This window comes from Streptomyces marianii (assembly GCF_005795905.1).
Taxonomy (GTDB): Bacteria; Actinomycetota; Actinomycetes; order Streptomycetales; family Streptomycetaceae; genus Streptomyces; species Streptomyces marianii.
In genome coordinates, this window is record NZ_VAWE01000001.1 from 5,311,908 (window position 1) to 5,366,589 (window position 54,682).

Sequence of the window (54,682 nt, forward strand, 5' to 3'; positions counted from 1 at the left end):
ACCGAGCACGGCGCCCGCGGCGTCCAGGAGCCCTACGAGCTCAAGGACGAGCACGGCACCGTCGTCCTCGCCGCCATCGCCACGTACGGCAAGACCCGCCACACCCTCGTGGACCGCTCCGGCTACAGCGGCCCGTACCTTCCGGGCTTCTCGGCGGCCGACCCGATCGTCGAGCCCCCGGCCAAGCGGACCTTCCAGGCCATCGACCACTGCGTGGGCAACGTCGAGCTGGGCAGGATGAACGAGTGGGTGGCCTTCTACAACAAGGTCATGGGCTTCACCAACATGAAGGAGTTCGTCGGCGACGACATCGCGACCGAGTACTCGGCGCTGATGTCCAAGGTCGTCGCGGACGGCACGCTGAAGGTGAAGTTCCCGATCAACGAGCCCGCGATCGCGAAGAAGAAGTCGCAGATCGACGAGTACCTCGAGTTCTACGGCGGGGCCGGCGTCCAGCACATCGCGCTCGCCACGAACGACATCGTCTCCACCGTGCGGGCGATGCGGGCGGCCGGGGTGCGGTTCCTGGACACGCCCGACTCGTACTACGACACCCTCGGCGAGTGGGTCGGCGACACCCGGGTGCCGATCGACACCCTTCGTGAGCTGAAGATCCTCGCGGACCGCGACGAGGACGGCTACCTGCTCCAGATCTTCACCAAGCCCGTGCAGGACCGGCCGACGGTCTTCTTCGAACTCATCGAACGACACGGTTCGATGGGCTTCGGCAAGGGCAACTTCAAGGCGCTCTTCGAGGCGATCGAGCGCGAGCAGGAGAAGCGCGGAAACCTCTGAGCCCGCAAGGAGTCCGGCTCCGTCCCCGCGGTCCCACGGAACCTGACCCGTGGGGCCGCGCGGCGTCCGGTACGGGGCTAGCTAGGGTCGCCTCATGGCCAGGATCAACGACGTCGGCGGCATGCAGGGCTTCGGGCCCATCGACACGGCCGACGACACGGAGCCCTTCCACGCCGACTGGGAGGCCCGGGTCTCGCGGCCCCCGCGGGCCGGCATCCGCCCGTCCGCCCCGAGCCGCTTTCGTCCCCCCACCCCGAACCGCTCCGATCGGCAGTCCGCCCGGCCCCGGCGCTTCCGGGAGCCGGTTCCGGTGCCGAGCGGGCCCGGCCGTACACGACCGCCCGGCCCCGGACGAGGCGTCAGGTCCCTGACGGTTCGCCGTCATGGGTCTCCCGCGGACTCCCGGCCCGCCGGCTCGCCTGCGGATCACGCGGAGCACGGGAGTCGCCGTCGCGGGGCCGGGCGGTCCCGGAATCGCGGGGCTCGCCGGAGGCGTCCCCGCCCGGGCGGCGGGACGGGCGCTCCTCGCGGTCGTCCGCCGCCCCGTCGTCGTCCGGTGCCCCGTCGTCCTCCGGAGGCAGATCCTCGTCCGTCGCCCACGGCTCACCCTCGACGTCGACGGGGCCGCCCGGAGGGGGATTGCCCAGGACCGAGACGGCGCGCTTCGCACGCGGCACCAGGAGTGGCGAGAAGTACGGATTGAGGCGCAGAGCCTCCCTCAGGTGCCTGCGGGCCGGGCCGTCCTGGCCGAGCGCGCGCTCGATCTCGCCCTGGTGGTACAGGGACAGCGCGCTGCGCAGCCCGGGCGTCGTCGCACGCTTCAGGTACTTCAGCCCCTCCTGCGCCCGCCCCGCCCGGTACAGCGCCCAGCCCAGCGCGTCCGAGACGTGCGCGCTGCGGTGCCCCCGCTTCCACTCCTGCGCGAGGCGCTGCACCGCCGCCTTCGCCAGTCCGTGGTCCGCCTCGTACCGCGCCAGCGTCAGCTCCTCGCTCACCCCGTACTTCCGGGCCTTCGCGGTCAGCCGGCGCACCTTCTCGTAGAAGGCCCGTGCCTCCCCGGCCATGCCCAGCGACTCGTACAGCTCACCCGCCCGCAGGGCGTACTCGGGCATCGGCGCCCGTTCGATGGCCGCCCCGTAGTCCCGCAGCGCGTCATCCGTGCGGCCGAGCGCCGCCGAGGCCCGTCCCCGCCCCGCCAGGGACGGATGGTGGCCGGGCTCCAGCCGGAGCGCGGTGTCGAAGTACGCCGCCGCCTGCTTGGGCTCGCCCCGCTCCCAGGCCAGCTCGCCGAGCCGGTGCAGCGCCGCGGACCGCTCAGCCTTGCCGCCCGACCGGGACGACGCCTCGTCCGCCAGCGCCTCGGCGTCCTCTTGCCTGCCGTTGTCGCGGTGCACCTGGGAGGCCCGCATCAGGGTCTGCACGGTGCGGGGCCGCAGTTCCTCCAGCGTCTGAAGGGCCTTCGCGGCCGCCCCGTAGGAGCCGAGCCCGCTGTACGCGTCGATCAGCACCGGATACGCCGTCCACTGCTCCGGCGACCGCGCCCGGACGCTCTCGGCCCAGCGTCGAGCCGTGGCGAAGTCCCGCCGGGCGTTGGCCAGCGCCGCCATCCCCAGTTGGGCGTCCGCATTGCCCTTCTCGCCCGGCAGCGCCTCCAGCGAACGCCGCAGGGCCTTCTCCGCCCGGCGGAAGTCCGTCCGGTCGCCCAGCAGGGCGCCCTGCGCCAGGTAGGCCGAGCCGAGCACCGCCCACGACAGGTGGTCGCCGGGATTCCCGGCCAGCCGGTGCTCCTGAGCTGCGATCAGCGCCGACAACTCGGCCGCCGACAGGGCCGCCCCGGGGCCCTCCGCCAGTACGGTCCGGGCCGCGGGACCCGGTGCGGGCAGGGGCGGCCCGTCGTCCCGGCCCGGGCCGACGAGCACGATTCCGGTGGCGACCGCCCCGGCGGCCAGCGAGGCGATCACTGCGTTCCTGGCAAGTGGCGCGTATCGCTTCTTCATGGCGATCACTGTGCGCCACCCTCCGGTCCCGTACGAAGTGCCCACCCGGCGGAGCGACGCGGATCGCAGACGGGTTCACACCGATGGCCCCCGGTGCGAATCTGGGATCATGGACGATCTCCTCTCCCGGCTCGGCGAGAACCTCCCGCCCGAAGCCCTGATCACCGATCCCGACGTCACGGCCTCGTACCGCAACGACATGGCGAGCTTCTGTGACGCGGGCACCCCGGCCGTCGTGGTGCTGCCGCGCACGGTCGAGCAGGTCCAGCACGTCATGCGCACGGCGACAGAACTCCGCGTCCCCGTCGTGCCGCAGGGGGCCCGCACCGGCCTGTCCGGCGCCGCCAACGCCTCCGACGGCTGCATCGTCCTCTCCCTCGTCAAGATGGACCGCATCCTGGAGATCAGCCCGGTCGACCGGATCGCCGTCGTGGAGCCCGGTGTCGTCAACGCCGTGCTGTCACGGGCCGTCGGCGAGCACGGGCTGTACTACCCGCCGGATCCGTCCAGCTGGGAGACGTGCACCATCGGCGGCAACATCGGCACCGCGTCCGGCGGACTGTGCTGTGTGAAGTACGGCGTCACCGCCGAGTACGTGCTCGGCCTCGAGGTCGTCCTGGCCGACGGCCGGCTCCTCAGCACCGGCCGCCGCACGGCCAAGGGCGTCGCCGGCTACGACCTCACCCGGCTCTTCGTCGGCTCGGAGGGGAGCCTCGGCATCGTTGTCAGAGCCGTGCTCGCGCTCCGGCCGAAGCCGCCCCCGCAGCTCGTCCTCGCCGCGGAGTTCCCCTCGGCCGCCACCGCGTGCGACGCCGTCTGCGCGATCATGGAGCGGGGCCACACGCCGTCGCTGCTGGAGATCATGGACCGTACGACCATCCGGGCCGTCAACGCGATGGCGCAGATGGGCCTTCCGGACACCACCGAGGCGCTGCTCCTCGCCGCCTTCGACACCCCCGACCCCGGGCCCGACCTCGCCGCAGTCGGGGAGCTGTGCGCCGCTGCGGGCGCCACCCAGGTCGTCCCCGCCGAGGACGCGGCCGAATCGGAGCTGCTGCTCCAGGCGCGCCGGCTGTCGCTGACCGCGCTGGAGGCGGTCAGGAGCGCGACGATGATCGACGACGTCTGCGTACCGCGTTCCCGGCTCGCGGCGATGATCGACGGCACCGCGGCCATCGCGGAGAAGTACGACCTCACCATCGGCCTCTGCGCCCACGCGGGCGACGGCAACACCCACCCCGTCGTCTGCTTCGACCACCACGACCCCGGCGAATCCGCCCGCGCCCGCGAGTCGTTCGACGAGATCATGGCCCTCGGCCTGGAGCTCGGCGGCACGATCACCGGCGAACACGGCGTGGGCGTCCTGAAGAAGGAATGGCTGGCCCGCGAACTCGGCCCGGTCGGTGTCGAGTTGCAGCAGGCGGTCAAGAAGGCCTTCGACCCGCTCGGCATCCTCAACCCCGGCAAGCTGTTCTAGGTGTCCCCGTCACGTCAGTGACGCGTTCCCCCGGCCCGGCGTCCGTCTGCCACGTCCGGCAACCGTCTTCCGTGTCCACGGGCCCGTCCCCGTCCACGGGCCCGTACCCGTCCGTGTCCACGGGCCCGTACCCGTCCCCGTCCCCGTCCCCGGGCCGGCACCGCGGACACCGCCTTGCAGCCCTTCCCGCCGCCACTCCGGCTACGCCTCACCGTCCTTCGGCTCTTCCGAGGGACGGGACCCGTCGCCGCCGAGGGCTGGGGAGGGGCCGCGGCCGTGGAGACCGTCGGCCGGGGCCGGAGCGAGCAGCTCCGCCAGCTCGGCCTCGAACCCGAGGTGCTCGGGTTCCGTCCCCGGCGGCACCGCTCGCAGCGTCCGCTCCAGCCACGCCGACACCTGCGCGGAGGGGGCCTCCAGCAGGGCCTCGCCTTCCGGCGAGCTCAGCGCTATGTGGATGACGCTGCGCCCGCCCTCCCTCGTGGGCCAGACGCGGACGTCGCCCTCGCCGCACGCCCGGAAGACCCCCTCCACCATGAGTTCACGGGCGAACGTCCAGTGCACGGGGTGCTCGGACCCGATGTGGAAGGTGATGTGCACGGCATACGCGTCATCTCCCCGGTAGGTGAGCCTGGCCGGCACGGGGACACTGCGCTCCGGCGACAGGACAAGCTTGAGCTCCAGCTCTCGTTCCACCACGGTGTGCATGAGACTGCGACTTCCTTTCCTGGTACGAGGCCCCGGGGCGGGCCACGCAGGGAGAGAGCGCCATCCCCGCCGACTATTACGCGACTTCCGCCCCCAACTTCTCAGTGACCGCGCTCGCGGTCGCGGCAGTGCGGCACAGTGATACCGGAAAGTGGGCCTTACGCCGGGACGGGCCCAGCACGGCGCGCCGGTCTGATAGATGTGGACCCTTAAATCGACCCCCTCGACCCCCTCGACGCCCTCCAGGAGATACGGGACCACGGTGATGAGCGCCCCCACCCCGGCAACCGGCGACGGCAGCCCCACGCCTGGCTACTACCCCGATCCGTCCATCCCGGGATACGTCCGGTACTGGAACGGCACGGCGTGGGTGCCGGGCACGAGCCGGCCGGCGCCCAAGGACGGCGAGACGATGCCGGCGTCACCGCCCTCGGCACACGCGACCTCCGCGCCGCCCGCGGCTGTGGTGCCGCCCGCCCCGTCCGTGCCGACGGTCGAGGAGACGGGGCCCGTCTTCCTGGACGAGGCCCCGGATCCGTCCGCCGGCGGCCGCCCGGACCCGTCCGCCGCCTGGGGGGCCGACGCCTCGCGCCAGTCGGGCTTCGGCGGCGACCGCGACCGCCGGGTCTCCTGGGGTTCCGCACCCCAGGACCCGCGCGCCGGAGGGCTGCCGGGCTCCGGTGCGGACGCCTCGGCACCGGTCGCGGGCCAGGCCTGGGACAGAACGGACGCCAGGGTCCAGGACCCTCGTGCGGCAGGCGCGGCGGGAGCGGGCACGGGCGACGGTGGGGGACCGCCCGGAGTCCGGTTCGGCCGGCCGGCCGGCAGGCAGGCGCTCGACGACGACCCGGAGCCGGCGGGCGCCGTGCCGGACCCGACCGGTGGCGCCCTGCCCGGTGTGCGCAGTGTCGGCGGGCCCGCCGAGGAGCCGGAGCGGCCGGTGTCCGACGGCACGGTCACCACCCGTGTCGCCCAGGGTTCGCAGCGCGGCACGCCGACCGCCGAGGGCACGATGTCGATCCGTACGAGGACGTCCTCTCCGCAGCAGCCCGCGCAGCCAACGGCACAGACGCAGGCCCCCGCCCAGGCGCCGGCGCAGCCGCAGGTGCCGGCCCAGCAGCCGGCGCCCACGCCCCCGGCTCGGCAGCCGCAGGAGCCGGAGCCGCAGCAGCCGCCCGTGTCCGCGGGGCCGGGCGGTGGGTCCGCCTCCTGGGCGCAGCAGGTCCACCGGCTGGCGCAGACCCCCGAGGAGGAGCCGCCGGTCGTTCCCTGGAAACCCCCGGTCAGCGATCCGTTCCTGCTGGCCGCTCAGGCCCAGGCCTCGGCCCGGCCCGCGAAGCTCGGCCGGCGTTTCGCGGCCCGGCTGATCGACACCGCCGTCCTGGGCGCGCTCGTGGCCGCCTCCTCGTACCCGTTCGTCTCCGCGGCGCTCGCGCACATCGACGAGAAGATCCAGGCGGCGAAGCTGTCCGGGGAGACGGTCACGGTCTGGCTGATCGACGGTACGACCGCCTTCCATCTCGGGCTCTCGCTCATCACGATGCTCGTGCTCGGCACGCTCTACGAGGCGCTGCCGACCTCCAGGTGGGGTCGTACGCTCGGCAAGCGGCTGCTGGGGCTCCAGGTGCGGGACATCGAGTCGCACGAGCCGCCGTCGTTCGTGGCGGCCCTGCTGCGCTGGCTGGTGCACGGCTTCCTGGGCGTGCTCGTCGTCGGTGTCCTCAACGTGTTGTGGTGCGTGTTCGACCGCCCGTGGCGGCAGTGCTGGCACGACAAGGCGGCGCGTACGTTCGTGGCCGGCTGACGCCCCGTTCGTCCCGTTGGCCCTGCCGTCCCCCGAACGGCTCTTGAGCCGTTGCGGGGCCCGGTGGGGCGGGGTGCACTGCCCCCATGAGCAACGACCAGCCGCCCGGCCCGCCGCCCGAGGACGATCCGTTCCGCAAGAGGCCGCAGCAGCCGCAGGAGCCCACGCCCCCGGGCGGGCAACCGCCCCCCGGCGGTCCTCCGCCGAGCGAGGGTCCCCACGGTGCGCCGCCGCCCGGTGGCGGCGGTCCCTACGGCACCCCGCCGCCCGGTGGAGGCCCGCACGGAGCCCCGCCTCCCGGCGGTCCTCCACCGCCGGGTGCCGGCTCGCCGTACGGCTCGCCCTACGGTGCCCCGCCGCCGCACGATCCGCACGCCTACGGGGGCGACCCCTACGGAGGGGGCGATCCGCTCCAGGGGATGCCCCCGCTGGCCGACTCCGGCAAGCGCATCCTCGCGCGCATCATCGACTGGCTGATCGTCGCCATCCCGCTGCTGATCATCGGCATCCCGTTCGGGATCTACGACAGGGTCGCGTCCGGGGACGGCTTCGACGAGTGGGTGGCGAGCAGCAGCACCGGTGGGCAGTGGGTGTTCCAGCTCATCTCGATCATCGCCTACGTCGGCTACGACACCCTGATGGTGCGCAGCTCGGGCCAGACACTGGGCAAGAAGCTCATGAACATGCGCGTGGCGATGCTCAACGACGGGAGCACGCCCGACACCGGCTCCTCCCTCACGCGCGCCGTGGTGCTCTGGCTGCCGCAGCTGATCTGCTGCCCGTGTCTGTGGCCGCTGATCCTGCTGATCCTCATCCTGGTGGACAAGCCGTACAAGCAGGGCCTGCACGACAAGGCCGCCAAGACGGTGGTGGTGTCAACGGCGCCCTGAGTGCTGCCCGACGCGGTACCGGTCCGGGGTGGGGGCGACGGGCACCCGGGCCGAGGGCTCCGCGGGGAGGGAGCGGTCCTCGACGGCGGCCGCACGGCCTCGACCGGCCGTGCGCGCCGCCTTGGTCCTGTCCGGCGCCGGCAGGCTCACGGCGACCAGCAGGCCCAGCGCGAGGGCGGTGACCCCGACGACGGCGACCCCGAGCGCCGTCGTCGCACGGGAGATCAGAAGCATGGCGACGGTCGAGACGACGACGGTGGCCGAACCGTAGGCGAGCTGTGCGGCAGTCGGACGCGGCATGACGGTTTCCGTCCCTCGAGGCATCGATGTCGGTGGTGTGTCGCAGAGGGTCGCCCTGTCCGGCGGCCCTACGAGGGTGGATGCCCGAGGGGGACCGGTAGTAAGCGTGACCTAACCCACGGTACCGGTGCACTGGGGGCGCATCGAGTCACGCGTCTCACGAACCGGCCCTGCGGGTGCGCCTGTTGACCGGAGGGCCGGGTCGCGAGGGGGGCGCCGCGATGGACCAGGCCGTGAACGCGCGAGGCACGTCCGCTATCCGGAACTGTGCTACTGCATAGTGCAGTTGGCCTGTCCAAGTCAAGGTCTGTTTTTTCTCCGTCAACTCCGGTCGAATGTCGTCACTTGTGACGCGCTGCCGCGCGCGGATCCACCCCACATTCCTTGGACCCGCGGTACGCCGGCGCGCAGGGGAGGACACCTTCAAGTGACAGGCAAACGACGGGCGATCAGAGCGTCCGCGGTGCTCGTGGCACTGGCCACGACAGGGGCTACGGCCGCGGCATTCACCACGGCCCAGGCAGAGGACAGGCCCTCCGGGGCCCCAGGAGTGGAGCGCCACGACCCGGCGCCCGGCTCCGACCACAACAAGGCCCAGAAGGGCCAGGTGGACCACGATCTCGAGGGTCCGTTCAGCAAGCAGCAGGAGGAGCAGCGCCAGGCGGCGCTGGAGCAGGTCATATCCGGGGACGCGACCGTGCAGAAGCGCGGCGCGTCCAAGGTCGTGAAGCTCGACGCCAAGAAGTACGTCGAGCTCGGCCGGGAGAAGACCGACAAGATCTTCACGATCCTCGTGGAGTTCGGCGACAAGGTCGACGACAGCACGATGTTCGACCCGGACGGCGATGGTCCGAAGCCGCCGGTGCAGAAGTACGGCGGCACCCCCGGTCCACTGCACAACAAGATCGCGCAGCCGGACCGCAAGGTGGACAACTCGACCGCCTGGCAGAAGGACTACAACCGGGAGCACTTCCAGGACCTGTACTTCGGCGAGGGCAAGGACAAGAAGGGGAAGCCCAAGCACTCGCTGAAGACCTACTACGAGCGCACCTCCTCCGGCCGGTACTCGGTCGAGGGCACCGTCTCGGACTGGGTCAAGGTCGACTGGAACGAGGCCCGCTACGGCTCCAACTACTGCGGCCAGTCCAACTGCAACAACGTGTGGGACGCGGTCCGTGACGGCGTCACCGCCTGGACCGCCGACCAGAAGGCCAAGGGCCGTACCGACGCCCAGATCAAGGCGGACCTGGCGCAGTACGACCAGTGGGACCGCTACGACTTCGACGGCGACGGCGACTTCAACGAGGCCGACGGCTACATCGACCACTTCCAGATCGTCCACGCGGGCGAGGACGAGTCGGCCGGTGGCGGCGCCGAGGGTGCGAACGCCCTGTGGGCCCACCGCTGGTACGCCTACGGCACCGACGCCGGCAAGACCGGCCCGGCGAACAACAAGGCCGGCGGCACCCAGATCGGCAGCACCGGCATCTGGGTCGGCGACTACACCATGCAGCCGGAGAACGGCGGCCTCGGTGTCTTCGCTCACGAGTACGGTCACGACCTCGGTCTTCCCGACCTGTACGACACCTCCGGCGGCGGCGAGAACTCCACCGGCTTCTGGTCCCTGATGTCGTCCGGCTCCTGGCTCGGCACGGGCCAGGACGCCATCGGCGACCTGCCCGGCGACATGAACGCCTGGGACAAGCTGCAGCTCGGCTGGCTCAACTACACGAAGGCCAAGGCGGCGACGAAGTCCAAGCACAAGCTGGGTGTCGCGGAGTACAACACCAGGAACCCGCAGGCCCTCGTCGTCGAGCTGCCGAAGAAGAAGGTCACCACCAGCATCGTGAAGCCCGCCGAGGGCTCCATGCAGTGGTGGAGCGACATGGGTGACGACCTCAAGAACACCCTCTCCCGCTCCGTCGACCTCACCGGCAAGTCCACGGCGTCCCTGGAGCTCACCGGCTGGTGGGACATCGAGGCCGACTACGACTACCTCTACACCGAGGTGTCGACGGACGGCGGCGCCAGCTGGACCGCCGTGGACGGCACCGCCGACGGCGCGCCGATCACCCGTGACGCCTCCGACGCACCGGCGCTGACCGGTCCGTCGGGCGCGCACAAGAAGCTCGTCTACTCGCTCGACGCCTACGCCGGCAAGAAGGTCGACGTCCGCTTCCGCTACCAGACGGACGGCGGCGTGGCGGGCATGGGCTTCGCGGCGGACGGCATCGTGGTCTCCGCCGACGGCGCCCCGGTCTTCAGCGACAACGCCGAGACCGAGGTGGCCGGCTGGACCGCCAAGGGCTTCTCCCGCATCGGCGAGTCCTTCACGGACGAGTACGAGCAGTACTACCTCGCCGAGAACCGCCAGTACGTCTCGTACGACCAGACCCTCAAGGTCGGCCCGTACAACTTCGGCTTCAAGGCGCCGAAGGACGGCTGGGTGGAGCACTACCCGTACCAGAACGGCCTGCTCGTCTGGCTGTGGGACACCTCGCAGAAGGACAACAACACCAGCCAGCACCCCGGCAAGGGGCTGATCCTCCCGGTCGACGCCAACCCCAAGGCCCTCAAGTGGGCCGACGGCACGCTGATGCGCAACCGCATCCAGTCGTTCGACTCGACCTTCAGCACCTTCCGCTCGGACGCCCTCACCCTGCACAAGGCGGACGTCCCCGCGCGGATCGCCGCCCACAAGGGCAACCCGGTCTTCGATGACCGCAAGGGTGTCTACTGGTTCGAGGAGAACCCCACCGCTGGTGTTCAGGTCCCGGACACCAACACCAGGATCTCGATCGTCAAGGAGCCGAGGAACGGCCAGACGATCACGGTCAAGGTCGGTCCTTCGGTCAAGTAGGACGTAGCACCGCACAGGAGCGGGGTGTCCGCGCGCTCGTCGCGCGGGCACCCCGCTCCGTCGTGTCGGGCGCGTACCGCCGGAGCGGCCCGCCGGCCGGGTGATCATCCGCGGCGACGGTCTCCGGCCGTCCGGGGACCGGGTCGCGCCATGGCGTCCGTTTGTTGACGCTCGGGTGACTCCAAGGGTGGGCGAGATGTCCGCAAGGAGCGTTCGGTGGCGCGTCCTCTTGCTGATCAATCATTGAAATCGCAGGTCAGAGCATGATCGGCCATTGCCCTCTAGCGGGCGACGGCCGATCGTGTTTAGGTGCGTCTGGCGAAGTTCTTATTGACAGTGAGCTCACGGGGGAGTGATGCGATGTGCCCGGCGGAGGTTTCTGCAAGCTGCCAGGAGGCAGTGTCGTGGTCGCGATAGGTCTGCCCGACCCGGCAGGCGGCGGCCGTACGGTGCGTGTTCTGGTGCACGCGGCGAACCGTGCGCGCGCCCTGACGCGGCTGCGCAACCTGGGGCTGCGGGCGGTGTATCTGCGCGGTAACACGGAGCCGCCGACGCCGGACGAGATCACGGCGGTGCTGCACCATCCGGACGGACTGCTCTGGCGCACCCATGAGCCGCTCGCCCAGGAGCTCTGGCATCCCATCCGGGCCCTGCTGCACCCCGCGCGCGGCGCGTAGGGGCCTCCGCCGTACCCGGAGCGGGCGGGGCGGCGGAGGCCGCCCTCCTGTGTGCCTCCCCGCTCCGCGTGCCGCAAGCCGGCGGGCGTCCCACCCCGGCGCGCACCGGGGTGCCAGGGGCGGGCGTCGTAGTCGCCTTCGTCGACGACGACGGTCACGCCGTGGGCGAGCGGGGCGCGGCGGCCCGGTGCGCGGGAGGCCGGGCCCGGCCCGCCGGCGGCGGCCAGTCCCGGACGCCCGTCAGACCACCGGCTTGCCGGAGAGCTCCACGCCCGCCTGCCGCATCTCCTCCAGGGCCCGGTCCGTCGTCTCCTCGGAGACCCCGGCCGTGAGATCGAGTAGCACATGTGTGCGGAAACCCTCGCGCGCGGCGTCCAGCGAGGTGGCTCGGACGCAGTGGTCGGTGGCGATGCCCACGACGTCGACCTCGGTCACGTCGCGGGAGCGCAGCCACTCGGCCAGCGTCACGCCGTTCTCGTCGGCGCCCTCGAAGCCGCTGTACGCCGCCTCGTACGCGCCCTTGTCGAAGACGGCGTCGACGGAGCCGCAGGCGACCGCGGGCGCGAAGTTCGGGTGGAAGCCCACGCCCTCCGTCCCGGCGACGCAGTGCGCCGGCCAGGAGTCCACGTAGTCCGGCCGCTCGGAGAAGTGGTCGCCCGGGTCGATGTGATGGTCGCGGGTGGCCACCACGTGGCGGTAGCCGGCCTGGGACTGGCCGATGTAGTCGGTGATGGCGGCGGCGACGTCCGCGCCCCCGGACACCGCGAGGCTGCCCCCCTCGCAGAAGTCGTTCTGAACGTCGACGACGATCAATGCGCGGTGCATGGCGGGTGTCCTTCGGTGGGTGCGGCGGGTGGGGGGTCGGGAGGGCGGGGGACGTTTCGAGGGTAGAGACTCCAACCGCCTTGCGGGAGGGGGCCTTTCCCTGCTAACGGGGCTGACTTCGTCTCTCGGTCATCCGGTGTCCATCCGGGTCACATGAGGTACTCCGTGGGGATCACCGGTTCACCGCGGGACAACTGCGTCGCGGAGATCGGCAGCGCCGTGCGCGCCGCGACGTGCCGTTCCCGGGCCGCGTCCAGAGGCTCACGGGCGACGACCTCACCGCCCTTGACCAGCTGCGTCAGCAGCTGCCGGTCCACGAGGGACTTCGGTACCGGGCCGGTGCCGAGCACCTCGGCCTCGGCGACGCCCTGCTCGTCCCGACGGCGGGCGGCCCACTTGCACCCGCCCACGGACTGCTTCCCGCCCGTCGACTTCTTCGCCACCGGCACCAGCGGTGCGTCCCGGGCTGCCGACCCGGCGCGGGCGACCAGTTTGTAGACCATGGAGCAGGTCGGGTGGCCGCTGCCGGTCACCAACTGCGTGCCCACGCCGTAGGCGTCCACCGGTGCGGCGGCCAGTGACGCGATCGCGTACTCGTCCAGGTCGGACGTCACGACGATCTTCGTGTCGCGGGCGCCGAGGTCGTCGAGCTGCCGGCGCACCCGATGGGCGACCATCAGCAGGTCCCCGGAGTCGATGCGCACGGCCCCGAGGCCGGTGCCGGCGATCTCCACGGCCGTGCGGACGGCCTCGGTGACGTCGTACGTGTCGACGAGCAGGGTCGTGCCGCGCCCGAGCGAGTCGACCTGGGCCCGGAAGGCGTCCCGCTCGGTGTCATGCAGAAGGGTGAACGCGTGGGCGCTGGTACCCACCGTGGGGATGCCGTACCGGAAGCCCGCGGCGAGGTCCGAGGTGGCGTGGAAGCCCCCGACGTACGCCGCTCGCGCGGCGGCGACGGCGGCGAGCTCGTGGGTGCGCCGGGCGCCCATCTCGATGAGCCGGCGGCCCGCGGCGGCCGCCGACATCCGGGAGGCGGCGGCCGCGATCGCCGAGTCGTGGTTGAGGACCGACAGGATCACGGTCTCCAGCAGCACGCACTCCGCGAAGGAGCCCTCCACGCGCAGGACCGGCGAGCCGGGGAAGTAGACCTCGCCCTCCGGGTAGCCGTGGATGTCGCCGCCGAAGCGGTAGCCGGCCAGCCACCGGAGCGTCGGTTCGTCCACGATGCCCTGGTCCCGGAGGTAGCCGAGCACGCCCTCGTCGAAGCGGAAGTTCTCCACGGCGTCCAGGACGCGTCCGGTGCCGGCGACGACGCCGTAGCGGCGGCCCTCGGGCAGCCGGCGGGTGAAGACCTCGAAGACCGACCGGCGGTCCGCGGTGCCCGCCTTCAGGGCCGCCTGCAGCATCGTGAACTCGTACTGGTCGGTGAAGAGCGCGGTCGACGGCACGGAGACCGGCAGACCCAGATCCGCAGTGTTCATGTGTGCGATGCTAGCGCAGATTTCGTCAAAGTGACGAGATGTCGTCGGATCGGCCGGGGGCGTTTGTGCGACCGGGCCCCCCGGGTGGCAGCATGGGTGGAGTGACTGTGCCCCTAGAGATCGAGCAGACCCAGTCGGCCGAGGAGACGTTCGCCGTACCCGAACCCGACGTTCCCTGGGTGACGATCGTCCACAACGATCCGGTCAATCTGATGAGCTACGTCACCTACGTCTTCCAGGCGTACTTCGGCTACTCCAAGGACAAGGCCCACAAACTGATGCTCGACGTCCATCACAAGGGACGCGCCGTCGTCTCCAGCGGCACCCGCGAGGAAATGGAGCGCGACGTGCAGGCGATGCACGGCTACGGACTGTGGGCGACGCTCTCTCAGGAACGTCAGTGATGGCAGGTCAGTTCGAGGCGCTGCCCGGCGGTGGCGCGGCCGTCGCGCTCGACGAGGTCGAGATCTCCATCCTGCGCTCCCTCGCCGTCCAGCTCCTGGAGCTGATCGGTCCCGGCGAAGAACCCGCCGAGGACGCGGATCCGCTCGCCGCGCTGTTCGCGGAGGGGCCGAGCGAGCCGCCGTCCGACCCCGCGCTCGCGCGGCTCTTCCCGGACGCGTACGCCAAACCCGAGACCGAACAGGGCGAGGACGAGGAACTCCGCGAGTTCTCGGCCGAGTTCCGCCGCTTCACGGAGAACGACCTGCGCGCCCGCAAGCGCGACGACGCCCTCGCCGTCGTCCGCAACCTCGACGCGCTCACCGTGACGGGCGAGGGCGGGGCGATCCTCAAGCTCACCGCCGAGGACTCGCTGCACTGGCTCGGGGCGCTCAACGACCTGCGGCTGACCATCGGCACCCGGCTCGAGGTCACCGACGACGACGAGAGCGGCGACCTGTACCGGCTGCCCGACTCCGACCCGCGCAAGCCCATGGTGATGGCGTACCTCTGGCTCGGGGCGCTCCAGGAGACGCTGGTCGAGACGCTGATGCCGTAAGGGCTGTCCCGTAATCCCCAGCGGGCGCACGACGACAGCTGCGGCACCTCGCTGCGTTGCCGGATCGCCCGAATACGCCCAGTATGAGGACGACCGACGACCCTCCGCCTTGCGATGCACCGCATCTGACGCCGCGCGCTGATCCACCGGTGATGAAGGGACAGCCCTCAGCCGCGCCCGCCCCCGGCGCGGTGCCGGTGGTCGCCGCGCCGGACGACGGGCACCGCGGGATCTCCGTGCGCCGGAGGCGCCGGATCGTCACGGCCCGCGGCGGACGTGCGCGACGGGACGCGGAACGCGTCGCCGGCCGTGCCGGGCGACCTCCGCCCGGCACGGCCCGGTGCCGTTCGCGGACGCCGACGAGCGGCACGGGCGGCGCGACCCGCCCCGGTGGGCACGCTGCCGACGGCCGGCCGTCGGTCCCCTGGCCTGCCCCCCGCCTCCCCGTCCCCCGTCCTCCGCCCAAGGGTCTCCACCCGCCCCGGGGTTCACGTGAGCCGGACGTCGTGGCCCCGGGCGTGCAGCGTCACCCCGGCCTCGCCGACCGACACCCGCGTCGGCGCGAGGCCCGCGGGCAGCTCCGGTACGACGAGTTCCCTGCCGGCGAAGGCCGCCGAGATCCGGGGGCCTGCCGGGTCGACCGGCCGGCCCGCGAACGACGCGGCGACGGGCACGACGGTGATCGTGCGCCCGGTCAGCCGCGGCTCGGCCACCACGGTCAACGGAAGGCCCAGGACCTCGCGGTCCACACGCAGCCGGCCGGCCCCGTCCGCCGAGAGCGTGGCGCCCGCCCCGAGACCCGCCCCCAGGGAATCGAACGGCGCGGTGAAGCGGGCGTCCGCGGCCGCGGCCGTGTACCCGTCACCCGTCTCGGTGACCTCGCGCAAATCCACCGACGCCCGCACCGCCCTACCCTCCCTGGTCACCGCGTCCGCCCGTACGGCCACCTCCGGAAAGGACCCCCGCGCCGCGCTCAGCAGAAAGGGGAAACCGCCGATGCTGACCCGTGGGGCGCCGACCAGCGCCCCCTGCCGTGCGGCGATCCGCTCCGCGAGTCGCTTCTCGGCCACGGTCGCGCAGACGCGGTCGACGGCCGGCAGCGCCAGGAGCAGCACCGCCGTCACGAGGGCGGTCCACAGCAGAAGCCGCCGCCGGCCGTTCGCCGGACGCCGCGTCATGACGCGCTCCGGGCGTCCGCGAGGGGTGTACCGCCGGCCGGGGCGGAGGGCGGCGGCACGGCGTCGGCGTGGCCGTCGTCCTCGATCGCCAGCCGCGGCAGCAGCCGGTCCAGGGCGCCGGGCAGCCACCAGTTCGCCCGGCCGAGCAGCACCATCGTGGACGGTACGAGCACGCCGCGCACCACGGTGGCGTCGAGCGCGACCGCCGTGGCCAGGCCGATGCCGAACATCTTCACGACGGGGTCGTCGGACAGCAGATAGCCGAGGAAGACGCTGACCATGATGAGCGCCGCGGAGGTGATGATCCGGCCGGTACCGGACAGCCCGGAGATCACCGCGCTCCGGTTGTCCCCGTCGCGCAGATAGGCGGCGCGCACGGCACTCAGCAGGAAGACCTCGTAGTCCATCGCCAGTCCGAACAGTACGGCGAACATCAGCAGCGGGACGTAGCCCGGGATCGGCACCGGACCTTCGAGCCCGACCGGCGTCGCGCCCCACCCCCACTGGAAGATCGCGGTGAGCACCCCGTAGGCCGCGGCGACCGAGACCAGGTTCATCAGCGCGGCCTTCACCGCGACCACCGGGGAGCGGAAGGCCACGAGCAGGAGCAGCGCGGCGACGGCGAGCACGAAGCCGACGACCAGCGGCATCCGTGCGGTCAGCCGTTCGTTCAGATCGGCCTGGGCGGCCGTGACCCCGCCCACATGGGTCACCAGCCCGGTGCCCCCGGTGGAACCGGGCAGGGTCTCGTCGCGGAGCCGGTGCACGAGAGCGACCGTGTCCGGGTCGGCCGGCGCGGTGGTGGGCGTGACCTGCCAGCGCACCCGAGTGCCGCTCGCGTCCAGTTGCGCGGGCCCGACGGACGCGACACCGCGGGTCGCGCGCAGGGCGGAGGACACGGCCGTGATCCGGGCGTCGTCGGTGCCGGAGGCGGGCGAGGGCAGTGAGGACACGACCTGGAGCGGCCCGTTGGCACCGGGACCGAAGGCATCGGCCAGCCGGTCGTAGGCGGTACGGCTCGCAGTGCCGACGGCCTTGTCACCCGCGTCCAGCTGACCGAGCGTCAACTGACTGGCCGGGGCCGCGAGTACGCCGGTCAGCAGCAACGCGCCCAGCAGGCAGCGCCACGGCCGGGACGCGACGAACGCGGCTATCCGGCCCCAGCCGGCCGGAGCGCCCCCGGCGCCGGGGTGCGCCTCCGCCGGCCGCGAGCGGGCCGCGTGGGTTTCGGGGTGCTCCCCGTCGGGCCCGGCCGCGGTGACTTCGGTGCCTGCCTCGCCGGCCCCGCAGCCCGCTGAACGCTCCTTCCGCGCGTCCCGCCGCTCCCGTGCGTTTCCTGACGCCCGGACGGCTCCGTCCTCCCGTTCCTCCCGTTCCTCCCGTGCGTCCTGCTTGTCCCGCGCCCGGAATCCGCCCCGTGCCTTCCGTCCGTTCCGCGCCCGGGGGGTGAGACGAGGCCCGAGCAGCGACAGCACGGCGGGCAGCAGGGTGAGCGTCGCCGCCATGGCGACCAGCACGGCGATGCCCGGCGCGAGCGCCAGCGCGTGCAGCAGGGGAAGCCCGCCCAGCGCGAGCCCGGCGAGCGCGGCGACGACCGCACTGCCCGCGAACACGACCGCCCTGCCGGAGCCGGCCGTGGTGCGCGCCGCCGCGTCCTCGACGCCCACCCCGGCCGCGAGCAGTTCACGGAACCGGGTCAGACAGAAGAGCGTGTAGTCGATGCCGACACCGAGGCCGATCATCGCCGCGATGGTCGCCCCGGAGGACGGCATGTCCATCAGATGGCCGGCCAGACCGATCAGACAGAGGGACGCGCCGAGCGCGACCGCTCCCGTGAGCAGCGGGACCCCGGCCGCGACCAGGCTCCCGAAACCCAGCGCCAGGACGACGAACGCGGCCGCGAGGCCGATGACCTCGCTGTGCCCGGTGGAGCCCTTGTCGGCAGCCGCCGCGAGGTCTCCCCCGGCCGTGACCTCGATCCCCGCGCGCGCCGCGGGCGCGGCGGCCTCCGTGACGGCGCGGGTGGTCTCCGGGGTGATGTCCCGGCCGCCGACGTCGAGTTCGACCGTCAGGCGGCCCGTGCGGCCGTCGGCGGCGAGACCGCCGCCGACCGGTTCGTACGGGGTGGTCACGGCCACGACGTGGTCGACGCCCTCGATGGCCCGCGCCGCCTCCTCGACGGCTCTGCGCTGCCCGGAGGAGGTGAGCGGCGCGACGTCGGCCGGTGCGTACAGGACCACGGGCTGCCGGCCCGAGGCCGCGTCGGCGAAGGCTCCGGCCGTGTCGCGTGCCGCCTGGCTGTCGCTGCCAGGGATGGTCACGGCCTCACTGGTGACCCTTCCGAAGGTGCCGACGGCGGCGGCCAGGGCGACGAGCAGCAGCAGCCAGGCGGCCACGGTCCGTTTCGGTCTGCGGGCGCACCAGCGCCCGGTGGCCAGGAGCATCAGGAAGCCGTCCCTCTCGTGCGGCGGGCCGGCGGGGCCCTCTCGTGCGGCGGCCCGGGATGGGCTCGGAGTTGTTGCACTCGGTGTGCAAGCGGCACGGTTGCATCACGAGTGCAACAATGTCAACGCAGGGATGGGAGGAACCGAGGTGAACCAGTCGGACCGGCGGGCGCCGGATCGCGCCGGGGCAGGTGGAGGCGCACACCCCGGGGGCGGCGGACCGGTGCGGGACGGTCGCACCGAGCGCGGTCGCCGGACCCGGGAGAAGATCGCCGACGCGATGCTCTCGCTGCTCGACGACGGGGAGACGCAGTTCCCCGCGGACCGGGTGGCCGAGCGGGCCGGAGTGTCACGGCGCCTGGTGTTCCACCACTTCGCCGACATGGGTCAGCTCCAGGACACCGCCATCGCCCGGCGGCTGGACCAGCTGGCCGCGCGGATCGGCCCCCTGCCGGGCGAGGGGCCGAGGGAGGTGAGGGTGGCCGCGCTCGTCGAGCAGCGCGCACGGATCCTGGAGTGGATCACGCCGGCACGGCTGACGATGATGCGGCTGGAGAATCCGTCCGAGCGGGTCGGGTTCGCCACCCGCCAGGTGCTCGACTTCGCCCGCAGCCGGCTGGCCGAGGTCTTCGCCGAGGAACTGGACCGGCTGCCCGGGGAACCCCGGGCCGACCTGCTCAACGGGCTTGACGCGGTGTCCACATGGGGCGCCTGGTACCACTGGCGCAGCAGCGGGCTCGACCCGGATGCCGCCCGCCGCACGATGGAGGCCACGGTGCACGCGCTGCTCGCCGTGACCGACCGGACACCCGCGCCGGACCGGGCCGGCCCGCCGGGCACCGCTGACGACCGAGCGCCCGCACCCGGCCCGGCGGCGGACGACGTACCGTCCTCGCCTGAGGCCGAGGTCCCGCCCTCTGCCTCCTGATCTCAATCACTGGTCCCCGGATCTCAGATCCGGGAACCGTCCGCCTATTCTCGTCCTCATGCTGACCATCACCCAGGCCCTCTACGACCGGATCGTCGCCCACGCCCGCGAGGACCACCCCGACGAGGCGTGCGGCGTGGTCGCGGGGCCCGTCGGGAAGGGGCGGCCCGAGCGCTTCGTCCCCATGCTCAACGCCGCCCGTTCGCCCACGTTCTACGAGTTCGACTCGTCGGACCTGCTGAAGCTCTATCGGGAGATGGACGACCGGGACGAGGAGCCGGTGGTCATCTACCACTCCCACACGGCGACCGAGGCGTACCCGTCCCGGACGGACATCTCGTACGCCAACGAGCCCGGCGCCCACTACGTGCTCGTCTCCACGGCGGACGCCGACGACGCCGGCCCGTTCCAGTTCCGCTCCTTCCGGATCCTCGACGGCGAGGTCGCCGAGGAGGAGGTCCGGGTCGTCGACGCGTACTGAGGTCGATATTCCACCAGGCGAACAGATCAGGTCCATGATGTGAGATCACATGCCGGGGGCCGGATCGGGAATCGTTACGATGACCGCATGGTTCCCCACGACGTGAGTGAGAAGACGCCGGGCACGCCGCTGCTCGTGGCGCGACTGCACGTCGACCTGTGCCGCCTGGCCAGCGCCATCTGTACGCGCCGCGCGGACAGCGGTACGGCCTGAGCCCACGGCCCACGAACGCAGCAGCCCGCACCAGCCCCCGCGCGGGGGCCCAGCCGCGCGCCCTTACGCAACGCCCCTTACGCCACTCCCGACAGGAGCCCATGCCATGGCCATCGAGGTCCGCATCCCTACCATCCTCCGCACCTACACCGACGGCGCCAAGGCCGTCGAGGGCGGCGGGGACACGCTCGCCGAGCTGTTCGCCGACCTCGAGACCCGGCACCCCGGAATCCAGGCCCGGATCGTCGACGAGGCGAACGGCGGGCAGCTGCGCCGATTCGTGAACGTCTACCTGAACGACGAGGACGTCCGCTTCCTCGACGGCATCTCCACCAAGCTGTCCGACGGCGACAACGTGACGATCCTGCCGGCCGTCGCCGGCGGTATGGCCTGATCGGCCGGACCATCCCATGCGCTACGACTCCCCGCTCGCCGCGGTCGGCAACACCCCGCTCGTCCGGCTGCCCCGGCTGTCCCCGTCCGAGGACGTCCGCATCTGGGCCAAGCTGGAGGACCGCAACCCGACCGGCTCGGTCAAGGACCGCCCCGCGCTCCACATGATCGAGCAGGCCGAGAAGGACGGCCGCCTCACGCCCGGCTGCACGATTCTGGAGCCGACCAGTGGGAACACCGGCATCTCGCTGGCGATGGCGGCCAAGCTCAAGGGCTACCGGATCGTCTGCGTCATGCCGGAGAACACGAGCGAGGAGCGCCGGCAGCTCCTCGCGATGTGGGGCGCCGAGATCATCTCGTCGCCCGCCGCGGGCGGTTCCAACACGGCCGTGCGCGTGGCCAAGGAACTCGCCGCCCAGAACCCGTCGTGGGTGATGCTCTACCAGTACGGAAACCCGGACAACGCGGGTGCCCACTACGCCACCACCGGCCCGGAGATCCTCGCCGACCTCCCCTCGATCACCCACTTCGTCGCGGGCCTCGGCACGACCGGCACCCTCATGGGCGTCGGCCGCTTCCTGCGCGAGCACAAGCCCGATGTGAAGATCGTCGCCGCGGAGCCCCGGTACGACGACCTCGTCTACGGCCTGCGCAACCTGGACGAGGGCTTCGTCCCCGAGCTGTACGACGCGTCCGTCCTCACGACCCGCTTCTCGGTCGGCTCGTCCGACGCCGTCACCCGCACCCGTGAGCTCCTCCAGCAGGAGGGCATCTTCGCGGGGGTCTCCACCGGGGCGGCGCTGCACGCGGCGATCGGTGTGGGCAGGAAGGCGCAGAAGGCGGGGGAGTCCGCGGACATCGTCTTCATCGTGGCCGACGGTGGCTGGAAGTACCTCTCCACCGGCGTCTACACGGCCCCGACGACGGAGGCGGCGATCGAAACCCTTCAGGGCCAGCTCTGGGCCTGACGCCGTGCCCCCGGCATGCCTCCTGGTGCCGTCGGGCACCTGCCCGGGCGCGCGGAGGGCCCGGTCGCACGCCTGGACGCCGCGGGGTGTCGGCGCCCGCCGTGGCCGGGCGCCGGCCCGGACACGCGGAGGTGTTCAGGTGCCCGGACGGCGTCACAGGTGGCGCAGCTGGTCCCACAGCAGCGGATCCACCACACCCACCCGCCGGCGGAAGTCCCGTACCCGGACCTCGCGCAGTTCGTCGGTCTCCAGGAAGCTCGGGCGCCCGTGGGTGTCGCCGACCGTGCCCGGCGGGAGCGGGATCACGCCCGGACGCTCGTCGTGATAACGACTGGTGATCTTGGCGACGCGTGCCGCGCCGCCGTGCACGGCGAGGACCAGGCAGGGCCGGTCCTTGGAGCCGGGCCCGTCCTCGAACGGGACGTCCGCCCACCAGATCTCGCCCGGCTGCGGCCGCCGCTCCGGTCCCGGACGCGCGGCACCCTCCGCCAGCCTGCCGGGCCGTTCGCCCGGGGCACGGCCGCGCGGCCTCGTCGGCGGACGGCCCGGCGGTCTTCCGCCGGGCCTCCCCGCGCGGCCGCCCGGCCTCACCCGCGTCACGGCCGCCAGCAGCGCGACCGCCACCACCGCGCCCAGCGCGAGCCACCATGACGTGTCCATACCTCAGACGGTACCGGCGCGCATCCCGGGCCGCGCGCGCCGCTCGCCCGCCGTCACGCGTCGTCCTATCCGGTGACAGGGCAGGTGAGTTCCCCCACAACGGGTACCTGCGAAGGAGCGCCCGACCCTTTCGCGCCTTACGCTCGACGCACCGCACGACCTCCCCTGCGCACGCCTCGGCACCCCGCCACCCGCCCACGTTCCCCGTCCACCGGACGTCCGTCCACGGAGGTTCAAGCTCCATGAAGCTCACCGTCGTCGGCTGCTCGGGGTCGTTCCCGTCCGCGGAATCGGCCTGCTCGAGCTACCTCGTAGAGGCCGACGGCTTCCGGCTGCTCCTCGACATGGGCAACGGCGCCCTCGGTGAGCTGCAGCGCCACATCGGTCTCTACGACCTCGACGCCGTCTTCCTGAGCCATCTGCACGCGGACCACTGCATCGACATGTGCGCGTACTTCGTGGCCCGCTACTACCGCCACGACGGCGGCCGCTGCGACGCCATCCCGGTGTACGCGCCGGAGGGCGCGGAGCAGCGGCTCACCACCGCGTACGCCGACACCCCCTCCGACACGTCGATGAGCGAGGTCTTCGACTTCCACACCCTCAAGCCGGGCGCCTTCGAGATCGGGCCGTTCTCCGTGCGCACCGAGAAGGTCGCGCACCCCGTCGACACCTTCGCCATCCGGATCGAGCACGGCGGCCGCTCCCTGACGTACTCCGGCGACACGGGTGTCTGCGACCCCCTGGCCGACCTCGCCGACGGCACGGACCTCTTCCTCTGCGAGGCGGCCTTCACCCACGGCAAGGAGGACATCCCGGACCTCCACCTCAACGGCCGCGAGGCGGGCGCCCACGCCGCCCGCGCGCGGGTCGGCCGCCTCGTGCTCACCCACATCCCGCCGTGGACGGACGCCGAGCGCAATCTCGCGGACGCGCGGGAGGTCTTCCGGGGCCCCGTGGAACTGGCGGCCCCGGGCGCGGTCTACGAGTTGTGAGGCGGTCGGGCCGCGGGGCGCGTCCGTCCTGCCGCCCGACGCGGAGATCCACTCCGCAGGCCAGGAGCGGCACCTCCCGTTAAACTCGCATAGAAGCGACACATCGTCCTGATCTGCGAGGAAACATGGCCGATGACGTCAAGGACACCCTCCCTCCACCGCCCAGCTCGCACAGCCGGGAAGGGCCCGGAGAGCTGAAGCACAACGCGATCGGCTTTCTCGACGCGCTCGTCATCGGCATCAACTCGACCTCGCCCGCGTACTCGCTGGCCGCGGTCATCGGCGCGGTGGTGGCTCTCGTCGGCGTCTACGCGCCCGGCGTGGTGCTCGCCTCCTTCGTGCCGATGCTGCTGATCGCATCGGCCTTCTTCTACCTCAACCGGGTCGACCAGGACTGCGGCACGACCTTCTCCTGGGTCACCCGCGCCATGGGGCCCTGGGCCGGCTGGTTCGGCGGCTGGGCGATCATGATGACCGGCGTGCTCGTCGTCGGTTCGCTCGCCGACGTGGCCGTCGGCTTCGGGCTGCTCACCGTGGGACTCGACAGCTGGGCCGCCAACGACCTCGTACGCCAGCTGCTCGCCGTGCTGCTCATCCTCGTCATGACCGCCATCTGCGTCGTCGGCACCGAGGCCTCGGCACACGTCCAGAACGTGCTCATCCTCGCCCAGGTCGCGTCGCTCTTCGCGTTCGCCGTCGTGGCCGTCTACCGCGTGTACGCGGGTACCAGCTCGCTCGGCGCCGTCGAGCCGCAGATGACCTGGCTGAATCCCCTCGGGGCGGGCGGCGCGGCGCTGACCGCCGGTCTGCTGCTCGGCGTCTTCATGTACTGGGGCTGGGAGTCGGCGGTCAACCTCACCGAGGAGGTCAAGAACTCCGCCAGCGCCCCCGGACGGGCCGGCATCTGGTCGACGGTCGTCCTGCTCGGCACGTACCTCTCGGTCACCATCGCGGTCGTCGCCTTCGCCGGACCCGCCTACCTCGCCGAGAACGCCGCCGAGGAGGAGTTCGTCTTCGCCTCCCTCGCCCGGCAGGTCCTGGGCGGGTGGGACTGGCTCGTCCTGCTGGCCGTCTCCACGTCCGCGCTCGCCTCGACCCAGACGACGATCATCCCGGCATCCCGGACGGGGCTCTCCATGGCCAGGCGCGGCGCGCTGCCCGCCGCCCTCGCCCGGATCCACCCCCGCTTCCGCACGCCCCACGTCAGCACCTGGGCCGTCGCGGCCGTCGCGATCGTCTGGTACCTCGTCGTCAGCCAGATCAGCGAGAACGCCCTGCTCGACTCGCTCACGGCCCTCTCGCTGCTCATCGCGTTCTACTACGCTCTCACCGGCATCGCCTGTGCCGTCTACTACCGCCGCCATCTCACCGAGAGCGTGCGCAACTTCCTGCTCATCGGCCTCGGACCGGTGGTCGGCGCCGTGCTGCTGCTGTGGCTGCTGGTGGAGTCCGTCATCGACATGTCCAACCCGGCCAACTCCTACAGTGGGGTCTCGTGGTTCGGGATCGGACCGCCGCTCGTCATCGGCATCTTCATCGTCGTGGTGGGACTGTTGATCATGGTTGGCCGCCGGCTGACGAGCGACCGCTTCTGGCACGAGCGCCCGAGCGTCTGCGACCCCGACCTCGCACGCGGCACCACCGGCACCGGCAGCGGCACTGGTGCGGGCAGTGGTACCGGCAGTGGCGGCGGCGGGGACGGATCCGGAGGGCCGTGAGATGGCCGTCGTCCTCGGATACGACGAGTCGCCCGGCTCCGTGCGTGCGCTGCGGGTGGCCGTCGAGGTCGCCGCCGCCTTCCGCGAGCCGCTCGTCCTGGTCTTCGGCGCGGCGCCCCCGGGCACGCTCGGCGAGGAGTACCGGAGCCATCTGGAGGCCATACGCCAGTCCGGCAGGACCGCCCTCGCCCACGCCGTCGCCGCGGCCGACGACGCGGGCGTACCCACGGCGGTCGAGATCCTCGACCAGGGGCCGGCCGAGGCGCTGCTCGACGCCGCCGACCGCCACGACGCCCGCGTCATCGTCGTCGGCAGCTACGGGGAGAGCCCACTGCGCGGCGCCCTCCTGGGCTCGACCCCGCACAAGCTGCTGCACATCTCGCGGGTCCCGGTGCTGTGCGTCCCGGCCGCGGAGGCCTGAGCGAGCGGACGAGCGAGCGGACGAGCGCGCGGACGGGGCGGGGAAACGGCCGGTGGGCCGACGTCGGAGCGGACCCGGGGCGCACGGGCGGGCCCCCGCGCTCCGGAGGGGAGTGCCGGGGGCCCGCGTGCCGTCCGCGACCGCCATGTGGACCGGCTGCCATGGTCTACATCAGTCAGAGGTGTAGACCAGTTGTGGCGTGTGACGGAAGACAAGGAACCTGCGATCCCCGGGCGCCCGGTCATTCGCCCGCAGCCCTCGCCGCCCCTGCCGGCGCCCGTGGGCGCCGCTCGCGGTCGTGCGCGGCCTCCCGCTACTTGGTGACCTCGCGCTCCATCTCGTCGCCGATCTCGTCCGGCTCGCGCCCCGGCGTCCTGATGTCGAACTTGGTGATCGCGAAGCGGAAGATCGCGTAGTACACCGCCGCGAAGCCCAGGCCGATCGGGACGATCAGCCACGGTTTCGTCGCCAGGCCCCAGTTGATCACGTAGTCGATGAAGCCCGCCGAGAAGGAGAAGCCGTCCTTGGCGCCCAGCGCCCAGGTGACGGCCATCGAGACGCCCGTGAGCACCGCGTGGATCGCGTACAGCACCGGCGCGACGAACATGAACGAGTACTCCAGTGGCTCCGTGATGCCTGTGACGAACGACGTCAGCGCCGCCGACATCATCAGCCCGCCCACCTCGGCCCGCCGGTGCGGCTTCGCGCAGTGCGTGATCGCCAGTGCCGCCGCCGGCAGGGCGAACATCATGATCGGGAAGAAGCCCGTGGTGAACAGGCCCGCGTCCGGGTCCCCGTTCAGGAACATGTTGATGTCGCCGTGCACCACCGTGCCGTCGGGCTTGGTGTACGAGCCGAACTGGAACCACAGCGGTACGTTCAGGAACTGGTGCAGCCCCACCACCAGCAGTGCGCGGTTCGCCACGCCGAAGATGCCGGCGCCCCACGAGCCCAGGCCCTGCAGCCAGTTGCTGAAGCTCTCCAGCGCTCCGCCGACCGGCGGCCAGACCCACAGGCACAGCGCCGCGAACGCGATCGCGACGAACGACATGATGATCGGCACGAGTCGGCGCCCGTTGAAGAAGCCGAGCCAGTCCACCAGCCTGGTGCGGTGGTAGCGCTGCCAGATGTACGCGGTCATCAGGCCCATCACGATCCCGCCGAAGACACCCGGGTTCTGGTATGTGAAGGCCGTGACCGAACCGTCCAGGGCCCGGCAGCCGGTGGCCGCCGGGGTCGCGGGGTCGACGCACTCCTCGGGGAACTCCCGGATCACGCCGTAGTACACGAGGAAACCCGCCACCGCGGCCAGCGCCGTCGAGCCGTCCGCCTTCTTCGCCATGCCGATGGCGACACCCACGCAGAAGAGCATCGGCAGTCCCAGGCCCGAGTCCAGCAGCGCACCGCCGGCCCCGTCCATCACCTTGGCGAGGTTCGTCCAGCCGAGGCCCTGGTCGCCGAAGACGTCCGGCTGGCCGAGGCGGTTGAGGATGCCGGCCGCGGGCAGCACGGCGATGGGGAGCTGCAGGCTGCGCCCCATCTTCTGGAGCCCCTGGAACGACCTGTGCCGCCACGGCTGCCGCGGTACGGCCGCGCTCTCGGTGCTCATCGGCGTCCTCCCGGAAGTCGCCTGGTTTGGCAGGTGTTGCAGACTGGTGTAGACCAGTTCTCGTCCGGCCCCGGTCCGGCCCCGGTCCGGCCCCGGTCTTCCCCGCGGTCCGATCGAGGTCCGTGCCGGAAGCGGGTCGCCGGTGATCGTCATCATTCGATAGGTGACGGTCAATCGCCCATGAAGATGGGCCAACCGTGCATTAACGTGACGAAACGGACCGATGGTGGGTCGAGGTAGCGCTGAGCGCCCCGAACGGGCCTCTCGAACGCAGGGAGAAGGACATGGCCAGCAAGGCTGAGAAGATCGTCGCCGGGCTCGGCGGTATCGACAACATCGAAGAGGTCGAGGGCTGCATCACGCGCCTCCGCACCGAGGTCGTGGACCCGGGCAAGGTCGATGAGGCCGCGCTGAAGGCCGCCGGCGCCCACGGCGTCGTCAAGATGGGCACCGCCATCCAGGTCGTCATCGGCACCGACGCCGACCCCATCGCCGCGGACATCGAAGACATGATGTGACCCCCGCGCGAGCCGCCTCCCCGCTCGCCCGTGCGAGACCGCACCACTGACGGCGCACCCCTGTCCGCCCCGTTCCGCCCCGTTCCGCCCCGTTCCGTTCCGTTCCGGTCCGGTCCGTTCCGGTCCGCCCCCGGTCGACCCCGGCGAGGTCTCACCCGTGAGGGGTCCGTTCCCCACCGGAACGGGCCCCTCACGCGCGTACGGATAGGCTCACCACATGTCTCGTATCGACGGCCGCACCCCCGAACAGCTCCGCCCCGTCACCATCGAACGCGGATGGAGCAAGCACGCTGAGGGCTCCGTCCTCATCGCCTTCGGCGACACCAAGGTCTTCTGCACGGCCTCCGTCACCGAAGGCGTCCCCCGCTGGCGCAAGGGCAGCGGCGAAGGCTGGGTCACAGCCGAGTACTCCATGCTGCCGCGCTCCACCAACACCCGCGGCGACCGCGAGTCCGTCCGCGGCAGGATCGGCGGCCGCACCCACGAGATCTCCCGCCTCATCGGCCGCTCCCTGCGCGCCGTCATCGACTACAAGGCCCTCGGCGAGAACACCGTCGTCCTCGACTGCGACGTCCTCCAGGCCGACGGCGGCACCCGCACCGCCGCCATCACCGGCGCCTACGTCGCCCTCGCCGACGCCGTCTCCTGGGCCCAGGCGAACAAGCTCGTCAAAGCCGGGCGCAAGCCCCTCACCGGTACCGTCGCCGCCGTCTCCGTCGGCATCGTCGACGGCACGCCCCTGCTGGACCTCTGCTACGAGGAGGACGTCCGCGCCGAGACCGACATGAACGTCGTCTGCACCGGCGACGGCCGCTTCGTCGAGGTCCAGGGCACCGCCGAGGCCGAGCCGTTCGACCGCAAGGAGCTCAACGCGCTCCTCGACCTCGCCACCGGCGGCTGCGCCGACCTCGCCGCACTCCAGACCGCCGCCCTCGCCACCACGATCGGCGAGTGAACACGGCTCTGAGCGAGCGACCCGCGCCCACGGGCCGGTGACCCGAGGTGTCGTCCGGACGAACCCGACGTCCCGCGCCGGCCCCCCGACTCGCCCCCGGCCCGTCACCCGAGCCGCTCGTCGGCCGGCACCCCGGGCAGGGCGGCCCTCCGAAGAGTAAAGAAGCAACCAAGAACGCCACTGCCGGCGTCACAGCAGGTACGGGCGTACGGGCCGAACCGTACGCCCGTCCGGGAACCAGGGGAGGGACTGCACCATGCGCAGCCGCCGTATCGCACTCGCCGTCGTCACCGCCGTCGCGCTCACCGGAGCCGTCGGCTGCGGTGCCGTCGACAAGGCCCTCGACTGCGTCAAGACCGCCGACGCCGTAGCCACCAGCGTCGACGGGCTCTCCCAGGCCGTCTCCACCGCCTCCGAGGACCCGACACAGCTGACCGAAGCCCTCAACGACATCGACAGGGAACTCGGCAACCTCAAGGACACCACCGACAACGCCGACCTCTCCAAGGCCGTCGACGACCTCTCCAAGGGAGTCGAGAACGTCCGCACGTCCGTGGAGAACGGCGACGCCACCCCGGACATCACGCCGGTCACCGACGCCGCCACCGAACTCGGCAAGGTCTGCACCTCCTGAACCCCGGCCCGCCGGGCGCCGCGGACCCCACCCGCGGCGCCCGCGGCCCGACCGCCGCGGAGATACTGGGCGCATGACCCGCCTGATCCTCGCCACCCGCAACCCCGGAAAGATCACCGAGCTCCGCGCGATCCTCGCCGACGCCGGACTCAGCCACGAACTCGTCGGCGCCGACGCCTACCCCGACCTCCCCGACGTCAAGGAAACCGGCGTCACCTTCGCCGAGAACGCCCTGCTCAAGGCCCACGCGCTGGCCCAGGCCACCGGCCTCCCCGCCGTCGCCGACGACTCCGGCCTCTGCGTCGACGTCCTCGGCGGCGCCCCGGGCATCTTCTCCGCCCGCTGGTCCGGCACCCACGGCGACGACACGGCCAACCTCGAACTGCTGCTCGCGCAGCTCTCCGACATCACCGAGGAGCACCGCGCCGCCCACTTCGCCTGCGCGGCCGCCCTCGCCCTCCCCGACGGCACGGAACGCGTGGTCGAGGGCCGCCTGCGCGGCACCCTGCGCCACGTCCCGTCCGGCGCGAACGGCTTCGGCTACGACCCGATCCTCCAGCCGGACGGCGAGACGCGGACCTGCGCGCAGCTGAGCCCGGAGGAGAAGAACGCGATCAGCCACCGGGGGAAGGCGTTCCGGGCGCTGGTGCCGGTGGTGCGGGAGATGCTGGGCTGAGCCAGTACGGCGAAGGCCAGGCGCACCAGCGTGTGAGCCTGGCCTTCGATTGCGTAGGTGTGCGGCCGGTGGGACTCGAACCCACATGGGATTGCTCCCAGGTGCCCCTAAAACACCCGCTTATGCCAATTCAGCAACGACCGCTCGCGCCAGTCATCGTAGCGGTCCGGCCGTATCCGTGGCACGGGTGGCCTCAGGCTTCGGACCGGCGGTGGCCTCCTCTGCACCAGGTACGGGTGACGGCGTGGCAATTGGGGCATAGGAGCCGGAGATTCCGGGCTCGGTCGTCGCCCCAGTCCCCGTTTATGTGATCGACCTCAAGGGTCATGGGTAGGCCGCGCCATTCCGCACGGATTCCGCATGCGGCGCACTCCCGGGCTCTCCCGGTCTCCGCAAGGGCGCGACGTAGGTGCTCCGCCTTTCTGCGGCGCTTGCCGTCGTGTTTCACCAGCACGTCCTCGGCGCGCAGCGGAGGTGTGGTGCCAGGCTTGCCCCTCTGGTGGGCCTGGCCCAGGAAATGGCCGGTGTCGAGGTGGGCCTCTGCGATCCAGCGCTTCAGCAGCACGCGCTGACCGCCGTTGTCCGGGCGGCCCAGGCCCCTGAGAACGGCCGCCAGGGACTCAGCCGCGGCGACGGCCGCGACCAGCTCGGCTACGGTGGGCCGGCCGGCTCTGGGATGGACCGCGCGGCTCACGAGGACACTCGCTGGTGCCGAGCCCTGGCGCGCCCACGGTAGGTGTCCGTGGTCGAGTGGCAGTTGGGACAGAGGAACCGGAGGTTCTCGGCGCGGTTGTTGCGCCAGTTGCCGTCGATGTGGTCGATCTCGAGGGGGAGCCGACAGCCCCGCCATACGGGATCCAGTCCGCAGAGTGCACAGCGCTCGCTGAAGCCCCGTTCCAACAGCGCCCTCCGCAGCCTGCCGTTGGGCGTGCGCCCGCCGTGCACGGTGTTGTTCTCGACCAGGACTTCCTCGGCCGTGAGCCGGCGGTGGTTTCGGCGGGCCCGCTCCGTAGGGGGCGGGGCGGTGAAGTGCGAGATGTCGATCCCCAGCGCGCGAACGCGGCGGGCGATGTGCGTGTGCTGACCACCTACCACGTCGACACTCAGATGACGCAACACCTCGCACAGGTTCGTGGACGCCGCGACGGCAGCTTCCAGAGTCTCCCGGGACCAGCGTGTCCCTTCCCGCTCGGAGTGCGAGGTGTCCACGCCCAGTTTCTTCATGCGGGCTCGGATGTACGACCGCGAAGCCGCCCCCGCCCCCAGTTTCCCCAGCGCCTCCGACAGCGTCCGCGACGTGCTCGCCGCCTCCGACAGGCGTTCTCGTGTGTACGGGCTCACCGGCATGTGCTGCGTCCCCCTCCGTATCGGCCGCGTGTTCGCGCCCTCGCACGGAGTAACGAACCGGTCGTCGGATGGTCACGTGGGACCCGTCTCCCGAAGGCGGGCGCCCGCCTTCGGGCGGGGGAACCGCCGTAGGGTCGGCGCCCGCCCTCGGAGGCGGGGCACGGCTTACTCCAGCTCGCCCCGCGCCCCGCCGTCCTCGCGCTTGTCGAGGCGTTCCCGACGGCGGGCCTCCTTCAGGCGCTGCTTGTCCGCCTTGCGGAGCTTGCGTTCGACGCCGACGCCCCCCATGAGGGCGAAGCCGGTGACGGTCACACGAGGTGAGCCGGGGGCGATGTCGTCCGGGTCGCCGCCGGAGCCGGCCTCGCCGAAGCCGCCCATGAAGCCGAAGCCCCTGACGTCGACGCGCATGTCCGGGGGCACGGTGACCTGGATGCCGCCCATGACCGTGAAGCAGCGGATGACGACGTCCCGGTCCTCGAAGTCGGCGTCGCGCAGGTCGATCTCGCCGCCGCCCTGCAGGACGACGGCGGTGAACCTGCGGGCGACGGTCCAGGTGCCCTTGCGGCCGAAGCCGCTCCAGAACGCGAACGCGCCCCTGGAGGTGGGAGGGTGGCCGGTGCGCCGGGCGTAGTCCACGGCGCCGGTCGCGGGGGCCGGCGGGGCGGAGAGCGGTGCCGGGGCTCCGCCCCGGGCCGGGAGGTCCCGTACGAGGGGTTCCAGTTCCCCGTGCGTACGCGCCTTGTAGGCGGCGTCGAGCCGTTCCCCGAATTCGTCCATGTCGAGGCGGCCCTCGGCGACGGCGTCCCGCAGCCGTTCGGCGATCCGCTCCCGCTCGGAGTCGGAGGCCCGCATGTCCGGAAGGTCGCTCGTCATGCTTTCAGCCTAGTCAATCGGGGCGCTCACGGCGCCGTCGAACGCTCCGCGTACATCTTCGCGATCACCGACTCGATGTCGGGCTCCCGCACCGACAGGTCGACCAGTGGATAGTCGGCGGCGAGGGCGGCGACGATCGGTGCCGCCGATGCCGAGGCGGGGAAGGCGAGCCACTGGCGCGGGCCCTCGACCCGTACCGGCCGCGCGCCCGCGACCTCGATGGGCGGGAGCCGGCGCTCGAGGTCCACGACGAGGGTGCGTTCGCCCGGCGCGACCGCGTGGAGTCCGGCGAGGGTGCCGTCGTAGACGAGCCGCCCGTGGTCGATGACCATGACGCGCTTGCACAGTTGCTCGATGTCGGTGAGGTCGTGGGTGGTGAGGAGGACGGTCGTCGCGCGTTCGGCGTTGAGGTCGCGCAGGAACTCGCGCACCTTGGCCTTGGAGACGACGTCGAGGCCGATGGTGGGTTCGTCGAGGTAGAGCACCTCGGGGTCGTGCAGCAGGGCCGCGGCGATGTCGCCGCGCATGCGCTGTCCGAGGGAGAGCTGCCGTACGGGTACGTCCAGCAGGGCGCCGAGGTCCAGCAGTTCGACGCAGCGCTCCAGGTTCTGCCGGTAGCGGGCGTCCGGAATCCGGTACATGCGGTGCACCAGGCGGTACGAGTCGATGAGCGGCAGGTCCCACCAGAGTGTCGTGCGCTGCCCGAAGACCACGCCGATGCGCCGGGCGAGCCGGGTGCGTTCGCGTGACGGGTCGATCCCGGCGACGCGCAGCCGTCCGCCGCTGGGGGTCAGAATGCCCGTCAGCATCTTGATGGTGGTGGACTTCCCGGCGCCGTTGGGACCGATGTAGCCGACCATCTCGCCGCGCGGCACGGTGAAGCTGATGCCGTCGACGGCGCGCACCCGCGTCTTCTCGCGGCGCAGCAGGCCCGATCGACGGCGTACGTCGAAGGCCTTCTCCACGCCTTCCAGTTCGATCAGGTCGCCGGTCCGGACGGGGTCCGGGGTGCGGATGGCTTCCTCGGTCACGGTTCAGCTCCCGGTGCTGCGGTAGGTACGGAGTCCCGCCCGCCACGCGGCTCCGGCGAGCGCGCAGCACGCGGCGGCGACGAGCGGTGGGGTGAAGGCGAGCCAGCGGGGCAGGTCGAGCGGATAGGGCCGCCCGAGGACGTAGAGTGCGGGCAGCCAATTGACGAAGGCGAGCGGTACGACGAAGGTGACGCCCCGCACGAGGTCCTTCGCGAAGACGGTGGGCGGGTACTGGAGCAGGGTGTTGCCGCCGTAGGTGAGGGAGTTCTGCACTTCGGCGGCGTCCTGGGCGACGAACTGGAAGGCCGCGCCGGCGACGAACACGGCGGCGAAGATCGCCGCCCCGCTGAGCAGCATCATCGGCACCACGGCGGCCTTGAGCGGGGTCCAGGCGATGTCGAGGGCGAGGAGTGCGTAGCCGAGGACCAGCAGGCCCTGGGTGATGCGGCCGAGGCGGCGGAGGGCGAAGCGGTCGGCGGCGACCTGGGCGAGTACGGGGGCGGGCCGCACGAGGAGGGTGTCGAGCGTGCCGTCGCGCACGCGTCGTCCGAGCCGGTCCATGGAGCCCATCGCGAGGTCGGCGAGGCCGAAGGCGGTTCCGGCCGATCCGTAGAGGAGGGCGATCTCCGGCAGGCCGTAGCCGGCGAGGGTGTCGACGTGCGCGAACATCAGCAGGATGACGACGAAGTCGAAGGACGTGGCGGCGAGGTTGGCGAGCGCGGTCATGGCGAAGGACGCGCGGTAGGTCATGGTGGAGCGCATCCACATGGCGGCGATGAGCCCGTAGGCGCGCAGTCCGGACCGCAGGGTGTGCAGGTGTGCGGCGGGCCGCGGGTGTCCGGCCGTCCGCGGCAGCCGCTGTCGTTCAGCCACCCTGGACCACCACCCTCCTCGTGGCCGCCGACTGGAGGAGCCGGCCCGCGGCCAGGAGGGCGGCCGCCCAGCCCAGCTGGAAGGCGTAGGCGTGGACGAGCCCCCAGCCCGTGCGTTTGCCGAGGAGGACGTCGGCGGGGATCTGGAGCAGTGAGGACCAGGGCAGGAGCCGGGCGAGTTCACCGAGGGCGCCGGGGAAGAGGGTGAGCGGCAGCAGCATGCCGGAGAAGAACAGGCCGGCCAGCCAGGTGACCTGGAGGACGCCGGCGCCGTCCATCAGCCAGAACGCCGACAGGGCCGCGAGGTAGCGGAGGGCGAAGCTGACGACGACGCCGAGGAGCACGGCGGTGAGGAAGGCCAGCCAGGGCAGCGGGGACGCGGGCAGCGCGAGGTCGAAGGCGAGGGCGCCGAGCAGCAGGGGGACGACGCCGCGGCCGAGGAGGTGGAAGGCCGCGCGGCCCAGGTCTCCGGCGAGCCACCACAGTTGGAGGTCGGCGGGGCGGTAGAGGTCGATGGCGATGTCGCCGGTGCGGATGCGTTCGATGAGTTCGTCCTCGAAGCCGCCGCCCATCATGGCGCAGGTCATCAGGAGGGCCTGGCCCAGCCACACGAAGGTGACGGCCTGGGAGAGGTCGTAGCCGCCGAGCTGCGGGCGTTCGTCCCAGAGGGCGATATAGGCGTAGGCCATGATGAAGCCGAAGACGGTGTTGGTGAAGACGCCCGCCGCCGTCGCCACCCGGTATGTCGCATAGCGCCGGAAGCCACCTGCCGCGACGACCGCGTAGAGCCGCACCGGACACCCCCTTCGGTGGGAATCGTCGCAAGGACGCCGCGTCCGGCACGGACGCGCCAAAGCGCATGACCCTAGCTCAGCGGATGCGGCCGCCGCGACCGTATTCCGGGCGGGGGTCCTGGGGGTGAGGGGGTGGGAAGTGCAGTATGGGCGCACAGCGAATCGCCCGAAATGTCAGCTTCCGGCTCGGAGGTGTTCCTCCGGGCAGGGGCCCGAGGAGTCTTCACGGACATGAGTCACGAGCCACAGCAGCGCCGGGACCCGAGGGATCCGACCGCCGTCGGCCGCCCGGTGCCCGGCTCGCCGCGCGAGGAGGGTGGGGAGGGGTGGTACGGCGGGCCCGGCCGGGATGGCCCGGACGCGCGCGCGGACCGGGAGGACCGGCAGGCCCGCGCGGAGCCGCCGGACGACGGCGCCCGTCCGGGCCGCGACCGGACCCGCCCGCGGCGCACCGGTCTGCGGCGTGCCGTCCCCACCTGGCGGACGGTCCTCGGCGCCTCCCTGCTGTTCGCGCTCCTGCTCATCGGCGGTTTCGTCACCGGTTATCTGCTGGTCGGTATCCCGCCGGCCAACTCCGCGGCCACGGCCCAGTCGAACGTGTACCTCTACAAGGACGGCACGCAGATCGCCCGCGACGGCGAGGTCAACCGGCAGAGCGTCCGGCTCTCCCAGATTCCCCTCTCCGTCCAGCGCGCGGTGCTCGCCGCCGAGGACCGCGACTTCTACTCCGGACGGGCCGTCGACCCCCAGGCGATGGTCCGTGCCGCGTGGAACACCGTCACCGGCAAGGGGAAGCAGTCCGGCTCCACCATCACCCAGCAGTACGTCAAGAACTACTACCTGGGCCAGGAGCAGACGGTCACCCGCAAGGTGAAGGAGTTCTTCATCGCGATCAAGCTCGACCGGGAGGAGAGCAAGGCCGACATCCTGGAGGGCTATCTCAACACCAGCTACTTCGGCCGCAACGCGTACGGCATCCAGGCCGCCGCCCACGCCTACTACGGCAAGGACATCGGTGCGGTCGACACCGCCGAGGGCGCCTACCTCGCCTCGCTGCTCAACGCCCCCAGCGCGTACGACGTGGCCGCCCATCCCGAGAACCGGCCCCGGGCGCTGGCCCGCTGGAACTACACGCTCGACGGCATGGTGACGGAGAAATGGCTGCCCCTCTCCGACCGGGCCACGATGATCTTCCCGATGCCGCAGACGGCGGGTCCCGCCACGGGGCTCTCCGGACAGCGCGGCTACGTCGTCCAGGCCGTCGAGGACTGGATCACCGGCAACGGGATCGTCGACGAGAAGACCCTGGCGCGCGGCGGCTACCGCATCACCACCACCCTGGAGCGGAAGAAGCAGGACGCCTTCGTCGCCGCCGTCGACCGGCACGTGATGTCCCGGCGCGATCCCGGCCGTGCCGCCGACCGCAACGTCCGCGTGGGCGGGGCGTCGATCGACCCCGCGAGCGGCAAGGTCGTCGCCATGTACGGCGGCGTCGACTACACCAAGCAGTACGTCAACAACGCGACCCGCCGCGACTACCAGGTCGGTTCGACGTTCAAGCCGTTCGTCCTCGCCGCGGCCGTCGAGAACGGCTCCATGACCCAGGACGGCCGGCGGATCACCCCCGACACGCTCTACGACGGCACGGACCGGCGCCAGGTACAGGGCCGCCACGGCCCGACCGGCTACGCGCCGGAGAACGAGGACAACGTCTCCTACGGCCCGCTGAGCCTGCGGATGGCCACGGACCACTCGGTCAACTCGGTGTACGCGCAGCTCGCCCAGGACGTCGGACCGCGCAGGGTGCGGGAGACCGCCATCGCCCTCGGCGTCCCGGAGAGCACTCCGGACCTGACGGCGACGCCGTCCATCGCGCTCGGTGTGGCCACCGCGAGCGTCCTGGACATGGCCGAGGCGTATGCGACGCTCGCCAACCACGGCCGCCACGGCACGTATACGCTGGTCGAGCGCATCACCAAAGGCGGCGTGGAACTGGATCTGCCGGCCGCGCCGCACAGACAGGCCATCAGCCGCGAGGCGGCGGACACCACGACGTCCGTGCTGATGGGCGTGGTGCGGCAGGGGTCGGGCACGGCGGCGCTGTCCTCCGGACGGCCCGCGGCGGGCAAGACGGGCACGGCGGAGGGCGACAGGGCCGCCTGGTTTGCCGGTTACACCCCCGATCTGGCGACCGTCGTCGCCGTCATGGGGCAGGATCCCGACACCGGTGCCCAGAAGTCGCTCTACGGGGCGCTGGGCCTGCCGCGGATCAACGGCGGCGGGGCGCCCGCGGCGATCTGGGGCGAGTTCACGGCGGCCGCGCTGGCCGGCCGCGAGGCGGAGGGCTTCGACCTGACGGTCGCCGACGGCGCGGAGGAGGAGTTCTTCCCGTTCGACGAGCCGGGCCTGCCCGGCGACGACGCCTTCGGGCCGGTCGGGAACGAGGACCCCACCGGCGACCGCCGGTTCGCAACCGGCACGCCGCCACCGTCGGACTGGCCGGACACCGGCGGTGCCGCGGAAGGCGGCATCCCGCGCGACGGTGGCATCCCGCGCGACGGCGGCACTCTGCCGGCGGGCGGAACCACGGGCGGCCGCCCGCCCACGGCGGGCCGGGGCACCGTCGGCCCGGCGACCGGCGGGCCGGACGGCGGCACCGAGCAGGGCGGTGAGGTACAGGGCGGGGTCACCCGGGGCACCACCGGCGGCGGAGGCGACGGCAGCGGCCCGCAGGGGACGGACGGCACCGACGGCTGGGGCGCGGTCCCCGACCGGCCGTGAGCCGTGTCGCCGGGGCCGTGCCGGCGTGGGCCGTGCCGCCGGGTGCCCGACCGGCCGCAGGCCCTGTCGCCGAGGGAGGGGACGGCTGGTGGTGGGACGCGCCGCCGTGGACGGGATCAGCGGCCCGAGGTCGCCTTCAGGCCGATCACGGCGACGAGGAGCAGGACGACGAAGAAGATCCGGGCGGCGGTCGCCGGCTCGCCGAGGACGGCCATCCCCACGATCGCGGCACCGGCCGCCCCGATGCCGACCCAGACGCCGTACGCGGTGCCGATGGGCAGCGTCCTGGCGGCGCGGGACAGCAGCAGCATGCTGGCGACGATCCCGGCGGCGGTGAACACACTCGGCCAGAACCGGGTGAAGCCCTCCGTGAACTTCATGCCGATCGACCAGCCGACCTCGAGCAGACCGGCGAGAAGGAGCAGGACCCAGGCCACGACAGGCACCTCCGAGACGCGGACTTCGTGCGGGGTGCGTCGTCTTTGCCTGCCCGGTACGGCGCGTCTCGTCGGGTCGGCCCCACCGTAGCAGAGGGCATGCGGAAGGCCTGGTGACACCGTCACCAGGCCTTCCGCATGCCCTGAGGGCGCTGCCGCGGCCAGGGCCGCGAGGTTCGTGGGGCGCGCGCCGGACTGCGCGCACCGGCACCGGGCCGGGCGGCTCCCCGGGCGGTCCGCTACACCGCTACAGGTACAGCCCGGTCGAGTCCTCGGCGCCCTCGAAGCGGTCCGCGGCGACGGCGTGCAGATCGCGCTCTCGCATCAGTACGTACGCCACGCCGCGCACCTCGACCTCCGCGCGGTCCTCCGGGTCGTACAGCACACGGTCGCCGGACTCGACCGTCCGGACGTTCTGCCCGACGGCGACCACCTCCGCCCAGGCCAGACGCCGACCGACCGCCGCGGTCGCCGGGATCAGGATGCCGCCGCCGGACCGCCGCTCGCCCTCGGGGGCGTCCGACCGGACCAGCACCCGGTCGTGCAGCATCTTGATGGGCAGCTTGTCGTGCTTGTCGAGGGTGTTGTCGCTCACGACACCGAACCTACCTGCCGAACGCCGGTGGGGCCGCTTCCGGGGTGGATCGGGGTCACGCCTTCCGCTTCCTGGCGGCCAGGGCCAGCAGACCGACCAGGCCCACGACGGCCAGCGCCACCGGCACCGCGCGCTCCAGCCTGGGCGCGCCGTCCGGGTGCACGAATCGGTTCTTCACATCGATCACCACACGATTCGCGGCCACGAACGCCCGCCCCGCGGTCTGGTCCACGGTCGAGGCGACCTTGGCCTTCGCGTCCCCGATGATCGTCTTGGGGTGCATCCGCACCCCGATCTCGTCGAGCGTCTCGGCGAGCTGCTCGCGCCGGCGGACGATGTCCGCCTCGATCTGCGCAGGGGTCCTGGCGTCCGACACCGCGCCGCCTCCGTCGTCGTTTCCGGTAATCCTTCCTCGACAGTCTGTCAGCTCGACGCCGACCGCACCCAACGGCACCCCTACTACGCTCGGTGCCGTACGCCCACATCCCTGAGGAGAACCGAGAATGAGCGAGCGACTCCAGCCCGGCGACACCGCCCCGGACTTCACCCTGCCCGATGCGGACGGCAACGAGGTCTCGCTCGCCGACCACAAGGGCCGCAAGGTCATCGTGTACTTCTACCCGGCGGCCCTGACCCCGGGCTGCACCAAGCAGGCCTGCGACTTCACCGACAACCTGGACCTGCTGGCGGGCGCCGGCTACGACGTCATCGGCGTGTCCCCGGACAAGCCCGAGAAGCTCGCGAAGTTCCGCGAGAAGGAGGAGCTCAAGGTCACGCTCGTCGGCGACCCGTCGAAGGCGGTCCTGGAGGCGTACGGCGCGTTCGGCGAGAAGAAGCTCTACGGCAAGACGGTGACGGGAGTCATCCGGTCGACGGTCGTCGTGGACGAGGACGGCAAGGTCGAGCGGGCGCTGTACAACGTGAAGGCCACCGGCCACGTCGCGAAGATCATCAAGGATCTGGGCCTCTGAGGCCACGCCGCCGGCCGGAGTCCCCTCACGCGCCGGGCCCCGGCCGGCGGCCCCGCGACGGCTGCTCCCCGGCCGCCCCCGGGGCAGCTGCTCCCCGGACTCCGTACGGGGCAGTAGGGCGGAGCCGGACTCCGTAACCGCGCGCCGAGGCGGTCCGGCCCATGGCGCATGGCGGGGCGGCCCGGTTCCCACCGCGCCGACCCGCTCCCGTGTCAGAGGCGGGCCGCCGCCCGTTCGCCTATCAGCACGGGGAGATCCACGCTGCGCGCCATCCGCGCGTACCCCGCGTCGTTGGGGTGCAGATGGTCCCCGGAGTCGTATGCCGGGTGCAGCTGCTCCGGGGCGTACGGATCCCTCAGCGCGCGGTCGAAGTCGACGACGGCGTCGAAGACGGTGCCCGCGCGGACGGCCTCGTTGATCTCCTGCCGGGCGGCCTCCAGCGCCGGGCTGTAGCGGGGGTGCCCCTCGAACGGCATGAGCGTCGCCCCGACCACCCGAAGTCCGCGTGCCCGCGCCCGGTCCGCGAGGTTCCGCAGCCCGGCCGTGATCCCCGCCGGGTCCGCCGTGCCGGCCGGGCGGAGGAGGTCGTTGACCCCCAGGGCGATCACGACGACCCGGGCGCCCGGCCGGTCGAGCACATCACGGTCGAGACGGGACAGCCCGCTCGGGCCGATGCCGTCCCGGAGGAGCCGGTTGCCGCTGATGCCCTGGTTGACGACGCCGTACCCCCATCGACCCGAGCGCAGTCGGTCGGCCAGGTGGTCGGTCCAGCGGCGGTCGGTGTCGGGCGTGGAGCCCGCTCCGTCGGTGAGCGAGTCGCCGAGGGCGACCACCGTGCCGCGCGCGGCCGGATTGCGGACGTCGACGGCCGTCAGGTAGTGCCAGGAGGAGGTGCGCAGGGTGTAGTGCGCCGCGCCGGCGTCGCGGGTGCGGTCGCCCTCGGCCAGGTACGACGTCTGGCGCGCCCGCGCGTGCAGGGTGACCGTGCCCCCGCCGGGCGCCGGGACGAAGAGGGTGACGAGGAGATGCCCGTCCTCGGGGACGGCGAGGAGGGCCGGGTCGCCGACGACGTGCCCGCCCGGGGGCACCGTGACGGACCGGTGTCCGCCGAAGAGCACCGGCCGAAGGCTGCCCGGGACGGCGGCCGCGCCCCCGGCGGCGACGGCTACGGAAGCGCGGCCTATGTGCAGGGGCTCGGTCCCGTAGAGGTTCGACAGGGTGATCCTGGCCTCGCCGCCGCCCATGCTGGTGTGGACGACGTTCCGTACGGAATGCCCGCCTGCCGGGGCGACTCCGGCCTTTCCCGGTGCGGCGGACCAGGTTCCGGTCCAGCCACCCGTGCCCACGGCCTGCGCCGTCGTGTTGTCCGGCCGGCCGGCGGTCTTGGTGCCGGGAGCGGCCTGCCGCCGGTCGTCCGGGCCGACGAGGGAGAAGGTCGTGATGATCGCGCCGGAGATCAGCAGGGTCAGGGCGACGAGTGCGGCGAACAGGCCGTACCCGGCCCGCTGGTTTTTCATGAGCACATCATCCGATATAGCCGTGGGAACTCGACGTGCGCCCCGGGAGTACCACAGGTAGGGAGAAGGCGTACGGCCGTTGGGTAGGAGCGTCGCGTACGCGGACGGGTGGAGTCGATGAAGCGAACTGAACGACCTGAGCGCGAGGATCCGGCCGCCGGTCGTCCGGGCCCCACTCCGGATGCGCCGGACGGGTACGGCCCGGCCGCCCGCGCCCCCGCGCCGCCGTCGGCGGGCGGGAGCCCGGACGGCGGCGCGGAGGGTGCCGCGTCCGCTCGGGGCCGCTCCGGGGACGGCGTCGCCGGACGTGAGGGGGCGCTGGGCCGAGCGGGTGACGAGGGGCGCGACGGGGGCGGCCGTGACGACGCCGACGGTGCGCGGCGCCGCCCCGCGGCGACCGGCGAGGCGGTGCGCGACGGGTCCCGGCCGGGACCCCGCGGCGGAAGCGGCGACGGACCGGGATCCGACGAGCCGGGCGGGGGCGGCCGGTCAGGGGCCGCGCCCGACGGGACCGCGACCGGCCGCGCCCGTCGGCCGCGGCCGGCACCGCTCGCCTCCTTCGCGTACACCGCCGCCGACGAGGAGAAGCGCCGCGGGGTGCGCCGGATGAAGGCCACGGCCACGGGTCTGCTGCTCCTCGTGGCGGTGATCTTCACGCTCGCCACCTGGGCCCGGAACTCCGGCATCGAGGGCTGGCCCGGCTATGTGGCCGCGGCAGCCGAGGCCGGGATGGTCGGCGCCCTGGCCGACTGGTTCGCGGTCACCGCACTGTTCCGGCACCCCCTGGGCATCCCCATCCCGCACACCGCGATCATTCCCAACAAGAAGGACCAGCTCGGCGCCTCCCTCGGGACCTTCGTCGGGGAGAACTTCCTCTCCGAGGACGTCGTACGGGCCAGACTGCGCGGCCTCTCCCTGGGCGGCCGGCTCGGCACCTGGCTCGCCGAGCCCGCACACGCCGACCGCGTCACCGCCGAACTGTCCACCGCCCTGCGCGGGGCGCTCGCCGTCCTGCGGGACTCCGACGTCCAGGCCGTCGTCGGCGAGGCCATCACCCGGCGAGCGGAGACCGTCGAGATCGCGCCGGGCATCGGCAAGACCCTCGACAAGATCGTCGCCGACGGTGCCCACCACCGTGCCGTGGACCTGGTCTGTGCCAGCGCCCAGAGCTGGCTGATCACCCACGGGGATTCCGTCATGGACGCCGTCCAGGGCGGAGCACCGGGCTGGACGCCGCGCTTCGTCGACCGGAAGGTCGGCGAGCGGGTCTACAAGGAACTGGTCCGGTTCGTCACCGAGATGCGTGACGCACCCAACCACCCCGCGCGCGCCGCGATCGACCGGTTCCTCGCCGACTTCGCCTCCGACCTCCAGGCGGACACGGACACCCGCACGCGGGTGGAGCGCATGAAGTCCGACTTGCTCTCCCGTCCCGAGGTGCAGGACATCATCGCGTCGGCATGGGCGTCCGTGCGCGCCATGATCATCTCCGCGGCGGAGGACGAGCGCAGCGAACTGCGGCTGCGGGCCCGTGCCTCCCTGATGTCTTTCGGCGCCCGGCTGGCGACGGACGGCAGACTTCAGCACAAGCTGGAGGGCTGGATCGAGAACACCGCGGTGTACGTGGTGACGACGTACCGCGAGGAGATCACGTCCCTGATCAGCGACACGGTCGCGAGCTGGGACGCCGAGCACACCTCGCGCAAGATCGAGGCACACATCGGTCGTGACCTGCAGTTCATCCGGATCAACGGCACGGTCGTCGGTGCGCTCGCCGGTCTGCTGATCTACACGGTGGCGCACACGCTCGGCGGATGAGCCGGCGCCGGGCGCGAGCGTGCGACGCGGCGCCCCGCGCCGCACACCCGGGGGAAGGCCGCGGGGGAGGGTCGTGTGTGTGGGGGAAGTGCTGGGTGCGCAACCGGACTCCGTCCGCCGGTTGCGCACCCAGCCACCATGGGGGAGTTGCCTATGAGTACGGACGGGCCGCCGCCCCCGTTCAACGTTCTTCGGGGCCGCTTTCGGCCATGTCCTCCGGGCTGCTTCCGGCCTGTCCCCGGTTCCGGGCGGCCGGGTCTCCCCGAACGCGCCCTCAGCCGGCCCGGCGGGTGACGGCCCAGGACACCAGCGCCATGCCGCCGGCCGCGGTGAACACCGCGGGCCAGGCGCCCGCCTTCCCGGCGGTGCGAGGACCGGCGTACGCGCGGCCGCCGCCGTCGAAGACCCCGTTCCCCACCGGCCGGTTGGCCGCCCACGGGCGGGTGGGGGAGACGCCCCCGGCCGGCCCGCGCACCGCGCCGGATCCGTTGCGGTGAGGCGCCACGGAACGCACCCTGGAGGGGAGAGGCAGGAGACCGTCATGCCCACTCTCGAGGAACAGATCGACATCACGGCGCCCGGTGACGTGGTCTGGAACCACCTGCACCAGGTCGAGGACTATCCGCAGTTCGTCGGAGGCGTGCGGGAGGCCCGGCGGGAGGGAGCCTCCGGCGTCCACATGGATGTGGAGACCGAGGCGGGACGGGCCTTCGGGCTCGACGCCGCCACGGACGATCTCCGTCCGAATCAGACGATGACCTGGAGGACGACGGAGACCCCGCACCTCAGCGGCTCCGTCTCGCTCCTCCCGATCGACGCGACCCACACGAGGATGCAGCTACGCATGGAGTACGACCCCGCGGAGGCGCACGACGCGTTCGGGGGGCCCCGGGGATTTGCCCAGTCGTCCGCGATCGAAAGGACCGTCCGGGCGGACCTCCACCAGTTCAAGGAGCTGGTGGAACGGGCACACCCCCGCACCTGACCAGCACAGTGCCCCGCGGTGGACGGGGCACCGACGGAACCGTACGGCGAAGGTGACCCGTCATGACGACGCAGCACTGGAACATCGACTTGTCGTTCGAGGAGGACGGGACGCGGACGGCCTGCAAGGCCTCCCTCAGCGGTCCCAACGCTCCCGGCGTCGAGGGCAAGGGCATAGCGCGACGCAATCCGGGCGACAGCCCGGACGCGAGGATCGGCGAGGAACTGGCGGCGGCCCGCGCCTGCTCCGAACTGGCTCATGAACTCGTCGGCCGTGCGGCGGCCGACGTCGAGAGCCACACCCACCGGCCGGCGAACATCGGCATGTGACGGCGGGCGATCCGCACCGGCCCCGCAGGCCGGCGGCGGGCCGACACCACGCGCCGGTGGCCGGGGAGCGACTCTCCGGCCACCGGCGCGTGACGCGACCGCCGGGTAGGGATCCGCCTCGCGGTACCCCCGGGAAGTCCCCGGTGGCGGCCGGGCGGGGACGCGGTAGCGGCCCCGTCGGGAGGGCCAGGGCCGGGGAGGGTCAGGCGCCGCCGCTGGAGCTGTGCCGTACCTCGAACCCCACGAGCCCCTCGGATTCCTCGTCGCTCACCTCCACCGCGCGCACATCGGCGGACGGCGGCCCTACCCGCGCCCACCGCAGGAGCGTCTCGACGGCGTCGGGACCTCCCTCGAACACGGCCTCGACCCTTCCGTCGGTCAGGTTCCGCACCCAGCCGGACACCCCGTGCTCCTCGGCGACCCGCCTGCACGTGTCCCGGTAGAAGACGCCCTGGACCACCCCGGAGACCACTACGCGCTTTCGCACCATGCCTCCGGATCGTACGAGCCGGTGGGCCGCGTCCGGCGGTGACGCGTCGCGCGCGGCGGCACGGATGCGGCCAGGCGGTCAGGCCCGTCGGGAGCGGGTCCCGGTGACCGTCAGTCCCACAGCTTGTACGTCACCTCGGGCGACAGGTGCTCGGGCCTGCTGCCGGGGAAGCTGAGGTGGAGCTGCCCGTAACGCTGCTGATCGGGGTTCTTCTCCCATGCCTCCGGGCGCTCGAACCTGACGTTCACCGGGTACGAGTGGAACGTGCCCGCGGCGCAGTAGGGCTTGCAGTCGTTGACCACGTTCAGCCCCGTGCCCACGGCGGACGTCGGACCCCACGACGACCACTTGAGCTCGGTCAGCCCGCTGTTGCCGTCCCCGCAGGCGATCAGGAACTCGCTCGGTCGCACCTGCGCCTTCATGAAGCAGTCCACGACCACGACCTCGTCACCGGGCTGCGCCGCCGCGGAGGGGGACGCCGAGGCGGTCGCCGGTACAAGGCCTACTGCGAGCGGCATCGCGGCGAGGATCATGGCCGCGGTCCTCAGCTTGTGTGTCTGCATGTGTGCTCCCAGCCGTCTCTCCCCGAGCCACCCGGCCCACCGTCCCCACGAACCCCTACCACGCAGCGCGGCCCCGCACCCCGCAGGGCATCCCGACAGGCGCTCCCGACCTCCTTCGAACGGTTGCTCCTGTATCGACGCTACGGCCGCACCGGGAGACCCACCACTTACGGCGGACGTGACAACCGCACAGAGCGGAACGCGCACCCGCCGCTCTCGGCTGGTCGAGGGGCGGGGAGGCGCCGGGGGGCCGGCGGGCTGCCATGAGCGCCCCCGGAAGGCGCCTGCCGCGCGCAGCGCTGGCCGCGGGTCGGTTCGCGGCGATGGCCGAGTAGGTCCAGACGTCGGCGGGCATCTGATGCCGAAGCCTCCACGTGATGCCCATCGGCCTGCTTCCCTTGTGCGTCACGTAGTCCGCGGGGCCGAGGAGCAGCCGGGGCTGAGGTCCGCCGATATCCGTCTTCTTGTAGCGGCGGACGAAGAGGAGGACGTGGCTTCCCAGCTCCTTGTGCGTCCGATAGCGAATGCCGGTGGGGGAGGTGTCCGAGGTCTGGTGCCTGGCCGAGGTCGTCAAGCTCGTCGTACGGCGGGGCGTCGTCCCCGAGGAGGCTCGTCAGGGAGCGCTCGATGACGCGAAGTCCGTGCCACTTCACGAAGGCGCAGAGCAGGTCGACGCCGTCAGCAGTCGCCAGCTCGGCCCGCAACTCGAAACCGAGGCTCGGGTCTTCGGGGGAGTTGGTGATGAGTGCCGTGTCGGACAGGGGCGTCGCCGGGCGGACGGTGTACACCCCCTGGGCTTCCCTCTCGGCGATCGCGAGCAACTGCCGGGGGCCGTCGGCGACGAGGTCGACCCACTCGCGAGCCCCGTCCACGGTGTTCATCGCTTCGAGGATGTGGTTCGCCGCGTGCACCCGATCTGCTGCGGGTGGCCGTTCCAGCACCAGCCTGGTCGTCTCCGCCACGTGACGAGCGATGACGTGGGGGGATGACTCGGGCCCCACGACGTCGTCCATCGCGTGCCATCGGCCGTCCGCTTCCAGGTCCTTGAGCCGGTTCTCCAGCCTCAAGGTGATCAACTGCTCGTAGAGCCCGGCAACCGGCTGCTCGGCGTTCACCGGCCTCGTCACCCGTCCCACTCCCCTGCGACCACTTCCCGGAGATACCGCCGACAGCGATCAGGGCCTGGCCACCCCGTGGCACCCCCCGTACGCCGCCCTCGACCCGCACCAGCACAGTGCCCCCTTCGTCGGGGGCCATGGCGTCGCCTTGCCGCGGGCAGCCAGTGTCGTGGCGTACTGGGGGAGGAGCGAGGCGTCCGCGGGGGAGGTGGCCTCCGAAGCGGCGAAGGCCTCGTAGGAGGGGACCGTGCCGGTGACGATGCCGAGGTTGCCCGTGCCCGTTGCCGCGAGGTCGCGCAGGGCGGACTCGATGGCGGTGAGATGGGCGTCGTGGGTCGGGTACTCCGAGGCCAGCGAGGGGTACGTGCCGAGGAGTTCGGTCAGTTCGGGGGCCGGCCAGTGGAGGACCGCGACCGGGAAGGGGCGGGACAGGGCGGCCCGGTAGGTGCCCAGTTCGGAGCGGAGACGGTCGATCTCGGCGCGGAGCTCCGCGGGGTCCGAGGAGCCGAGGGCCCACAGGCGCTTGGGGTCGTGGAGTTCGTCCAGGGGGACGGCCGCTGCGTGGAGGCGGTCGGCGAGGGTGTCCCAGTCGTCGTGCGGCAGCGCCAGGAGGCGGCGCACGCGGTGGCGGCCCGTCAGGAGGGACTGGGTCGAGTAGGAGGTCTCCTCGTCCGGGGCGATGAGCCGGGTGACCGCCTCGGTGAAGGTGGAGTGGGCCGCCTCGAGTTCGTCGTGGGCCTCCAGCGTCTCGGCGACGATCTCCCACGGTGCCGCGTCGTCCGGTGCCGCCGTGCGGATGCCGTCGATGAGCGTGCGTGCCTCCGCCTCGTGGCCGTACTCCCACAGGTTGGCCGCCTGGAGCGCCTTGATCAGGTGCGAGTTGTCCGGATCGTCGGCGAGGAGGCTGTCGTACAGGCCGCTCGCACGGGCCCGGTCGCCGGAGAGCTCCAGGTGTGCCGCGGCCTGGAGCAGCAGCGGCTCACGGTCCTCCGGGTACTGCTCCGCTGTGCGCAGCAGGCGCTCGGCTTCGGCGGTGTGGTCGGCAGGCGTGTCGGGGCGCATGCAGCACACCGTACTGCTGTACGGGGCTTCGCAGGGGCCTGGTGACTTGGAGGGGCTGCCCCTATCGTGCGCCCCGTGCGGGAGCGGAGGCCGCGGCGGGGAGCCGGGCGGATACCTGTGGTCGTACAGGGGCGGCGGACACGGGCGTGCCGGGTGGGTGCCCGGGCCGGGCTCGCCCGCGCGCTCTGGGCCGGTGCCGAGATGACCGTGACCCTGGGCGTCGTGGTGCTCCTGCTTGTCGTGCACCAGCTCTGGTGGACCAACCAGCAGGCCAAGGAGGGCGCCGCACGGCAGGTCGAGGCGCTGGAGCGGGAGTGGGTACGGACGCCCGGGCCGGATGCCGGGGCCGGGTCGGGCGACGGCACGGGCCCGGCTGCGGGTGCGGGGCAGGGCGCACCGGACCGGGGTGCACCGAGCGCCGGAGCTGGGAGGGGTTCCGTGGAGGCGGCGCCCCGCCGGGACCAGGCGTACGCCGTGCTGCGCATCCCGCGGCTCGGCGTCGTCGCGCCCGTCGCGCGGGGCGTCGCCAGGCGGGGCGTGCTGGACGAGGGGTACGTCGGGCACTATCCGCGGACGGCGGAGCCCGGGCAGGCGGGAAACTTCGCGGTCGCGGGGCACCGCAACACCCATGGCGAGCCGTTCCGCTACATCAACCGGCTGCGCAAGGGCGACCGGATCGAGGTGGAGACCCGCACCGGCGTCTTCACCTACGTCGTGGACAAGCAACTGCCGCAGACGTCCGCGAGTGACGGCGGGGTGATCGCGGCCGTGCCGCGGAGCGCGGTCCGGCCCGGTTACGGGTACGGCGAGCCCGGCCGTTACGTGACGCTGACGACGTGCACGCCCGAGTACACGTCCGAGTACCGGCTGGTGGTGTGGGGAAAGCTCGCCGCCGTGCGGCCCCGGTGAGCCACGCGCCGCGCCTGGCGGCCCGGCGCGGGCGGCCGCGGGCGCTCGGGGAGGGCCCGTGCCCGTCGCCGGTCTTTCCGCGGGCCGGGCATGAGGTGCGTCGTCGAGGTTTTCCACAGGGAACCCGGAGGACATTCCGCTCGTGTATAACGAGTGGAGGTTCGCATCACTCGTAGGGCCGCACAGCCATCGCCGTAGGGCCGCACAGCCATCGCCGTAGGGCCGCACGGCCACCGCGGCGAGCGGGGCGGGGACGCAAGGGAGGGGCACGCATGGCCGGTCAGACCTGGCGTGTGCTGAGGCCGCTCGCGCTGCTGCTCTTCATCCTCGTCGAGGTCTTCGTCGCCGAGGGCATCGGACTCTCCACCGCCGTGGCCCTCGCCGCCACCGCGGCGGCCGGTGCCGCGCTCGTCGCCTGTGCGCTGATCCTCTCGCGGTCGGTGCCGCGGGTGCCGCCCACCCGCATACGTACCGCGCTGCGTGATCGCGAGCAGCGCACGGCGTTCCTGCCGCAGCGCGATCCCGACTCCGCGGGCCGCTGTCGGCCCAGGGCTCCCGGTCGTCCCTCGACGACGGCCGCGTAGGGACGCCACCTCGCCCTGATCCTTCTCACGCGTGCCCCCTCGGGAGCGTGTGTCCCTTCGCGGGTCGTCATGCCGACATATCCGTTCTTCCCGGCACGACGAGACCCGGAGGGCCTCCATGTCCGCACTCACGTCCCTGTTCGCTTCTCTGGTCGGCTGCCTCGCCGACCTGGTCCAGCCGCTGTTCCACACTTCCGCCGCCGCCGCGGCGATAGTCCTGTTCACCGTGCTGGTTCGGCTGGCCGTCCACCCGCTGTCCCGCGCGGCGGCTCGGGGGCAGAAAGAACGGGCCCGGCTCGCGCCGCAGATGGCCGAGCTGCGCAGGAAGCACGGCGAGGACGCGGAGCGGTTGCGGCGTGCCGTCCTGGAACTGCACACGAGGGAGAGGGTCTCGCCGCTGGCGGGCTGCCTGCCCGGACTGCTGCAGCTGCCCGCGTTCTTCCTCATGTACCACCTGTTCTCCAGCTCCGGGATCGGCGGGGAGGCGAACGAGCTGCTCGGGCACAGCCTGTTCGGTGCCGAGCTGGGCGGCCGGTGGGCCGACGCGCTCGCGCAGGGCGGGGTGTTCGGGCCGGCCGGGTCGGTGTACCTCGTGCTGTTCGGGATCGTCGCCGTCGTGGCCACGTTCACGTACGTGCGGACCGGGCGGCAGCTCGCGGCCGCCGGTCCGGCCCGGCCGGAGCAGGCGCTGCCGGGGATGGGTGCGATGACGAAGGTGCTGCCGCTGATGTCGTTCGCGACGCTGATCACCGTCGCCGTGGTGCCGCTGGCGGCGGCGCTCTATGTGGTGACCAGCGCGACGTGGAGCGCGGTGGAAAGGGTGTTCCTGTACCGGGACGCACCGGCTGCGGGGGCGCTGACTACCGTCGGGTAACGGTCCAGGTTGTGAACAGGGTCTTGTGGGCTGTCCTGTTCTCTTGGAGGATCAGCCAAACCTCCGAAGAAGCCGCACCTTCCCCTCCGCCGCACGCGGGGACTCCTCAAGCGGGGCCACCTCGACGACAGGGACCACAGGGAGAACAGAGATGAAGCTGCTGCGTGTCGGTGAAGCGGGTTCGGAACGCCCCGCGCTGCTCGACCGGGACGGGACGACGCTGCGAGACCTGTCCGGACTGGTGCCGGACATCGACGGGGCGCTGCTCGCCGACGAGGAGGCGCTCGACCGGATCCGGTCGGCCGCGGAGGCCGGGGAGCTCCCGGTGCTCGACGCCGCCGGGGAGCGGATCGGCCCGCCGGTCGCCCGTGTCGGCAAGGTCGTGTGCATCGGGCTGAACTACCACGACCATGCGGCGGAGACCGGCGCGGCGCCCCCGGCCGAGCCCGTCGTCTTCCTCAAGGCGTCAGACACGGTCGTCGGACCCGACGACACCGTCCTCGTGCCGCGCAACAGCGAGAAGACGGACTGGGAGGTCGAGCTCGCGGTGGTCGTCGGGCGTACCGCGCGCTGTCTGGAGTCCCACGAGGAGGCGCTGGCCCACATCGCCGGCTACGCCGTCGCGCACGACGTCTCGGAGCGGGAGTTCCAGATCGAGCGCGGCGGCACCTGGGACAAGGGCAAGAACTGCGAGACGTTCAACCCGCTGGGACCCTGGCTGGTGACCCGGGACGAGGTGCCGGACCCGCAGGCGCTGCCGCTGAAGCTCTGGGTCAACGGTGAGCTGAAGCAGAACGGCTCCACCGCCGACCAGATCTTCCCCGTCGCCGAAGTGGTCCGGTACGTCAGCCAGTTCATGACCCTGTACCCGGGGGACGTCATCAACACCGGTACGCCCGCCGGTGTGGCGATGGGGCAGCCGGAGCCCAAGCCGTATCTGCGGGCCGGTGACGTCGTCGAGCTGGAGATCGAAGGGCTCGGACGCCAGCGCCAGGTGCTGAAGGACGCGTAGGCCGCACGGTCGGGGAGCCGTCCGGGGAGGCGCCGCACGGGCGGGGGCGAGGAGGAGGGAAGAGCGGGGCGAGGAGGAGAAGGGTCGCGGAGGGGGTGCGGGGGATTCACCCCCTCCGCGGGTCCTCAGGAGGCGAGGAGGCGCTCCAGTGCCTCCACCACCATCGCGTGGTCCTCGACCTGCGGAAGGCCGGAGACCGTGACCGTGCCGATGACGCCGGCGCCCTCGACGCGGACCGGGAACGATCCGCCGTGCGCCGCGTACCGGTCGGGATCGAGCCGGGACGACTCCTCGAACGTCGTGCCCTTGGCGCGGAACCTGCTGCCGACGAGGAGCGAGCTCTCGCCGTAGCGCTCGACGACCCGCCGCTTGCGGTCGATCCAGGCGTCGTTGTCCGCCGACGACCCGGGGAGGGCGCAGTGGAACAGCTGCTGGCCGCCGCGACGGATGTCGATCGCGACCGGAGCCTGCCGCTCGCGCGCCAGTTCGGCCAGCGCCGAGCCGAGGGCCCAGGCGTCGTCGTGGGTGAACCGGCGCAGTGTCAGACGCTCCTCCTGTGCCTCGAGCACGGCTATCCCGGGGAGGCCGGGCTGTGCACCGCCGCCGCTCACGCGCCGAGTTCCACGGTGACGCCGTCGCGGGCGGAGCGGCGGGCCGCCTCCAGTACGTCGAGGGCGTCGGCCGCCTCGTACGCGGTGACCGGCGGGGCGGTGCCGTCGCGCAGGGCGGCGGCGACGCCGGCGTAGTACGCCGGGTAGTCGCCGGGCAGGGTCTCGACGGGGTGCCCGCCACCCGTCAGCGGCGACTCGCCGGAGCCCAGGCGCCCCCACCGCTCCTGCGGCTCCCGGCCCCACGGCCGGCCCGGTTCCGGCCGGTCGCCGTCGCGCAGCGCGGCCTCCTGCGGGTCGAGGCCGTACTTCACATAGCCGGCGGCCGAGCCCAGGACCCGGAAGCGGGGGCCGAGCTGGGCGGTGGTGGCGCTCACGTAGAGGTGCGAGCGGACGCCTCCGGCGTGCGTGACGGCGATGAACGTGTCGTCGTCGGTCTCGGCGCCCGGGCGGCGTACGTCGGACTCCGCGTACACGCGCACCGCCGGCCCGAAGAGGGTGAGGGCCTGGTCGACGACGTGGCTGCCCAGGTCGTACAGGAGGCCGCCGATCTCCTCGGGGGCGCCCGACTCGCGCCAGCCGCCCTTGAGCTGTGGGCGCCAGCGCTCGAACCGGGACTCGAAGCGCCGGACCTCGCCGAGCTCGCCGTCCTCGAGCAGACGGCGGAGGGTGAGGAAGTCGTTGTCCCAGCGGCGGTTCTGGAAGACGGACAGCAGCAGGCCGCTCTTCTCCGCGAGGTCGGCGAGCGCCCGGGCCCCGGCGGCGGTCCCGGCGATCGGCTTGTCCACGACGACGGGGAGTCCGGCGTCGAGGGCGGCGGTGGCGACCGGGACATGCGTCTTGTTGGGAGACGCGACGACGACCAGATCGAGCTCGTCCGCGCGCTCCCACAGCCCGTCGGCCGTGGCCGCGAAGCGGACGTCGGGGAACTCGGCACGTGCCTGGTCCCGGCGCTCCTCGCTCGACGTCACGACCGTGTCGAGGACGAGGCCCTCGGTGGCCGCGATGAGCGGGGCGTGGAAGACGGAACCCGCCAGGCCGTAGCCGACGAGTCCGACACGGAAGGGCGTCCCGGCCGGGGTGGGATTCCCGGTCGCGGCGCCGATGCCAGTGCTGCCAGTCATGGGCCCCACTTAAGCAACGCTGTTTCCAAAGTGCAAGCGCACCGCACAATGGCGGGGTGAAGTGGAGCAACGCGGGTGCGAATCTTCCGGTACTGCGCAGCCACAACGCGGCGCTGGTGCTGGATCTGCTGAGGGCGGCCGACGAGGACGGGATCAGCCGGCTGGAGCTGGCCGAGCGCACCGGACTCACGCCCCAGGCCGTCAGCAAGATCACGGCGAGGCTGCGGGCGGACGGGCTGGCGACCGAGGCGGGCCGTCGTGCGTCCACCGGCGGCAAGCCCCGTACGGTCCTGCGCCTCGTCCCGTCCGCCGCGCACGCCGTGGGGCTCCACCTCGACCGCGACGAGCTGACGGCCGTCCTCGTGGACCTCGCCGGCACGGTGGTCGCGTCCGGTACCCGGGCGCTGGACCTCGCTGGTGCGGTGCCCGACGTCATGTCGGCGGCGACCGGCGAGGTGCGGGCGCTGCTGGCGGGCGAGCCGGAGCGGGTGCTCGGCGTCGGGGTCGGCATGCCGGGTCCGCTGGACCACTGGAACGGGGTCCCGGGCCGAGTGACCGGCGCGCCGGGGTGGGCGGGCGTCCCGCTCCGCGACGAGCTCGCGGAACGGCTCGGCCTGCCGGTCGTCCTGGACAAGGACACCAACGCGGTTGCACTGGCACTCGCGTTGCGGGGGCGACCGGAGGCGGGGTCCGGGGGTTCCGGTCCGGCGCCCGGGCCGATGGGCGGTGGCCCCGTCTCCGCCGCCGGCGGCTCCGCCCCCTCCGCATCCGCTACCGGCGCCACGGCCGCGCCGGGGTCGTTCGCCTATCTCCACCTCGGTACGGGACTGGGCGCCGGGCTCGTGATCGGCGGTGTGGTGCACCGGGGGGCGCGCACCGGCGCCGGCGAGTTCGGGCACCAGGTCGTGCGGCTCGACGGCCCGGTCTGTCCCTGCGGCAACCGCGGCTGCATCGAGGCCCTGTGCCTCGCGGCCGTCGCCCGCGGTGAGCTCGGTGAAGCGGCCAGGATCCTGGGCACCGGGGCGGCGAACCTCGTACGGCTGCTCGACGTCGACCAGGTGCTGCTCGGTGGGCGTACGGTCCTCGCCGACGTGGAGACGTTCGTCCGGGGCGTCCGCGCGGTGGTCGGCGACGGGGCCGTCCACGTCGCGCGGGCCGAGACCGGCGCCCACCCCGTGGCGGAGGGGGCGGCACAGCTCGTGCTGGCCCCGCTGTTCGGGCGTGCGGAGGCGACGGGTTCCGCCAACCGGGCGTAATGGTGTGATTTTCAGGTCGCGAGGTGGCGTCGGTACCCGGCGGGCGGGCGCGCGCGTGGCAGCGTCGCTGCCGACGCCGCCCACGCTCGCGATCTGCTGAGGTTCCCCATGTGCCTGCGCACCGCCCTCGCCGCCGGAGCCGTCACGGCCGCCCTCGTCCCGGTCGTCCTGGCGGGACCGGCCCCAGCGCACCCCCCGCAGACCCCGGGGCCCGTACCGTCGGCGCCGGGGACGGCCGCACCACCTCCCGCACCGCCCCGTACGGGCGCTTCCCAGTCCGTACCGCCCCGCACCGGCCGGCAGCAACCCGCCCCGCCGGGGTCCGCTCCGGCCGTCCGGCGTACCCCGCCCCGGCGCCTCCCACCCCAGCCCGTGCCGCCCGCGTCCACCGTGCCGCAGCCCCTCGTGCCCCAGCCCCCGGCACCCCAGCAACCCCCGGCGGCGCCCGTGCCACCGGTTCCGCAGCCCGCCGTCCCCCAGCCCAACGCGCCGCAGTCCGGTGCGCCGAACGTCGCATCGCCCGCGGCACCCGGCGGAGCGCCCCTCCAGCAGCAGCCGTCCTGCGGCGATCTGAACGCGGTCGAGTTCCCGGTCGCCACCCGCATCGTGCGGGGCCCGGAGGAGTACCGGGCCGGCGGCGGCGCCCAAGAGTTCTCCGTCGAACTGTCCAACACCACGGCCCAGCCGTGTCTGAACATCCACCCCGTGGTCGTGCTCGCCGGCCAGGGCCGGGCCATCCAGCCGGACCGGGTCCGGCTGGAGTTCTTCGACGGCGCCGCGCGGATGTGGCGGACCGTCACCATCGAGAACACGGACCAGGGGGAGGCCGTCGGCGCCTTCGGCGCGGGCTCGGGCGGGTTCGCGGGCCTGTCGCTGCCGGCCGGCGGCACGTTCTCCGTACGGGTACGGCTCGCCTTCCCCGACCGCACCACGACCCCCGACACCGTCGTCGCGAACGCCGCCGTCGTCCAGCGCCGGGGGGCGGACGGGGACTGGGTGGGGGAGTCCAACGACTACCGTTTCGCCATCGTCGCGCCCGAGCCCACCGGCCGGCCCTCGGAGTCCACCGCCGAACCGGAGGCGGCCCGGCCCCGAACCCCCGGCGACGGGTCCGGCGAGGACGGCACCGC

General features: G+C 72.5%; 56 protein-coding genes, 1 tRNA gene, 2 pseudogenes and 1 riboswitch (2 of these 60 only partly in view). Of the genes and pseudogenes, 32 read left to right on the plus strand and 27 right to left on the minus strand.

Going from position 1 to position 54,682, the window contains the following annotated elements; translation table 11 throughout:
* Window positions 1–795, plus strand: the 3' portion of a protein-coding gene (gene hppD / locus FEF34_RS23935; protein ID WP_138054975.1) for a 4-hydroxyphenylpyruvate dioxygenase. The gene continues 351 nt to the left of window position 1, outside the view; only the last 795 of its 1,146 coding nucleotides appear in the window; its start codon lies beyond the left edge, outside the window; it ends in the stop codon at window positions 793–795.
* Between the two features lie 94 nt (window positions 796–889).
* Window positions 890–976, plus strand: a pseudogene (locus FEF34_RS43720) (hypothetical protein); the annotation flags it as partial.
* Between the two features lie 178 nt (window positions 977–1,154).
* On the opposite strand, the gene FEF34_RS23945 reads toward FEF34_RS43720, so the two are convergent.
* Complete coding sequence (locus FEF34_RS23945; protein WP_234042538.1) at window positions 1,155–2,792, minus strand: tetratricopeptide repeat protein; 1,638 nt, start codon at window positions 2,790–2,792, stop codon at window positions 1,155–1,157.
* A 109-nt stretch (window positions 2,793–2,901) separates the two neighbouring features.
* On the opposite strand from FEF34_RS23945, the gene FEF34_RS23950 reads away from it, so the two are divergent.
* Complete coding sequence (locus FEF34_RS23950; RefSeq protein WP_138054976.1) at window positions 2,902–4,269, plus strand: FAD-binding oxidoreductase; 1,368 nt, start codon at window positions 2,902–2,904, stop codon at window positions 4,267–4,269.
* Between the two features lie 201 nt (window positions 4,270–4,470).
* On the opposite strand, the gene FEF34_RS23955 is transcribed toward FEF34_RS23950, so the two are convergent.
* On the minus strand, window positions 4,471–4,974 hold the full coding sequence (locus tag FEF34_RS23955) for an SsgA family sporulation/cell division regulator (RefSeq protein WP_138054977.1): 504 nt from the start codon (window positions 4,972–4,974) through the stop codon (window positions 4,471–4,473).
* A 265-nt stretch (window positions 4,975–5,239) separates the two neighbouring features.
* On the opposite strand from FEF34_RS23955, the gene FEF34_RS23960 reads away from it, so the two are divergent.
* Window positions 5,240–6,778 carry an RDD family protein gene (locus tag FEF34_RS23960; RefSeq protein WP_138054978.1) on the plus strand — a complete coding sequence of 513 codons (1,539 nt, stop codon included), beginning with the start codon at window positions 5,240–5,242 and terminating at the stop codon, window positions 6,776–6,778.
* Window positions 6,779–6,864: 86 nt separating this feature from the next.
* Window positions 6,865–7,668, plus strand: a complete 804-nt coding sequence (locus FEF34_RS41425) for an RDD family protein (RefSeq protein WP_171053068.1) — start codon at window positions 6,865–6,867, stop codon at window positions 7,666–7,668.
* On the opposite strand, the gene FEF34_RS23970 is transcribed toward FEF34_RS41425, so the two are convergent.
* Entirely contained in the window at window positions 7,654–7,968 is a 315-nt protein-coding gene (locus FEF34_RS23970; protein WP_138054979.1) for a hypothetical protein, read from the minus strand. The genes FEF34_RS41425 and FEF34_RS23970 overlap by 15 nt on opposite strands.
* A 427-nt stretch (window positions 7,969–8,395) precedes the next feature.
* Here FEF34_RS23970 and FEF34_RS23975 point away from each other — a divergent pair, with 427 nt between their 5' ends.
* Both FEF34_RS23975 and FEF34_RS23980 read left to right on the plus strand, forming a co-directional pair.
* Window positions 8,396–10,828 (plus strand): immune inhibitor A domain-containing protein, encoded by a 2,433-nt coding sequence (locus tag FEF34_RS23975; RefSeq protein ID WP_138054980.1) that lies wholly within the window; start codon window positions 8,396–8,398, stop codon window positions 10,826–10,828.
* A 362-nt stretch (window positions 10,829–11,190) separates the two neighbouring features.
* The gene (locus FEF34_RS23980) at window positions 11,191–11,505 is read left to right on the plus strand and encodes a hypothetical protein (RefSeq protein ID WP_138054981.1); all 315 of its coding nucleotides are present in this window, start codon (window positions 11,191–11,193) and stop codon (window positions 11,503–11,505) included.
* 240 nt (window positions 11,506–11,745) lie between these two features.
* Here FEF34_RS23980 and FEF34_RS23985 read toward each other — a convergent pair whose 3' ends face one another.
* Window positions 11,746–12,330, minus strand: a complete 585-nt coding sequence (locus tag FEF34_RS23985; protein ID WP_138054982.1) for a nicotinamidase — start codon at window positions 12,328–12,330, stop codon at window positions 11,746–11,748.
* Window positions 12,331–12,479: 149 nt separating this feature from the next.
* Window positions 12,480–13,811 carry a nicotinate phosphoribosyltransferase gene (locus FEF34_RS23990; RefSeq protein WP_138054983.1) on the minus strand — a complete coding sequence of 444 codons (1,332 nt, stop codon included), beginning with the start codon at window positions 13,809–13,811 and terminating at the stop codon, window positions 12,480–12,482.
* Between the two features lie 92 nt (window positions 13,812–13,903).
* Here FEF34_RS23990 and clpS point away from each other — a divergent pair, with 92 nt between their 5' ends.
* Complete coding sequence (gene clpS, locus FEF34_RS23995) at window positions 13,904–14,215, plus strand: ATP-dependent Clp protease adapter ClpS (protein ID WP_026165308.1); 312 nt, start codon at window positions 13,904–13,906, stop codon at window positions 14,213–14,215.
* On the plus strand, window positions 14,215–14,811 hold the full coding sequence (locus tag FEF34_RS24000; protein ID WP_138054984.1) for a DUF2017 domain-containing protein: 597 nt from the start codon (window positions 14,215–14,217) through the stop codon (window positions 14,809–14,811). Before clpS ends, FEF34_RS24000 begins: the two co-directional genes overlap by 1 nt.
* A 488-nt stretch (window positions 14,812–15,299) precedes the next feature.
* On the opposite strand, the gene FEF34_RS24005 is transcribed toward FEF34_RS24000, so the two are convergent.
* Both FEF34_RS24005 and FEF34_RS24010 read right to left on the minus strand, forming a co-directional pair.
* Entirely contained in the window at window positions 15,300–15,989 is a 690-nt protein-coding gene (locus tag FEF34_RS24005; protein WP_138054985.1) for an LmeA family phospholipid-binding protein, read from the minus strand.
* Window positions 15,986–18,433 carry an MMPL family transporter gene (locus FEF34_RS24010; RefSeq protein WP_138054986.1) on the minus strand — a complete coding sequence of 816 codons (2,448 nt, stop codon included), beginning with the start codon at window positions 18,431–18,433 and terminating at the stop codon, window positions 15,986–15,988. The genes FEF34_RS24005 and FEF34_RS24010 overlap by 4 nt, the downstream gene beginning before the upstream one ends.
* A gap of 148 nt (window positions 18,434–18,581) precedes the next feature.
* Here FEF34_RS24010 and FEF34_RS24015 point away from each other — a divergent pair, with 148 nt between their 5' ends.
* The 5 genes from FEF34_RS24015 (at window position 18,582) to FEF34_RS24035 (ending at window position 21,416) form a co-directional block, all read left to right on the plus strand.
* The gene (locus tag FEF34_RS24015; protein WP_234042539.1) at window positions 18,582–19,361 is read left to right on the plus strand and encodes a TetR/AcrR family transcriptional regulator; all 780 of its coding nucleotides are present in this window, start codon (window positions 18,582–18,584) and stop codon (window positions 19,359–19,361) included.
* Window positions 19,362–19,419: 58 nt separating this feature from the next.
* A complete protein-coding gene (locus FEF34_RS24020) occupies window positions 19,420–19,842 on the plus strand; it encodes a Mov34/MPN/PAD-1 family protein (RefSeq protein ID WP_138054987.1) in 423 nt (140 codons plus the stop codon).
* Between the two features lie 87 nt (window positions 19,843–19,929).
* Complete coding sequence (locus FEF34_RS43725) at window positions 19,930–20,055, plus strand: putative leader peptide (RefSeq protein WP_267905303.1); 126 nt, start codon at window positions 19,930–19,932, stop codon at window positions 20,053–20,055.
* 106 nt (window positions 20,056–20,161) lie between these two features.
* Window positions 20,162–20,449, plus strand: coding sequence for a MoaD/ThiS family protein (locus FEF34_RS24030; protein WP_138054989.1), 288 nt, complete (start codon window positions 20,162–20,164; stop codon window positions 20,447–20,449).
* Window positions 20,450–20,465: 16 nt separating this feature from the next.
* Complete coding sequence (locus FEF34_RS24035; RefSeq protein WP_138054990.1) at window positions 20,466–21,416, plus strand: PLP-dependent cysteine synthase family protein; 951 nt, start codon at window positions 20,466–20,468, stop codon at window positions 21,414–21,416.
* Between the two features lie 153 nt (window positions 21,417–21,569).
* Here the strand turns inward: FEF34_RS24035 and FEF34_RS24040 are convergent, their stop codons facing one another.
* Complete coding sequence (locus tag FEF34_RS24040; RefSeq protein ID WP_171053069.1) at window positions 21,570–22,076, minus strand: type II toxin-antitoxin system PemK/MazF family toxin; 507 nt, start codon at window positions 22,074–22,076, stop codon at window positions 21,570–21,572.
* Between the two features lie 242 nt (window positions 22,077–22,318).
* On the opposite strand from FEF34_RS24040, the gene FEF34_RS24045 reads away from it, so the two are divergent.
* The 3 genes from FEF34_RS24045 to FEF34_RS24055 all read left to right on the plus strand — a co-directional run bounded on the left by FEF34_RS24045 (window position 22,319) and on the right by FEF34_RS24055 (window position 25,210).
* Entirely contained in the window at window positions 22,319–23,071 is a 753-nt protein-coding gene (locus FEF34_RS24045; RefSeq protein WP_138054991.1) for an MBL fold metallo-hydrolase, read from the plus strand.
* 125 nt (window positions 23,072–23,196) lie between these two features.
* Window positions 23,197–24,789 (plus strand): APC family permease, encoded by a 1,593-nt coding sequence (locus FEF34_RS24050; RefSeq protein ID WP_234042540.1) that lies wholly within the window; start codon window positions 23,197–23,199, stop codon window positions 24,787–24,789.
* Between the two features lies 1 nt (window position 24,790).
* On the plus strand, window positions 24,791–25,210 hold the full coding sequence (locus FEF34_RS24055; RefSeq protein ID WP_138054992.1) for a universal stress protein: 420 nt from the start codon (window positions 24,791–24,793) through the stop codon (window positions 25,208–25,210).
* A gap of 313 nt (window positions 25,211–25,523) precedes the next feature.
* Here the strand turns inward: FEF34_RS24055 and FEF34_RS24060 are convergent, their stop codons facing one another.
* Window positions 25,524–26,819 carry a PTS transporter subunit EIIC gene (locus FEF34_RS24060; RefSeq protein ID WP_138054993.1) on the minus strand — a complete coding sequence of 432 codons (1,296 nt, stop codon included), beginning with the start codon at window positions 26,817–26,819 and terminating at the stop codon, window positions 25,524–25,526.
* A gap of 284 nt (window positions 26,820–27,103) precedes the next feature.
* Between FEF34_RS24060 and FEF34_RS24065 the strand changes: the two genes are divergently transcribed.
* From FEF34_RS24065 to rdgB, 4 genes are all read left to right on the plus strand, one after another.
* Window positions 27,104–27,337, plus strand: a complete 234-nt coding sequence (locus tag FEF34_RS24065) for a glucose PTS transporter subunit EIIB (protein ID WP_123187908.1) — start codon at window positions 27,104–27,106, stop codon at window positions 27,335–27,337.
* A gap of 217 nt (window positions 27,338–27,554) precedes the next feature.
* Window positions 27,555–28,292: a ribonuclease PH gene (rph, locus tag FEF34_RS24070; protein ID WP_138054994.1), complete on the plus strand. Its 738-nt coding sequence runs from the start codon at window positions 27,555–27,557 to the stop codon at window positions 28,290–28,292.
* A 256-nt stretch (window positions 28,293–28,548) separates the two neighbouring features.
* Window positions 28,549–28,926 carry a hypothetical protein gene (locus FEF34_RS24075; RefSeq protein ID WP_138054995.1) on the plus strand — a complete coding sequence of 126 codons (378 nt, stop codon included), beginning with the start codon at window positions 28,549–28,551 and terminating at the stop codon, window positions 28,924–28,926.
* Window positions 28,927–28,999: 73 nt separating this feature from the next.
* Entirely contained in the window at window positions 29,000–29,602 is a 603-nt protein-coding gene (gene rdgB / locus FEF34_RS24080) for an RdgB/HAM1 family non-canonical purine NTP pyrophosphatase (RefSeq protein WP_138054996.1), read from the plus strand.
* Window positions 29,603–29,662: 60 nt separating this feature from the next.
* Here rdgB and FEF34_RS24085 read toward each other — a convergent pair.
* From FEF34_RS24085 to FEF34_RS24110, 7 genes are all read right to left on the minus strand, one after another.
* Window positions 29,663–29,746: transfer RNA gene (locus tag FEF34_RS24085), tRNA-Leu, on the minus strand.
* Window positions 29,747–29,795: 49 nt separating this feature from the next.
* Window positions 29,796–30,296, minus strand: a complete 501-nt coding sequence (locus FEF34_RS24090; protein ID WP_325063647.1) for an HNH endonuclease signature motif containing protein — start codon at window positions 30,294–30,296, stop codon at window positions 29,796–29,798.
* Window positions 30,293–30,949 (minus strand): HNH endonuclease signature motif containing protein, encoded by a 657-nt coding sequence (locus FEF34_RS41430; RefSeq protein WP_171053070.1) that lies wholly within the window; start codon window positions 30,947–30,949, stop codon window positions 30,293–30,295. The genes FEF34_RS24090 and FEF34_RS41430 overlap by 4 nt, the downstream gene beginning before the upstream one ends.
* Window positions 30,950–31,114: 165 nt before the next feature.
* A complete protein-coding gene (locus tag FEF34_RS24095) occupies window positions 31,115–31,822 on the minus strand; it encodes a DUF1707 SHOCT-like domain-containing protein (RefSeq protein WP_138054998.1) in 708 nt (235 codons plus the stop codon).
* Between the two features lie 26 nt (window positions 31,823–31,848).
* Entirely contained in the window at window positions 31,849–32,853 is a 1,005-nt protein-coding gene (locus FEF34_RS24100) for an ABC transporter ATP-binding protein (protein ID WP_138054999.1), read from the minus strand.
* 3 nt (window positions 32,854–32,856) lie between these two features.
* A complete protein-coding gene (locus FEF34_RS24105) occupies window positions 32,857–33,708 on the minus strand; it encodes an ABC transporter permease (protein ID WP_234043160.1) in 852 nt (283 codons plus the stop codon).
* Between the two features lie 10 nt (window positions 33,709–33,718).
* Window positions 33,719–34,519: an ABC transporter permease gene (locus FEF34_RS24110; protein WP_138055001.1), complete on the minus strand. Its 801-nt coding sequence runs from the start codon at window positions 34,517–34,519 to the stop codon at window positions 33,719–33,721.
* Window positions 34,520–34,750: 231 nt separating this feature from the next.
* Between FEF34_RS24110 and FEF34_RS24115 the strand changes: the two genes are divergently transcribed.
* Window positions 34,751–37,300, plus strand: a complete 2,550-nt coding sequence (locus tag FEF34_RS24115) for a transglycosylase domain-containing protein (protein ID WP_234042541.1) — start codon at window positions 34,751–34,753, stop codon at window positions 37,298–37,300.
* Between the two features lie 116 nt (window positions 37,301–37,416).
* Here the strand turns inward: FEF34_RS24115 and FEF34_RS24120 are convergent, their stop codons facing one another.
* The 3 genes from FEF34_RS24120 to FEF34_RS24130 all read right to left on the minus strand — a co-directional run bounded on the left by FEF34_RS24120 (window position 37,417) and on the right by FEF34_RS24130 (window position 38,708).
* Window positions 37,417–37,737 (minus strand): DMT family transporter, encoded by a 321-nt coding sequence (locus FEF34_RS24120; RefSeq protein ID WP_138055002.1) that lies wholly within the window; start codon window positions 37,735–37,737, stop codon window positions 37,417–37,419.
* Window positions 37,738–37,770: 33 nt separating this feature from the next.
* Window positions 37,771–37,841, minus strand: a riboswitch (guanidine-III (ykkC-III) riboswitch).
* Between the two features lie 143 nt (window positions 37,842–37,984).
* Window positions 37,985–38,332 (minus strand): GroES family chaperonin, encoded by a 348-nt coding sequence (locus FEF34_RS24125; RefSeq protein ID WP_138055003.1) that lies wholly within the window; start codon window positions 38,330–38,332, stop codon window positions 37,985–37,987.
* Window positions 38,333–38,387: 55 nt separating this feature from the next.
* Entirely contained in the window at window positions 38,388–38,708 is a 321-nt protein-coding gene (locus tag FEF34_RS24130; protein ID WP_138055004.1) for a DUF3618 domain-containing protein, read from the minus strand.
* Window positions 38,709–38,835: 127 nt separating this feature from the next.
* Here FEF34_RS24130 and bcp point away from each other — a divergent pair, with 127 nt between their 5' ends.
* Window positions 38,836–39,303 carry a thioredoxin-dependent thiol peroxidase gene (gene bcp / locus FEF34_RS24135; RefSeq protein WP_138055005.1) on the plus strand — a complete coding sequence of 156 codons (468 nt, stop codon included), beginning with the start codon at window positions 38,836–38,838 and terminating at the stop codon, window positions 39,301–39,303.
* A gap of 212 nt (window positions 39,304–39,515) precedes the next feature.
* On the opposite strand, the gene FEF34_RS24140 is transcribed toward bcp, so the two are convergent.
* Entirely contained in the window at window positions 39,516–40,820 is a 1,305-nt protein-coding gene (locus tag FEF34_RS24140; RefSeq protein ID WP_138055006.1) for an SGNH/GDSL hydrolase family protein, read from the minus strand.
* Window positions 40,821–40,928: 108 nt separating this feature from the next.
* Between FEF34_RS24140 and FEF34_RS24145 the strand changes: the two genes are divergently transcribed.
* Window positions 40,929–42,638, plus strand: a complete 1,710-nt coding sequence (locus tag FEF34_RS24145) for a DUF445 domain-containing protein (protein WP_138055007.1) — start codon at window positions 40,929–40,931, stop codon at window positions 42,636–42,638.
* A gap of 274 nt (window positions 42,639–42,912) precedes the next feature.
* Here FEF34_RS24145 and FEF34_RS24150 read toward each other — a convergent pair whose 3' ends face one another.
* Complete coding sequence (locus FEF34_RS24150) at window positions 42,913–43,143, minus strand: hypothetical protein (RefSeq protein WP_138055008.1); 231 nt, start codon at window positions 43,141–43,143, stop codon at window positions 42,913–42,915.
* 36 nt (window positions 43,144–43,179) lie between these two features.
* On the opposite strand from FEF34_RS24150, the gene FEF34_RS24155 reads away from it, so the two are divergent.
* Together FEF34_RS24155 and FEF34_RS24160 are read left to right on the plus strand one after the other, a co-directional pair.
* On the plus strand, window positions 43,180–43,623 hold the full coding sequence (locus FEF34_RS24155; RefSeq protein WP_138055009.1) for an SRPBCC family protein: 444 nt from the start codon (window positions 43,180–43,182) through the stop codon (window positions 43,621–43,623).
* A 62-nt stretch (window positions 43,624–43,685) separates the two neighbouring features.
* Complete coding sequence (locus FEF34_RS24160) at window positions 43,686–43,952, plus strand: DUF1876 domain-containing protein (protein WP_138055010.1); 267 nt, start codon at window positions 43,686–43,688, stop codon at window positions 43,950–43,952.
* Between the two features lie 202 nt (window positions 43,953–44,154).
* Here FEF34_RS24160 and FEF34_RS24165 read toward each other — a convergent pair whose 3' ends face one another.
* The 4 genes and pseudogenes from FEF34_RS24165 to FEF34_RS24185 all read right to left on the minus strand — a co-directional run bounded on the left by FEF34_RS24165 (window position 44,155) and on the right by FEF34_RS24185 (window position 47,185).
* Complete coding sequence (locus FEF34_RS24165; RefSeq protein WP_171053071.1) at window positions 44,155–44,442, minus strand: acylphosphatase; 288 nt, start codon at window positions 44,440–44,442, stop codon at window positions 44,155–44,157.
* Between the two features lie 110 nt (window positions 44,443–44,552).
* Window positions 44,553–45,005, minus strand: a complete 453-nt coding sequence (locus tag FEF34_RS24170) for a hypothetical protein (protein WP_234042542.1) — start codon at window positions 45,003–45,005, stop codon at window positions 44,553–44,555.
* A gap of 608 nt (window positions 45,006–45,613) precedes the next feature.
* A pseudogene (locus FEF34_RS24180) lies at window positions 45,614–46,132 on the minus strand (DUF3427 domain-containing protein); the annotation flags it as partial.
* A gap of 48 nt (window positions 46,133–46,180) precedes the next feature.
* Window positions 46,181–47,185, minus strand: a complete 1,005-nt coding sequence (locus tag FEF34_RS24185; protein WP_138055011.1) for a tetratricopeptide repeat protein — start codon at window positions 47,183–47,185, stop codon at window positions 46,181–46,183.
* A gap of 201 nt (window positions 47,186–47,386) precedes the next feature.
* Between FEF34_RS24185 and FEF34_RS24190 the strand changes: the two genes are divergently transcribed.
* From FEF34_RS24190 to FEF34_RS24205, 4 genes are all read left to right on the plus strand, one after another.
* Complete coding sequence (locus FEF34_RS24190; protein WP_138055012.1) at window positions 47,387–48,094, plus strand: class E sortase; 708 nt, start codon at window positions 47,387–47,389, stop codon at window positions 48,092–48,094.
* 272 nt (window positions 48,095–48,366) lie between these two features.
* Window positions 48,367–48,678, plus strand: a complete 312-nt coding sequence (locus FEF34_RS24195) for a DUF6412 domain-containing protein (RefSeq protein ID WP_138055013.1) — start codon at window positions 48,367–48,369, stop codon at window positions 48,676–48,678.
* Window positions 48,679–48,796: 118 nt separating this feature from the next.
* Window positions 48,797–49,552: a YidC/Oxa1 family membrane protein insertase gene (locus tag FEF34_RS24200; RefSeq protein WP_138055014.1), complete on the plus strand. Its 756-nt coding sequence runs from the start codon at window positions 48,797–48,799 to the stop codon at window positions 49,550–49,552.
* Window positions 49,553–49,703: 151 nt separating this feature from the next.
* Entirely contained in the window at window positions 49,704–50,564 is an 861-nt protein-coding gene (locus tag FEF34_RS24205) for a fumarylacetoacetate hydrolase family protein (protein WP_138055015.1), read from the plus strand.
* A gap of 125 nt (window positions 50,565–50,689) precedes the next feature.
* On the opposite strand, the gene FEF34_RS24210 is transcribed toward FEF34_RS24205, so the two are convergent.
* Both FEF34_RS24210 and FEF34_RS24215 read right to left on the minus strand, forming a co-directional pair.
* Window positions 50,690–51,175: a heme-degrading domain-containing protein gene (locus FEF34_RS24210; protein ID WP_138055016.1), complete on the minus strand. Its 486-nt coding sequence runs from the start codon at window positions 51,173–51,175 to the stop codon at window positions 50,690–50,692.
* Window positions 51,172–52,296, minus strand: coding sequence for a Gfo/Idh/MocA family protein (locus tag FEF34_RS24215; protein ID WP_138055017.1), 1,125 nt, complete (start codon window positions 52,294–52,296; stop codon window positions 51,172–51,174). The genes FEF34_RS24210 and FEF34_RS24215 overlap by 4 nt, the downstream gene beginning before the upstream one ends.
* A 56-nt stretch (window positions 52,297–52,352) precedes the next feature.
* Here FEF34_RS24215 and FEF34_RS24220 point away from each other — a divergent pair, with 56 nt between their 5' ends.
* Together FEF34_RS24220 and FEF34_RS24225 are read left to right on the plus strand one after the other, a co-directional pair.
* Complete coding sequence (locus FEF34_RS24220) at window positions 52,353–53,552, plus strand: ROK family transcriptional regulator (protein WP_138055018.1); 1,200 nt, start codon at window positions 52,353–52,355, stop codon at window positions 53,550–53,552.
* Between the two features lie 405 nt (window positions 53,553–53,957).
* A protein-coding gene (locus FEF34_RS24225; RefSeq protein ID WP_234042544.1) for a hypothetical protein crosses the window boundary here: on the plus strand, window positions 53,958–54,682 show its 5' portion. Its footprint extends 130 nt past the window's final position; 725 of the gene's 855 nt are visible here — the first part of the coding sequence; it begins with the start codon at window positions 53,958–53,960; the stop codon falls past the right edge of the window.

Coding starts and splice junctions, on each gene's coding strand:
- FEF34_RS23945 (WP_234042538.1), bottom strand. CDS start 2,792: ATGAAGAAGCGATACGCGCCACTTGCCAGGAACGCAGTGATCGCCTCG.
- FEF34_RS23950 (WP_138054976.1), top strand. CDS start 2,902: ATGGACGATCTCCTCTCCCGGCTCGGCGAGAACCTCCCGCCCGAAGCC.
- FEF34_RS23955 (WP_138054977.1), bottom strand. CDS start 4,974: ATGCACACCGTGGTGGAACGAGAGCTGGAGCTCAAGCTTGTCCTGTCG.
- FEF34_RS23960 (WP_138054978.1), top strand. CDS start 5,240: ATGAGCGCCCCCACCCCGGCAACCGGCGACGGCAGCCCCACGCCTGGC.
- FEF34_RS41425 (WP_171053068.1), top strand. CDS start 6,865: ATGAGCAACGACCAGCCGCCCGGCCCGCCGCCCGAGGACGATCCGTTC.
- FEF34_RS23970 (WP_138054979.1), bottom strand. CDS start 7,968: ATGCCGCGTCCGACTGCCGCACAGCTCGCCTACGGTTCGGCCACCGTC.
- FEF34_RS23985 (WP_138054982.1), bottom strand. CDS start 12,330: ATGCACCGCGCATTGATCGTCGTCGACGTTCAGAACGACTTCTGCGAG.
- FEF34_RS23990 (WP_138054983.1), bottom strand. CDS start 13,811: ATGAACACTGCGGATCTGGGTCTGCCGGTCTCCGTGCCGTCGACCGCG.
- clpS (WP_026165308.1), top strand. CDS start 13,904: ATGGGTGGAGTGACTGTGCCCCTAGAGATCGAGCAGACCCAGTCGGCC.
- FEF34_RS24000 (WP_138054984.1), top strand. CDS start 14,215: ATGGCAGGTCAGTTCGAGGCGCTGCCCGGCGGTGGCGCGGCCGTCGCG.
- FEF34_RS24005 (WP_138054985.1), bottom strand. CDS start 15,989: ATGACGCGGCGTCCGGCGAACGGCCGGCGGCGGCTTCTGCTGTGGACC.
- FEF34_RS24010 (WP_138054986.1), bottom strand. CDS start 18,433: ATGCTCCTGGCCACCGGGCGCTGGTGCGCCCGCAGACCGAAACGGACC.
- FEF34_RS24020 (WP_138054987.1), top strand. CDS start 19,420: ATGCTGACCATCACCCAGGCCCTCTACGACCGGATCGTCGCCCACGCC.
- FEF34_RS43725 (WP_267905303.1), top strand. CDS start 19,930: ATGGTTCCCCACGACGTGAGTGAGAAGACGCCGGGCACGCCGCTGCTC.
- FEF34_RS24030 (WP_138054989.1), top strand. CDS start 20,162: ATGGCCATCGAGGTCCGCATCCCTACCATCCTCCGCACCTACACCGAC.
- FEF34_RS24035 (WP_138054990.1), top strand. CDS start 20,466: ATGCGCTACGACTCCCCGCTCGCCGCGGTCGGCAACACCCCGCTCGTC.
- FEF34_RS24040 (WP_171053069.1), bottom strand. CDS start 22,076: ATGGACACGTCATGGTGGCTCGCGCTGGGCGCGGTGGTGGCGGTCGCG.
- FEF34_RS24045 (WP_138054991.1), top strand. CDS start 22,319: ATGAAGCTCACCGTCGTCGGCTGCTCGGGGTCGTTCCCGTCCGCGGAA.
- FEF34_RS24050 (WP_234042540.1), top strand. CDS start 23,197: ATGGCCGATGACGTCAAGGACACCCTCCCTCCACCGCCCAGCTCGCAC.
- FEF34_RS24055 (WP_138054992.1), top strand. CDS start 24,791: ATGGCCGTCGTCCTCGGATACGACGAGTCGCCCGGCTCCGTGCGTGCG.
- FEF34_RS24060 (WP_138054993.1), bottom strand. CDS start 26,819: ATGAGCACCGAGAGCGCGGCCGTACCGCGGCAGCCGTGGCGGCACAGG.
- FEF34_RS24065 (WP_123187908.1), top strand. CDS start 27,104: ATGGCCAGCAAGGCTGAGAAGATCGTCGCCGGGCTCGGCGGTATCGAC.
- rph (WP_138054994.1), top strand. CDS start 27,555: ATGTCTCGTATCGACGGCCGCACCCCCGAACAGCTCCGCCCCGTCACC.
- FEF34_RS24075 (WP_138054995.1), top strand. CDS start 28,549: ATGCGCAGCCGCCGTATCGCACTCGCCGTCGTCACCGCCGTCGCGCTC.
- rdgB (WP_138054996.1), top strand. CDS start 29,000: ATGACCCGCCTGATCCTCGCCACCCGCAACCCCGGAAAGATCACCGAG.
- FEF34_RS41430 (WP_171053070.1), bottom strand. CDS start 30,949: ATGCCGGTGAGCCCGTACACACGAGAACGCCTGTCGGAGGCGGCGAGC.
- FEF34_RS24095 (WP_138054998.1), bottom strand. CDS start 31,822: ATGACGAGCGACCTTCCGGACATGCGGGCCTCCGACTCCGAGCGGGAG.
- FEF34_RS24115 (WP_234042541.1), top strand. CDS start 34,751: ATGAGTCACGAGCCACAGCAGCGCCGGGACCCGAGGGATCCGACCGCC.
- bcp (WP_138055005.1), top strand. CDS start 38,836: ATGAGCGAGCGACTCCAGCCCGGCGACACCGCCCCGGACTTCACCCTG.
- FEF34_RS24140 (WP_138055006.1), bottom strand. CDS start 40,820: ATGAAAAACCAGCGGGCCGGGTACGGCCTGTTCGCCGCACTCGTCGCC.
- FEF34_RS24155 (WP_138055009.1), top strand. CDS start 43,180: ATGCCCACTCTCGAGGAACAGATCGACATCACGGCGCCCGGTGACGTG.
- FEF34_RS24160 (WP_138055010.1), top strand. CDS start 43,686: ATGACGACGCAGCACTGGAACATCGACTTGTCGTTCGAGGAGGACGGG.
- FEF34_RS24165 (WP_171053071.1), bottom strand. CDS start 44,442: ATGGTGCGAAAGCGCGTAGTGGTCTCCGGGGTGGTCCAGGGCGTCTTC.
- FEF34_RS24170 (WP_234042542.1), bottom strand. CDS start 45,005: ATGCAGACACACAAGCTGAGGACCGCGGCCATGATCCTCGCCGCGATG.
- FEF34_RS24185 (WP_138055011.1), bottom strand. CDS start 47,185: ATGCGCCCCGACACGCCTGCCGACCACACCGCCGAAGCCGAGCGCCTG.
- FEF34_RS24190 (WP_138055012.1), top strand. CDS start 47,387: ATGACCGTGACCCTGGGCGTCGTGGTGCTCCTGCTTGTCGTGCACCAG.
- FEF34_RS24195 (WP_138055013.1), top strand. CDS start 48,367: ATGGCCGGTCAGACCTGGCGTGTGCTGAGGCCGCTCGCGCTGCTGCTC.
- FEF34_RS24200 (WP_138055014.1), top strand. CDS start 48,797: ATGTCCGCACTCACGTCCCTGTTCGCTTCTCTGGTCGGCTGCCTCGCC.
- FEF34_RS24205 (WP_138055015.1), top strand. CDS start 49,704: ATGAAGCTGCTGCGTGTCGGTGAAGCGGGTTCGGAACGCCCCGCGCTG.
- FEF34_RS24215 (WP_138055017.1), bottom strand. CDS start 52,296: ATGACTGGCAGCACTGGCATCGGCGCCGCGACCGGGAATCCCACCCCG.